Below are 47407 nucleotides of genomic sequence, written 5' to 3' on the forward strand. Positions count from 1 at the left end.
GGGCCGGCGCAGGACGGCGAGCGCCGCCCCCGCTGCCGTCGCCGCGATCGCTGCGCGCGCAAAGGTGATGTAGAGCGGGCTGAACCCCTCGAGGGCGATATGCGTCATTGGCAGCGTGGCGCCGAAAATGGTGACGCCCAGCAAGCCCAGCAGCATGCCGGCCGCCTGATTGGACAGAATCCGCACTCTTTCGCCCCTCGAAACCTTCCTGTTCTCCCGCTCCTGCTCGCACCCGCCGGTCTCCCCGTCAAATCGAATGACGTGATCGTTCGATCACCAAATGGAATGCATCCACTTCTTGAGGGCCATCAAAATTGTGTTATGCTAGGGCGAAATGACGGTGCGGTGACTTGCTTTCGCCGCAGATGTCTGGTCAAGATCACTTTCTGTTCTCACACACGGACCGATGCTGATGCCTTCCATATGGGATCGACTGGTTAGCATGGTCGCGGAAGCGGCCTGCAACGCACTCTCCGTCGTTGTCGAAGCCGTGCGAACGCTGCTGGAAGGCGACCCGGAAACGCGGCGCCAGGTCTCGTTCTCGATCGCGATGATCGCGCTGTCGGCGAAGATGGCGAAGGCCGACGGCATCGTGACGACGGCCGAGGTCGATGCGTTCCGCGACGTGTTCCGGTTCCCGGCCGACCAGGCGGCGAACGTCGCCCGCCTCTACAATCTCGCCCGCCAGGACGTCGCCGGCTACGAGGCCTATGCCGAGAAGATGGCGGTGCTGTGCGTTTCCTGCGAGCGCAACTGCCCGATCCTGGAAGACATCATCGACGGGCTGTTCCACATCGCCAAGGCCGACGGCCTGATCCACGAGAAGGAGATGGCGTTCCTGGCGCGGGTCGCCGAGATCTTCGGCATGGCCGCCGAGCGGTTCGAGCAGATCACCGCACGGCACGTGCATGTCGACGGGCGCGACCCCTACAAGGTGCTCGGCGTTTCGCCGCAGGACGATTTTCCGACGATCCGCAGGCGCTACCGCGTGCTCGCCTCGGAGAACCATCCCGATACGCTGCTCGCGCGCGGGGTGCCGGCAGAATTCCAGCGGATCGCCAACGACCGCATGGCCGTCCTCAACGCCGCCTATGCCGAAATCGAGAAAGAGCGCCTTGCGGCATGACCGCGTTCACTGCTGACTATCCCGCTGCCACGGTGATGCCGTCGCCGAACCACGGCGAACGCGCCGGCGGGCGCCGGCCCGACATGATCCTGCTGCACTATACCGGCATGCCGAGCGCCGACGGGGCGCTGACATGGCTCTGCTCGGAAGAAAGCCAGGTCTCCAGCCACTATTTCGTCTTCGAGGACGGGCGGGTGCTGCAGCTCGTGCCCGAGGCGCGCCGGGCCTGGCATGCGGGCAAGAGCCAGTGGAAGGGCGAGGGCGACATCAATTCGTGCTCGATCGGCATCGAGATCGCCAATCCGGGCCATCCCGGCGGCCTGCCCGACTTCCCCGCGGCACAGATCGCAGCGGTTGCCGAACTTTGTCGCAACTGTGGCGAAAGGTGGGGGATCGTGCCCGAGCGGGTGCTGGGCCACAGCGATGTCGCCCCCATCCGCAAGGTCGATCCGGGTGAAAATTTCCCCTGGAAGCGGCTGCATGAGGCCGGTGTCGGCCACTTTGTCGATCCAACCCCCATCACCGGCGGGCGCTTCTTCCAGCGCGGGGACCAGGGCCAACCGGTCGAGGCGCTGCAGGCGATGCTGTCGCTCTATGGTTATGCCACGGAAATCAATGGATTATTCGATGACAGGACGGAAGGCGACGTCGCCGCCTTCCAGCGTCATTTCCGCCCTCTGAGGGTCGATGGAATTGCCGATTTCTCCACGATCGACACGCTTCACCGGCTGCTGAAAGGCCTGCCGCACCGGTCCGATCCGGCCGCGTCGTGATCACGAAATATTTCAGCCGTTAACACAAGTTTAGAACTTCGCCACATCCTGACCGGAAAGGGGATGTCTTTTCCCCCTGCCTCCGAACCGGCGGGCGCGCGCTGCTCCCAACAGCCGTGCCGCACCGACGGATCGAGGTGCCGGGCATTCGGCGGCGGTGGGTAGGGCCTCTTCCGCGACTGTCTGGGTCCATGCCGGACCGGCACGGGCCATTTCATGAAGTTTGATCCTTGCGCTGGGTTCGGGTCGATGGACCGGCTCCCAAGGCCTAGCCGCGCGCCCATACGACTGGAGACTTGAATACACATGAGGAATTCGTTCGTGGCCGCAGGGGCGGCCTGCCTTTTCGCCCTCCTGGCACAGAGCCTTCCGGCAACCGCTGCCTCCCGTGACGTCGCCGAGAGCCGCCCCCTGAAGACCACCACCCGCGATTCCGCCTATCCGATGATGGGCGCGCCGGCCGGATATTCGACGCTGATCAAGACCTATGCCCGGCAGTACGGCGTCCCGGTCGATCTCGCCCACGCGGTCATCCGCGTCGAGAGCAACTTCAACCCCAAGGCACGCGGCAGCTCCGGCGAAATCGGCCTGATGCAGATCAAGCCGGCGACGGCCCGCATGCTCGGCTATCGCGGCAGCGCCAACGGGCTCTACAACCCCGAGACCAACATCAAGTGGGGCATGAAGTACCTGGCCATGGCGCACGACCTCGGCGGCGGCACCACCTGCGGCACGATCCTGAAGTACAATGCCGGCCACGCCGCCAAGCGGATGAATCCGGTTTCCAAGCGCTACTGCGGCAAGATCCAGACCCTGCTCGACCTCTGAGGCGGTCGCGCCCGTGCCAGCGGGCCGGCTGCAAGCAGTCCCTGCGCGCACCCCATCGGCCCCGGCGGTTCCCGTCCGGGGCTTCGTCCTTTCCGGGGCTCGGTTCCGAAGTGGTGCGACGCCAGGTCCTGGCCGGGAGGAGCGCGGCCCGGCTTTCCGTTTGCGCGCTCATGCGCTAAGCCAGGTGCGGCTTTGCAGACGAGGGCGGTCAGAATGCGGCAGTTCGATTTCATCGTGGTCGGCAAGGGGATGATGGGGGCGGCGGCCGCCCGGCATCTGGCGTCGGCAGGCGCGCGCGTCGCGCTGGTGGGGCCGGACGAGCCCGCCGACAGGACGACGCACGACGGCGTCTTCGCCAGCCACTACGACGAGGGGCGAATCACCCGCACGATCGATCAGGACGCCGACTGGGCACGGCTCGCCCATCGCTCGATCGCCCGCTACCGCGCCATCGAGGCCGAAAGCGGCATTTCCTTCTACACCGAGGCCGGCTGCCTGATCAGCGGGCCTTCGCCCCGGGGCGAAGGCGGTTATCTCGACGCGGTCGTTTCGGCGCGCGACCGGCTGCAGGTGGAGGCGCCGCTTCTCGACCGTGCACAGATCGCTGCGCGGTTTCCCTGGTTCGCCGTCCCCCCGACCTCGGCCGGCGTCTTCGAGGCGCAGGGGGCCGGCTACATCAATCCGCGCGCGCTCGTCGCCGCCGAAACGGCCTGCGCCGAGAAGGCGGGCGGCACGGTGATCCGCAGCGAAGTCGTCGCCGTCCGGTCAATCGACAAGGGCGCGGAGGTGACGCTTCGCAGCGGGGAGACGCTTGCCGCCGGACGCGTTCTGGTCGCTGCGGGTGGATTTTCGATCAGCGACGGGCTGCTGCCGCGGCCGGTCGACCTGACGGTCAAGGCGCGCACCGTGGTGTTCGCCGAGATCGCCGAACACGACATCGGGGCCTTCGCCGGCATGCCGAGCTGGATCGACGAGAGCTTTCTGCCGCACGAGCATTTCTACCTGCTGCCGCCGATCCGCTACCCGGACGGCAGGTGCTACATCAAGATCGGCGGCGACCCGACCGATATCGTGCTTGCCGACGCGGCGGCCGTCCGGGCCTGGTTCCGGACGGAGGGAAGCCCCGATGCCGTCGCGCACCTGCGTCGCGTTCTGGCCCGGGCCATGCCGGATCTCGTGCCCGTCTCCTTCTCCAGCGCCCCTTGCGTGACGACGTTCACGGCCCACGGCCATCCCTATGCCGGTTTCGTCGACGGCGACCGCATCGCCGTGCTTGCCGGCGGCTGCGGGGCGGCGGCCAAGAGCTGCGACGAGATCGGCCGCATCGGCGCCGGCCTTCTGCTGCGCGGGCGCCTGGACGAGCCGGACTACGACACCGACTTTTCCGTGCGCTTCCGCTAGGACGACCGCCTCGTCCCTGAAAATCCTGCCGAAATCGCTGGCCATGACCTGCCTGTTTCGCTAAGGAACGCAACGCCAGTTGGCCGGGCAGCCGCTCTCCGCAAGCGCCGAAAGGCCGCGGGGGGAGGAAAGTCCGGGCTCCACGGAAACACGGTGCCGGATAACGTCCGGCGGGGGCGACCCCAGGGAAAGTGCCACAGAGAGCAGACCGCCTTCGCTTGCGGAGGCAAGGGTGAAAGGGTGGGGTAAGAGCCCACCGCGGACATGGCAACATGGACGGCACGGCAAACCCCACCGGGAGCAAGACCGAATAGGGATGACGCGAACGGCGCAAGCCGTTCAGCCCGTTTCCGGGCCGGTCATCCGGGTGGGTTGCAAGAGGCCGGGCGCAAGTCCGGTCCCAGATGAATGGCTGCCACGTTCCGGCCCTCGGGCCGGAGCCATACAGAACCCGGCTTACAGGCCAACTGGCGATTTTCCTTCCCCATCGAGCGCGGTGATTCGAACACCTGCGCGCCGCGGCCGACGACAGCCGCCGCGGGCCTTGCCGCCGGCCGTCGTCGTGGCGCTGCGGGCGGCTCGGGCGGGTCAGCCGCGCTGCCCAAAGTCCTCGCGGATCAAGGCACGACCGGGGTTCTCCATGCCCTTCGGCGGGCCGTTTTGCGATTGAATCCAGTGGCTTGGGTGGCCGATCGTAACCCTTTGTTAAACTTAACGGCTTATAAACGATCGATGGTTTCACTCCGGGAATCCGGCCAAATCCCATTGACGCCCATATGGTCCCATGATATCCCATAATCATACCGCACGAGGGCGAATGATCGCCCGTTCATCGCAAACTTCGAAAGGGTCCCGATCTGGGGCGGCACGGCGTATTGGCGTCGTGTCCGGGTCGATTTGTGCGCGTGTGTTCTGTGGGGATTTTCCGGCATTCAGTCAGTCTTCGCCGGTCAGGGAAACTGCTGTAGCGCGTCATGAACCGGTTCCTGTCGAATGCGACAAACAGGATCGATGCGAAGGGGAGGGTCTCGGTGCCCTCGATCTTTCGCGCCGTTCTTGCGCAGCGCGACATCCGGGAGCTCTATTGCTTCCAGGACTTCGTGTTCCCGGCGATCAGTATCGGCGGGCCGGATCTGCTCGACCGGTTCGAGCGGCAGATCGCCAGCGAGGATCCGTTCTCGCCGGCAGCGAATCAGATGTCGCTCCTCATTCATGGGGGCGGCGTCTTCATGAAGCTCGATTCCGAGGGGCGGCTGATGGTCACGGACTTCATCCGCGATTTCACCGGGATCACCACGGAGGTGACCTTCGTCGGTCGGGCGGATCATTTTCAGCTTTGGGCGCCGCAGACGTTCGAGGCAGTGCAGGCGGCGGCCAGGACGGAGCGCAGAACGCGAGGTCTGGGCTCGCAATAGAGTGGAGAAACGGGATGGCGGCGGATGCAGGCGGAGGACATTCTGAAGCCGAAGGCGGACCGGTCCGCCACATCCCGGTTCTTCTTGCCGAGGTGCTGGAGGCGCTGAAGCCGGCGCCGGGCCAGCTCATCCTCGACGGAACCTTCGGCGCCGGCGGCTACACCTCGGCCATCCTCGACAGGGGTGCTTCGGTGATCGCGCTGGATCGCGATCCGAACGCGATCGCGGCCGGGCAGGCCCTGGTCGAGCAATCCGGCGGACGCCTCGCCCTCATCCATTCGCAGTTTTCCGAGCTCGCCCGTCATGTGCCCGAAGGCGGGCTCGACGGCGTCGTGCTCGACATCGGGGTCTCCTCGATGCAGCTCGACGAGGCCGAGCGCGGCTTCTCCTTCCAGAAGGCCGGGCCGCTCGACATGCGCATGTCGGCAGCCGGCGTGTCGGCGGCCGACGTCGTCAATCGCGCCAAGGTTTCCGACCTGATCCGCATCTTCGGCTTTCTCGGCGAGGAGAAGCAGGCGGGCCGCATCGCGCGCGCGATCGAGAAGCGCCGCACTGAGGCGCCGTTCGAGACGACCCGCGACCTCGCCGGCCTGATCGAGATCGTCACGCCGCGCAAGGCCAAGGACAAGATCCATCCGGCGACGCGCGTCTTCCAGGCGCTGCGCATCTTCGTCAACGACGAGCTCGGCGAGCTGGCGCGCGCGCTGTTTGCCGCCGAGCGGGCGCTGAAGCCCGGCGGGCGGCTCGTCGTCGTCAGCTTCCATTCGCTCGAGGACCGGATCGTCAAGAAGTTCTTCCTCGACCGCTCCGGCAAGTCGTCCGGATCCCGGCATCTGCCAGAACTAATTAAGCGTGACGTAATCTTCGCACCAGTCGGGAAGTCCATGATTGCCGCCAGTGAGGAGGAATGCGCCGTCAATCCCCGCGCGCGATCGGCCAAGTTGCGGGCCGGCGAGCGGACTGCGGCTCCTTCTGGGACCGATGACCTGTCGATTTTCGAACTGCCCGAACTGGCAAGCCTTGAGAAGATTGGAGGCTGATGGATGTTCCGCACTTTTGACGCCATTCTCGTCGTCGTCATGACCGCCGCTGCGACCGTGACCTACACGATCAAGCACAAGGCGGAGAACAAGCTCGACGAGGTCCGCAAGCTCGATGCGGAGATCATGCTCGAGGAGCACACGATCGACCTCCTGCGCGCCGACTGGGCGCTCCTGACGCAGCCCGCCCGCCTCAATCGCCTGGTCAAGACCTATGAGAGCGACCTGAAGCTTTTGCCGACGGAATCCACCCAGCTCGTCCAGCCGATGGAGCTGCCGATGCCGACGGCGGAGCTTCCGCCTCCGGAAGAAGACAAGGATGCCGGCGACGACGTCGACAAGATCGCCAAGATCATCAAGGACGGCGCCGGCAAGACGGACAAGATCGCAACAGGTTCGGTGGCGCGCTGATGTCGTTTCTCTCCCGCATCATGGACGTCAAGAGCAAGGCGCACTTCTCGCACGGCAGCAACGGCCGGCCGGCCGGGGCCATGGGCTCGACCGCCTTCCAGGGGCACCGGAAGCGTAGCGCCTCGCAGGCGAAGAGCCGCGTCGCCGTCATCATGGCCTGCTTCGGCATCGCCTATTGCGTCATCGGCGGACGGCTCGTCCAGTACGGCATGACCCAGCCGGAATCGGTCTCCAGCATCGGCCCGGCCGATCGGCTGCTGGCCTCGCGGCCCGACATCGTCGACCGCAACGGCGAGATCCTCGCAACCGACATCCGCACCGTCTCGCTCTATGCCGAGCCGCACAAGATCGTCGATGCCGACGAGGCGCTGGAACTGCTGCAGACCGTGCTGCCCGAGCTCGACCCGAAGGCGACCTACAAGAAGCTGACCTCCAATTCGCGCTTCCAGTGGCTGCAGCGGCAGCTGACCCCGAAGCAGCAGAGCCGCATCTTGGCGCTCGGCATCCCCGGCGTCGGCTTCCGTCCGGAAAAGCGCAGGTTCTATCCGAGCGGCCCGGCCTCGGCGCACATCGTCGGCTATGTCAACATCGACAACCGCGGCATCGCCGGCATGGAGCGCTACATCGACAACCAGGGCCTGGCCGATCTCGCCGCGATCGGCATGACCAGCGACGCCAAGATGGAGCCGGTGCGGCTGTCGATCGACCTGCGCGTCCAGTCGATGGTGCACGACGTCCTGGTCTCGTCGAAGGAGAAGTACCAGGCGGAAGCCGCCGGCGCCGTCGTCCTCGACGTGCACACCGGCGAGGTGCTGGCCATGGCCTCGGTGCCGGACTACGATCCCAACAATCCGGCGGAGAGCGCCAAGGACGGCTGGCTCAACCGCATGTCGGACGGCACCTTCGAGATGGGGTCGACCTTCAAGACCTTCACCACGGCGATGGCGCTCGATTCCGGCAAGGTGAAGCTCACGGACAGCTTCGACGCCCGCTACCCGATCCGCATCGGCGGCTTCACCATCAAGGACTTCCACGGCAAGCACCGCGTGCTGACGGTGCCGGAGATCTTCCAGTATTCGTCGAACATCGGCACGGCCAAGATGGCCGACATCGTCGGCATTCCCGGCCACAAGGAATTCCTGACCCGGCTCGGCCTGCTGACGAAGATGCAGACGGAGCTGCCGGAGGTGAAGATGCCGACGCAGCCGCGCGAGTGGAAGAAGATCAACTCCATCACCATCTCCTTCGGCCACGGCGTCTCGACGACGCCGCTGCAGACGGCGGTGGCCGGGGCTGCGCTCGTCAACGGTGGCAAGTACATCCCGCCGACCTTCCTGCCGCGCAGCCGCGACGAGGCCGACGCCATGGCGCAGGCCGTCGTCAAGCCGTCGACCGGCGAGGACATGAAGTTCCTGCTGCGCTGGAACGCGATGAACGGGTCGGGCAAGCGGGCGCTGGTTCCCGGCTTCAACGTCGGCGGCAAGACGGGCACGGCCGACAAGGTGGTCAACGGTCGCTACGCCAAGAACGGTCTCAATTTCAACGCCTTCCTCTCGGCGTTTCCGATCGACGATCCGCAGTACATGGTGCTGACCTTCATCGACGCGCCGAAGACCGGCGAGGGCGGCGGGCGGACGGCGGGTCTGAATGCGGCGCCGATGGTCGGCGAGATCATCCGCCGCAGCGCCCCACTTCTCGGTGTAAAGCCGAAATTCGGGGAGGACGGGTCTGCCTTGCTCGTGTCTTATTGAGCGCAGAATGAACGGGGCGAATGCCGATTCGCAGGTGAAACGGCCCGCCTTCAAGAAGAACAGAGCTTGCCATGAAGATCTCAGACCTTGCCGGAACCGAAATACCTGATCTGGACGCCGCCGTGGCGTCGGCGGCGATCGGGGGCATTTCAGCCGACAGTCGCAAGGTCTCTCCGGGCGATCTGTTCGTCGCGCTGCACGGATCCAAGGCGGATGGCGCGGCCTATGTGACCGATGCGGTCGCCCGCGGCGCCGTCGCCGTGGTGACGGGGCGGGGCGCAAACGTCGCCGCATCCGTCCCCGTTCTTGCCGTCGACGAGCCGCGGCGGTTCCTGGCACTTGCCGCCGCCCGCTTCTTCGCCCGCCAGCCGGAGACGATGGTCGCCGTCACCGGCACCGCCGGCAAGACCTCGGTCGCTTCCTTCACCCGGCAGATCTGGGCCCATGCCGGCCATGCCGCCGCGATGATCGGCACGACGGGCGTGACCGCGCCCGGCCGGGAGGACTACGGCTCGCTGACGACGCCGGATCCGGTCTCGCTGCACAGGCTGCTCGCCGAACTCGCCGACGCAGGCGTCACCCATGCGGCGATGGAAGCCTCCAGCCACGGCCTCGACCAGTCGCGCCTGGACGGCGTGCGGCTTTCGGCCGGCGCCTTCACCAATCTCGGCCGCGACCACATGGACTACCATCCGACCGTCGAGCACTACCTGGCCGCCAAGATGCGGCTGTTCGACACCCTTTTGCCGAAAGGGGCGCCGGCGGTCATCTTCTCCGACGACGAATGGTCGAAGGCCGCGATCGAGGCCGCGGCGAGGGCCGGCCTCGACGTGCGCACCGTCGGCCGCAAGGGCGACTACATCAGCCTGAAGCGCGTCGAGCACTTCCGCCACAAGCAAATGGCCGAGGTCCATGTCGGCGACGACATCTACGAGGTCCACATCCCGCTTGCCGGCGACTTCCAGATCGCCAATGCGCTGGTCGCCGCCGGCCTTGCGATGTCGACCGGCGTGGCGGCCAGGGATGCGATGGCGGCGCTCGGCCATCTCGTCGGCGCCTCGGGGCGGCTGGAACTGGTCGGGCACACGAAGGCGGGCGCGCTCGCCTATGTCGACTACGCCCACAAGCCGGATGCGCTGGAAAACGTGCTATCGTCGGTGCGGCCGTTCACGTCGGGCCGGATCATCGTCGTCTTCGGCTGCGGGGGCGACCGGGACAAGGGCAAGCGGCCGATCATGGGCGAGATCGCCACCAGGCTCGCCGACGTGGTGATCGTCACAGACGACAATCCGCGCTCGGAGGTGCCGGAGGTGATCCGCTCCGAGATCATGGCGGCCGCCAAGGGGGCAACGGAAATCGGCGACCGGGCGGAGGCGATCCGCGCCGCCGTCGCCATGCTGTCGGCAGGCGATACGCTGATCGTCGCCGGCAAGGGGCATGAAGAGGGGCAAACGATCGGCAGCGTCACGCTGCCGTTCTCGGACCACGCGGAACTGCGCAAAGCCCTGGAGGAGCTCGACCGTTGACCCTGCTCTGGACCATCGCCGACCTGATCGCCGCCACCCACGGCCGTCCGGTCGGGCACATGCCCGCCGGCATCACCGGCATTTCCATCGACAGCCGCTCGATCGGCCCGGGCGAAGCCTTCTTCGCCATCAAGGGCGACCGGGTGGACGGCCATGATTTCGCAAGTCTCGCCCATGCCAACGGTGCGGCGCTGCTCGTCGTCTCCGAGGGCAAGCTGCCGGCGCTCGGCCGGCTGACGGCGCCGATGCTGGTGGTCAACGACGTGCTGCAGGCACTGGTCGACCTCGGCTGCGCGGCGCGCGACCGCAGTGCCGCCAAGGTGATCGCGGTGACCGGCTCGGTCGGCAAGACGACGACCAAGGAGATGCTGCGGCATTCGCTGTCGGCCTGCGGTGCCGTGCATGCCTCCGTCGCCTCGTTCAACAATCACTGGGGCGTGCCGCTGACGCTGGCACGGATGCCGGAGAACACCGCCTACGGCGTCTTCGAGATCGGCATGAACCATGCCGACGAGATCCGGCCGCTGGTGAAGATGGTGCGGCCGCACGTGGCGATCGTGACGACGATCGCGGCGGCCCATCTCGGCAATTTTGCCGGCCTCGAGGAGATCGCCCTGGCCAAGGCCGAGATCTTCGAGGGGCTGGTACCGGGAGGGCATGCGCTGCTCAACCGCGACAATGCCCAGTTCCCGGTGCTGGAGCAGGCCGCGCGCGCCGCCGGCGTCTCGCATATCCATACCTTCGGCGCCGACCCTTCGGCGGAGTTCAGGCTGATCGAATATGTGGCGGGTGCCGAGGGCAACGTGCTGTGGGCCTCGATCGGCGGGCAGACGCTGGAGATCCCGATGGGGGCGCCAGGTCGCCATATCGCCGAGAACGCGGTGGCCGTGCTCGGAGCGGCCCATCTCGCCGGCGCCGACATCGAGAAGGTCATGCACGCGCTGTCGACCATGCAGCCGGAGAAGGGGCGGGGACGCCGCCACCGGCTCGTGATCGACGGCGGCGTCTTCACGCTGATCGACGACAGCTACAACGCCAATCCCGCCTCGATGCGGGCGGCGATCGGGCTTCTGCGCGACACGATGCCCGGACCCGGCGGCCGGCGGATCGCCGTCCTCGGCGACATGCTGGAGATGGGGGAATTCTCCGCCCAGGTGCATGCGGAACTGGCCGAGCCGCTCGCCGCAGCCGGCATCGAGGACGTCTGGATCGGCGGTCCCGAGATGGCCGCGCTGCGCGACGCGCTCGGGGAGACGGCGCGGGTGGAATACCGCGACGACGCCGAGGGGATGCGGAAATTCGTGCTGGATGCGGTGCGACCGGGGGACGTGCTTGTGGTCAAGTCGTCGAAATCGGCCGAATTCAGCCGCGTGGTGTCGGCTTTGCTTGACAAGTTCGAGGCATTCTCCGACACGGAGCGCGCCGAATGATGCGCCGCGACCTCTCGGGGTGCGCGGCGTTTCGATGACTGGCATAGGGGGAATGCAGGGCGGAAGGCTCCTGCGGTCTCGTAGTTGAATTGTTTCGCGGTCACGCGCCGGGACGGCAACGCGCCGTCCGGCCGCTTCGCCGCAGAGCCTTTGGGGAAAGGTCACGAATGCTGCTTTGGCTTGTCGAACTGGCGGACGAACTCCAGGTGTTCAACCTGTTCCGCTACATCACGTTCCGCACCGGTGCAGCGCTGTTCACCTCGGCCACCATCGTCTTCCTGTTCGGACCGGCGATCATCGCATCGCTGCGGGTGCGCCAGGGCAAGGGCCAGCCGATCCGCGCGGACGGCCCGCAGACCCACTTCAAGAAGGCCGGAACGCCGACGATGGGCGGGATCATGATCCTCGCCGGCATCGTCGGAAGCTCGCTGCTCTGGGCGGACCTGTCCAACATCTATGTCGTGGCGACGCTGCTCGTCACCCTCGGCTTCGGCGCGATCGGCTTCTACGACGACTATCTCAAGGTCACCAAGCAGACCGACAAGGGCTTCTCCGGCAAGGCGCGGCTGGGACTGGAGTTCATCATCGCCGGCATCGCCACCTATTTCATGATGCGGGCGGCGGTCTCGTCCGGCGCGGCGGGCTCGACGCTCGGCACCTCGGTCGCCTTCCCCTTCGTCAAGGGGTTCCTGCTCGACCTCGGCATCTTCTTCGTGCTCTTCGGCGGCTTCGTCATCGTCGCGGCCGGCAATGCGGTCAACCTCACCGACGGGCTGGACGGACTGGCCACCGTGCCGGTGATGATCTCGGCTGCCTCGTTCGGCATCATCGCCTATCTCGCCGGCAATGCGGTGTTCGCGAACTACCTGCAGATCCATTTCGTTCCCGGAACGGGCGAACTCGCCGTCATTCTCGGCGCCGTGATCGGCGCGGGGCTCGGCTTCCTCTGGTTCAACGCGCCGCCAGCGGCGATCTTCATGGGCGACACCGGGTCGCTCGCGCTCGGCGGCCTGATCGGCACGGTGGCGGTCGCCACCAAGCACGAGATCGTCATGGCGATCATCGGCGGCCTGTTCGTGATGGAGACCCTGTCGGTCATCATCCAGGTCGGCTCGTTCAAGCTCACCGGCAAGCGCGTGTTCCTGATGGCGCCGATCCACCATCATTTCGAGAAGAAGGGCTGGACCGAGAGCCAGGTGGTCATCCGCTTCTGGATCATCGCGGTGATCCTCGCGCTCGTCGGCCTTTCGACGCTGAAGCTGCGGTAAGGCCATGATCCCCGTCACCACGCTCAGCAACAGGAACGTCGCGCTCTTCGGCCTCGGGGGCTCGGGACTTGCGACGGCGCAGGCGCTGGTCGAGGGCGGCGCCGTCGTCACCGCCTGGGACGACAATCCGGACAGCGTCGAAAAGGCCGCCGCCGTCGGCATTCCGACCGGCGACCTGCGCCGGATCGACTGGAGCGGGATCGCCTCCTTCGTGCTGTCGCCGGGCGTGCCGCTGACCCATCCGAAGCCGCACTGGAGCGTGGATCTGGCGCGCGCGGCCGGCGTCGAGATCGTCGGCGACGTGGAACTGTTCGTGCGCGAGCGCCGGGCGCATGCGCCGGACTGCCCCTTCGTCGCGATCACCGGCACCAACGGCAAGTCGACCACGACGGCGCTCGTCGCCCACATCCTGAAAGCGAGCGGCCGCGACACCCAGCTCGGCGGCAATATCGGCACGGCGGTGCTGACGCTCGACCCGCCGAAGGCCGGCCGCTTCTACGTCGTCGAGTGCTCGTCTTACCAGATCGACCTTTCCCCCACCATCGACCCGACCGCCGGCATCCTTCTCAACCTGACGCCGGACCATCTCGACCGGCACGGGACGATGCAGCACTATGCCGACATCAAGGAGCGGCTCGTCGCCGGCAGCGACACCGCGATCATCGCCGTCGACGACAGCTTCACGGCGCTGATCGCCGACCGGATCGAGCGCTCGGGCACGAAGGTGGTGCGCGTCTCGCGCCGCCAGCCGCTGGCCGACGGTCTCTTTGCCGATGGCGCACATATCCTGATGGCGCAAGGGGGGACGTCCCGGCCGATGGCCGATCTTTCCGGGATCCAGACGTTGCGCGGCGGCCACAATGCCCAGAACGCGGCGGCGGCGATCGCCGCTTGCCTCGCGGTCGGGGTGAGCGAGGACGACATCCGCGCCGGCCTCTCCACCTTCCCGGGGCTGAAGCACCGCATGCAGCCGGTCGGGCGCAAGGGCGACGTCGTCTTCGTCAACGACAGCAAGGCGACCAATGCCGACGCGGCCGCACCGGCGCTGTCCAGCTATGACCGCATCTACTGGATCGCCGGCGGCCTGCCGAAAGAGGGGGGCATTGCCAGCCTCTCCGGCTTCTTCCCGAAGATCGCCAAGGCCTATCTCATCGGCGAGGCCGCCGCAGCCTTTGCCGCGACGCTCGGCGACAAGGTGCCCTACGAGATCTCCGGCACGCTGGAGCGGGCGGTCGCGCACGCGGCGGCCGATGCGGCAGGCGATGCGAGCGGCCCGGCGGCGGTGATGCTGTCCCCGGCCTGCGCAAGCTTCGACCAGTACAAGAACTTCGAGGTCAGGGGCGACGCCTTCGTCGGCCACGTGGCAGCCCTTCCGGGCGTTGAAATGCTGATTGAGGTCAACGGTTAGGGGGATGTGCCATGGTTAGTCGTGCCGAGCGTGGTCCGGTCGCCGATTGGTTCTGGACGATCGACAGGTTCTTTCTCGCCGCCTTCATCCTCTTGATGGGGATCGGCTTCATGCTGTCCTTCGCCGCAAGCCCGGCGGTCGCCGAGCGGCTCAACCTCGACAGCTTCCACTTCGTCAAGCGCCATGCGCTGTTCCTCCTGCCGGCGATCGTGACGATGGTGGCGATCTCCTTCCTGTCGCCGCGGCAGGTGCGGCGGATGGCGGCGATCCTCCTGGTCGTCTCGCTGGCCGCGATGGTGCTGGCGCTGTTCTTCGGGGTCGAGGTCAAGGGCGCGCGGCGGTGGCTTTCGATCGGCAGCCTGTCGATCCAGCCGTCGGAGTTCATGAAGCCGGCCTTCGTCGTCATCTGCGCCTGGCTGTTCTCCGAGCACGCGCGCCAGCCGGAAATCCCCGGCAACCTGTTCTCGATCCTGCTGTTCGGCATCGTCGCCGCGCTGCTCGTCGCCCAGCCCGACCTCGGGCAGACGATCCTCGTCACCGCCGTCTGGGGCGGGATGTTCTTCATGGCGGGCATGCCGTGGATCTGGATCATCCTGCTCGGCGGCGTGGCGCTCGGCGGCTTCGTCTCGGCCTACTACCTGTTCGACCACGTGGCCGGCCGTATCGACCGCTTCCTCACCGGTGAGGGCGACACGTTCCAGGTCGATACCGCCCGCGAGGCGATCATCCGCGGCGACTGGTTCGGCAAGGGGCCGGGCGAGGGCGTGGTCAAGCGGATCATCCCCGACAGCCATACCGACTTCATCTTCTCGGTCGCGGCCGAGGAGTTCGGCATCATCTTCTGCATGATCATCGTCGCCGTCTTCGCCTTCGTCGTGCTGCGGGGCCTGAACCACGCCTTCAAGGAGCGCAACGATTTCGCCCGGTTCGCGGTTGCGGGGCTGGTGCTCTTGATCGGCACCCAGTCGATGATCAATGTCGGGGTGAACCTCGAGCTCCTGCCGGCCAAGGGCATGACGCTGCCGCTGATCTCCTACGGCGGATCGTCGATGACGGCGATCTGCGTGACCGCCGGCTTCATCCTGGCGCTGACGCGGCACCGGCCGGAGAAGCGCGCCACCGAGCGGAGCCTGTTCCGCTCGGGCATGATGGCGCCGGCGGAGTGACGGCATGACGAAAGGCATCATCCTGCTTGCCGCCGGCGGTACCGGCGGCCATCTCTTTCCCGCCGAGGCGCTGGCGCATGAGTTGAAGGCCCGCGGCTGGTCGGTGCATCTCGTCACCGACAGCCGGGCCGAGCGCTTCGCCGGTAAGTTCCCGGCCGACGAAATCCATGTGGTGCCGTCCGCGACGATCGGTTCGAAGAACCCGGTGAAGGTGGTTTCCTCGCTCTGGACCCTGTGGAAGGGCCTGCGCGCGGCGCGCCGGCTGATGGCGCGGCTGCGGCCCGCCGCCGTCATCGGCTTCGGCGGCTATCCGACGCTGCCGCCGCTGCTCGCCGCTACCGGCATGGGCATTCCCTCGATGATCCACGAGCAGAACGCGGTGATGGGGCGTGCCAACAAGGCGCTGGCTTCGCGCGTCAAGGCGATCGCCGGCGGCTTCCTGCCCGACAGCGAGGGGCCCTATGCGGACAAGACGGTGACGACCGGCAATCCGGTGCGCCCGGCAGTGCTCGCCGCGGCGGAAGTTGCCTACCATCCCTCCGTCACCGATGGCGAATTCCGCCTCGTCGTGTTCGGCGGCAGCCAGGGCGCGCAGTTCTTCTCCAAGGCCGTGCCGCAGGCGGTCTGCCGGCTCGGCGAGCACAAGCGGACGCGGCTGCGCATCACCCAGCAGGCCCGGCCGGAGGACCGCGAGGGCGTGGAGGCGATCTATGCCAAGCTCGCCGTGCCGGCCGAGGTCTCGCCGTTCTTCGGCGACATGGCCGAGCGGCTTGCGAATGCGCATCTGGTGATCTGCCGTTCCGGCGCCTCGACCGTCTCCGAACTGTCGGTGATCGGGCGGCCCTCGGTGCTCGTGCCCTATCCCTATGCGCTGGACCACGACCAGGCGGCGAACGCGGCGGCGCTGGCGGCCCGGGGCGGGGCAAAGGTGATCGCCCAGTCCGAACTTTCGCCGGAAAAGCTGTCGATGATCATCGGCGAGGCGATGAAGCAGCCCGAGCGCATGGCGGAGATGGCGGCCAATGCCCAGAAGACGGGCAGGCCGGACGCCGCGCGCTTGCTCGCGGCCATGGTAGAGGCTATTGCGGGCGGCCAGACGGTTGCCGAATTCAAGGGAGAACGGCCATGAAGATGCCGAAGAGCATAGGGCTCGTTCATTTCATCGGGATCGGCGGGATCGGCATGAGCGGCATCGCCGAGGTGCTGCACAATCTCGGCCACCGCGTCCAGGGTTCGGACCAGTCCGACAGCGCCAACGTGCAGCGGCTGCGCGACAAGGGCATCAAGGTGTTCGTCGGCCACAAGGCCGAGAATATCGGCGACGCCGAGGTGGTGGTGGTCTCGACCGCCATCAAGAAGAGCAATCCGGAACTGATCGCCGCGCGCGAGAAGCTTCTGCCGGTGGTGCGCCGCGCCGAGATGCTGGCCGAACTCATGCGGTTCCGCAACGCGATCGCGATCGGCGGCACGCACGGCAAGACGACCACGACGTCGATGGTCGCCGCGCTGCTGGAAGCCGGCGGGCTCGACCCGACGGTCATCAACGGCGGCATCATCAACGCCTACGGCACCAATGCGCGCATGGGCGAGGGCGAGTGGATGGTGGTCGAAGCGGACGAGTCCGACGGCACCTTCCTCAAGCTTCCGGCCGACGTCGCGGTGGTGACCAACATCGACCCCGAGCATCTCGACCACTACGGCAATTTCGATGCTGTCCGCGCCGCCTTCCGCCAGTTCGTCGAGAACGTGCCGTTCTACGGCTTCGGGGTGATGTGCCTGGACCATCCGGAAGTGCAGTCCATGGTCAGCCGGATCGAGGACCGCAAGGTCATCACCTACGGCGAGAACCCGCAGGCCGACGTCCGCTTCGGCAACGTCCGCATGGACGGGGCGACCTCGGTCTTCGACGTCGAGATTCGCAGGCGGCGCACGGGGCAGGTGATCGAACTGAAGGACCTGCGCCTGCCGATGCCCGGCCGTCACAACGTTTCCAACGCGACCGCGGCGATCGCCGTCGCCCAGCGGCTCGGCATCAAGCCGGACGCGATCGCCCGCGGCCTTGCCGCCTTCGGCGGCGTCAAGCGCCGCTTCACGCTGACCGGCACCTGGAACGGCGTCTCGATCTATGACGACTACGGCCACCATCCCGTCGAGATCAGGGCGGTGCTGCGCGCCGCGCGGGAGGCCTGCCAGGGGCGGATCATCGCCGTCCACCAGCCGCACCGCTATTCGCGCGTGCACAGCCTCTTCGAAGAATTCGCCGGCTGCTTCAACGATGCCGACACGATCATGATCGCGCCGATCTACGCGGCAGGCGAGGAGCCGATCGAGGGCGTCAGCGCCGAGACGCTCGTCTCCCGGATAAAGTCGGGTGGACATCGGGATGCACACTACCTCGAAGGACCGGAGCAGCTTGCCTCCACCATCGGCGGCATTGCCAGGCCCGGCGACTTTGTGGTTCTCTTGGGCGCAGGGAGCATTACCTATTGGGCGGCGGCGCTGCCGAACGAACTGGCAGGCATTTCGGGAATGACGGCATGAAGCAGGTGAATGGCGAGAAACTGCTGGCGTCGCTGGGCGACGGGCTGAAGGACGTGCGGGGACGGCTGACGCCGGACGCGCCGATGGATCGCGTCACCTGGTTCCGCGCCGGCGGCCTGGCGGAACTCATGTTCCATCCGCACGACACCGACGACCTGATCACCTTCCTCAAGCTCCTGCCCGAGAGCGTGCCGCTGCTGGTGACCGGCGTCGGCTCGAACCTTCTGGTGCGCGACGGCGGGATCCCCGGCGTCGTGATCCGCCTTTCGGCCAAGGGCTTCGGCGACCTGGAGCTTGCGGGCGACAACAGGATCAAGGCGGGCGCGATCTGCCCGGACAAGAACATCGCCGCCATGGCGCTCGACAACGGCATCGCCGGCTTCGAGTTCCTCTACGGCATCCCCGGTTCGATCGGCGGCGCGCTCAGGATGAACGCCGGCGCCAACGGCGGCGAGACGAAGGACCTGGTGGTCGAGGTGCATGCGGTCGACCGCAAGGGCAACACGCATGTGCTGTCCAACGCCGACATGGGCTACAGCTACCGCCATTCGCAGGCCCCCGAGGGCCTGATCTTCACCCATGCCGTCTTCCAGGGGCAGGCGGGCGACAAGAGCGAGATCCGCACGAAGATGGATGCGGTGCGCCAGCATCGCGAGACGGTTCAGCCGATCCGGGAAAAGACCGGCGGCTCGACCTTCAAGAACCCCGAGGGCCACTCGGCCTGGAAACTGATCGACGAGGCCGGTTGCCGCGGCCTGATGATCGGCGGCGCACAGATGTCGCCGATGCACTGCAACTTCATGATCAACACCGGCCAGGCGACCGGCTACGAGCTGGAATATCTCGGCGAGACCGTGCGCTCGCGCGTGCTCGAGCATTCCGGCGTGATGCTGCAGTGGGAGATCAAGCGGGTCGGCAAGTTCATGCCCGGTTACGAGGTCCGAGAGTTCCTGGGCCGGGCGACGGCCTGATTTCGGAAACACCCATGACATGAAAACGCCGTGGATCGCTCCGCGGCGTCTTTCGTTCTTCTGGCCTGTTGCTTAGACCTCTTCCTTGCCGGACAGCAGGATGCAGGCGAGGGTGATCACCGCGGCGATGCCGAGGTAGTAGCCGACATAGGTCATGCCGTAATTGGCCTGCAGCCAGGTCGCGATGTAGGGCGCGAGCGAGGCGCCGAAGATGCCGGCGAAGTTGAAGGTGATCGACGAGCCGGTGTAGCGGACCTTGGTCGGGAAGGGGGCGGCGAGCGCCGTGCCGATCAGGCCGTAGGTCATGCCCATCAGCGCCATCGCGATGATCACGAAGATGAAGATGCCCGTCTCGCCGCTCGTCATCAGCCCGGGCAGGAAGAAGGAGAAGACGCCGATCAGCACAGTGGTGGCGATCAGCACCTCGCGGCGGCCGTATTTTTCGGCGAGCTTGCCGGCGACGGGGATCGCCAGGCCGAACAGCACCGAGCCGAGAAGCTGCACCTCGAGGGCCTCGACGAAGGGGATCTTCAGGACCTTGACGTTGTAGGACAGAAGATAGGCCGAGCCGATGTAGAACAGGACGAAGGTGGCGAGCGCCACGAACGTGCCGAGGACGAGGCTCCGCTTGTGGTTGCGGAAGAGCTCGACGACCGGGACCTCGACGCGCTCGTGCTTCTCGATCGCCTTCTGGAAGGCGGGCGTCTCGGTGATCGACAGGCGGACCCAGAGGCCGACGGCGATGAGCGCGATCGAGGCGATGAACGGAATGCGCCAGCCCCAGGCGAGCAGCGATTCCTGCGACATGAAATGCAACAGCAGCCAGAAGACGCCCGAGGACAGGAAGAGGCCGACCGGTGCGCCGAGCTGCGGGAACATGCCGTACCAGCTGCGCTTGCCCGGCGGGGCGTTCTCGGTCGCGAGCAGGACGGCACCGCCCCATTCGCCGCCGAGGCCGAAGCCCTGGCCGAAGCGGCACAGCGCCAGAAGCAGCGGCGCGAGCACGCCGATCGTTTCATAGGACGGCAGGAGGCCGATGACGACGGTGGAGATGCCCATCGTCAGGAGGGCCGCCACCAGCGTCGTCTTCCTGCCGATGCGGTCGCCGTAGTGGCCGAACACGATCGCACCGAGCGGGCGGGCAAAGAAGGCGATCGAGAAGGTGGCGAAGGAGGCGAGCAGCGCCGTGGTGGCATCGCCGTTGGGGAAGAACAGGGCGGGGAACACGAGAACCGCCGCCGTTGCATAGACGTAGAAATCGAAAAACTCGATGGTCGTACCGACCAGGCTTGCAAAAAGGACACGCGCCGGGGAGTTCACGGCGGCGGTAGTCGAATGCGTCGCGGTCGGTGACACCGTCATGGGAGTGTCACTCATGGATATTCTCTTCGCTGTTTCTTGAATGTCAGGTGCCGTCTTGGGAGGCAGCGCGCCCCTCATAGGACACGCGCGGCAATTGTGAAACAACAAATATGCTGCAGGAGCGGCGTTCCGGTAATTTTCGGACCGGAACGGCCTGCCGCCGCGACATTTTCGGTCGCGGATCCGGCGATCCGGCGCGAGCGCGGGCTTGTGTGCAACTTATGGTGATCCATTTCCCAACAAATTGTTAACTCCGGCGGTCCTAGATAGGGGCACTGGGGGCCGCACATGATGGAGCGCGTCAAAGCTTGGGTGAACGACCAGCTTGCGTTGGGGGAGTTTTCCTCGCGCGAGCAGGTCCTCCGGCGTTCGGCCATCATGGCCCTGCGTATCGCCGCGCTCGCCTATTTCCTCAACGTCGCCTCGCACCTGATCCTCTATGCGGCGGGCGTCTTTCCCTACGACCTGCCTGCGGCGCTGGTGATCGCGAGCGTGCTGACGCCGCTGATCGCGCTTCCGGTCGCCTTCACCGCCTATTACGTCGTCGGTCAGGCCGTCTACGAGCTCGCGCTGTCGCGGGCCGAATTCGAGCGGCTGAGCCGGACGGATTCGCTTTCGGGCCTGCTCAACCGCCGTGCCTTCCTGGAGGCCATCGAGACCGCCGTCTCGCCGGCGGCGCTCGCGATCTTCGACGTCGACCGGTTCAAGACGATCAACGACACGCTCGGCCACGTGGCGGGCGACGAGGTCATCGTCGCGGTGGCGGGCCGGCTGGCGGCGCTCGGCTGCGGCCGCCATATCGTCGCGCGCATCGGCGGCGAGGAATTCGCCGTGCTGGTGTGCGGGCTGTCGCCGGACGAGACGCTGGCCTATGTCGAGGACGCCCGCAGCCTGATCGAGGCCCAGCCGGTCGCCTGCGACGCGGGCCCGATCGCCGTCACCGTTTCGGCTGGTGTGGCGGATTGCGCGCCGGGGCGGGACTTCGACGACCTCTTCTCCCATGCCGACCGAGCCCTCTACCTTGCCAAGGTCTCCGGCCGGAACCGCGTCGTGCACGAGCGCGCGGTCGCGGGCGTCGTTCCGCCCACGAGATACGAGGCGCCGTTCGGCGAGATCATCCGCGACCTGGACGGGAGCCGCTTTGCGACGATGGCCGCCACGCGCCATCAGCCGAAAGCATGAGTTCGTTTCGCCGGCGGCTCGTATTCCGGGTCCTGTCCCGGTCATCGGCGGCGCACTCGGTGCGCTCGCCTGGAATGCCATAGGCGAGGACGACGGAGCCGCCTCTCATTGCCGGCTTCCGTTGTCGCCCGCTTCGCAACCACGGTCGGGTGCTCTCATCGCACATCTTCATGTGTTGGAGCTTGCATTGCCGGCAAATCTCTGATTCTAAGCCATGAATCGCTGTCGCTTCTTGATTCTGTGGTGAAGCGTTAACGGCCGCGACGCGTGCCGGTTAACGAAAGTAAACGCTTCATTAACCATAATGTCGTTGTAGTGACGGTGAGGCGGGGATGCGAGTCGCCGGTGCCGAGCAAGATCAGGCCCGCGCAAGGCAATCCGGTCAGTGTGCGAGAGAGTCAGGAGTGAAAATGAGCAAGCATGTCGCGGTGCTGATGGGCGGAATTTCTTCCGAGAGGCCCGTGAGCCTTTCGTCCGGCAGCGCCTGCGCGGATGCGCTCGAGGCTCGTGGCTATCGCGTCACCCGCGTCGATGTCGGCTACGACGTCGCGACCGTCCTGGCGGATCTGAAGCCGGATGTCGCCTTCAATGCCCTGCATGGCCCGTTCGGCGAGGACGGCAAGATCCAGGGCATCCTCGAATACCTCCAGATTCCCTATACCCATTCGGGCGTGCTGGCGTCGGCGCTGGCGATGGATAAGGGGCAGGCGAAGATCGTTGCCAAGGCTGCCGGCGTTCCCGTGGCCGAGGCGAAGCTGATGAACCGCTTCGACATCATCTCCAGGCACCCGATGAAGCCGCCCTATGTGGTCAAGCCGGTGCGCGAGGGGTCGAGCTTCGGCGTCGTCATCGTCAAGGAGGATCAGCCGCATCCGCCGCAGGTCATCACCTCCAGTGACTGGCGCTATGGCGACCAGGTGATGGTCGAGCGTTACGTCTACGGGCGCGAACTGACGTGCGGCGTCATGGGTGACGTGGCGCTCGGGGTCACCGAGGTGGTGCCGCAGGGACACGGCTTCTACGATTATGATGCGAAATACGAGAAAGGCGGCTCGAGACACGTCCTTCCGGCGCAAATTTCACCAAATATTTACCAAAAAATACAAACACTCGCACTCAAGGCGCATCAAGCGATCGGGTGCCGCGGCGTCAGCAGATCGGACTTCCGGTATGACGACCGTTTCTCCGAAAATGGCGAGATCGTGTGGCTGGAGATCAATACGCAGCCCGGCATGACCCCGACATCCCTGGTGCCCGAAATGGCCGTCCATGCCGGTCATTCCTTTGGTGAATTCTTGAGTTGGATGGTGGAGGACGCGTCTTGTTTGCGTTGACCGGCAGAAAGAGAAGCAGAGCGCGCCAGATGGACGCCGCGGGCCTCGCGGAGGCCGAGGGCGGCCGCGTGCTGCCGCGTCCGCTGCGCCGCCTCGTGCGCTTCGCCGTCGGTCTCGCCGTGGGGCGCGTGTCGATCCCGCGCCATGCCGGCTCGGTCGCCGCCGCTTCCTTCTTTGCCGCCACCGGCTTCTACGGCATGTCGCTCGGCGGGCACACGCAGGATTTCGCCCAGACGACCACGACCGCCGTCGGCTTTGCCATCGACGACGTCAAGGTTTCCGGCGCACGCGAAACCTCCGAGATCGAGATCCTCGAACTGCTCGGCCTCGACGGTACGACCTCGCTGGTCGCGCTCGATGTCGAGGAGGCCCGGCGCAAGCTGTCGGAACTGCCCTGGGTTGAGCATGTCTCGGTGCGCAAGGTCTATCCGGGGACGATCGAGGTGGCGCTGAAGGAACGCAGCGCCTTCGGTATCTGGCAGCACGGCAACGATCTCTCCCTGATCGAAAAGAACGGCAGCGTGATCGCGCCGCTGCGCGACAGCAAGTTCTCCACCCTGCCGCTGTTCGTCGGCCGGGATGCGGAGGTTGCCGCCGCCGATGTCGAAAAGCAGTTCGAGGCCTGGCCGGACGTCAAGGCACGGGTGAAGGCCTATGTGCGCGTCGCCGGCCGCCGCTGGGACCTCCGTCTCGACAACGGCGTCCTCGTGATGCTGCCGGAAAGCAACGTGCCGCGTGCCATGGAAGTTCTCGCCAGGCTCGAGGCCGAGCAGGGGATCCTGGAGCGCGACATCGCCGCCGTGGACCTGAGACTGGAAGACCGTACCACCGTGCGGCTGACCGAAGGCGCCGTCGAGCGCCGCAAGGTCGTGCTCGAGCAGCGGACGAAGGAACTGAAGAAGGTGACCGACCGCTCATGAGTATCTTCGGCTCCTCCCATTTCGGCCTGCCCCGCCTGAAGCCGCTCAATTCGAAGCGGTCGCACATCGTCTCGGTCCTGGACATCGGCTCGACGAAGGTCGTCTGCATGATCGGCCGGCTGACGCCGCGTCCGGAGAGCGAGATCCTGCCGGGCCGCACCCACTCGATCGAGATCATCGGCCTTGGCCACCAGCGCTCGCGCGGCGTCAAGAACGGCGTGATCGCCGACCTCGATGCGGCCGAGAGCGTCGTCCGCCTGGCGGTCGATGCGGCCGAGCGGATGGCCGGGCTCACGATCGACAGCCTGATCGTCAATGTTTCGGCCGGGCGCCTGCAGAGCGACATCTATACCGGCACCATCGATCTCGGCGGCCAGGAGGTCGAGGCTGCCGACCTGCGCAAGGTGCTCACGGCGGCCGGTCAGCGCTCGCTGCGCCAGGACCGGGCGATCCTGCATTCGCTGCCGACCGGCTACTCGCTGGACGGCGAGCGCGGCATCCGCGACCCACTTTCGATGTACGGCGACGTGCTCGGCGTCGACATGCACGTGCTGACGGCCGAGCGCACCGCGCTGAAGAACCTGGAACTCTGCGTCAACCGCGCGCACCTCTCTGTCGAGGGCATGGTGGCGACCCCCTATGCGAGCGGCCTGTCGGCGCTCGTGGACGACGAGGTCGAGCTCGGCTGCGCCTGCATCGACATGGGCGGCGGCACGACGGCGATCTCGGTCTTCGCCGAGGGCAAGCTGGTGCATGCGGATGCGGTGGCGCTCGGCGGCCATCACGTCACGACCGACATCGCCCGGGGCCTTTCGACCCGCATCGAGGATGCCGAGCGGCTGAAGGTCGTGCACGGTTCGGCGCTGCCGAACGCGTCCGACGAAAGCGACATCGTCGCCGTCCCGCCGATCGGCGAGGACGATCGCGACCAACCGACCCACGTGCCGCGGGCGCTGCTCTCGCGCATCGTCTGCGCCCGTATCGAGGAGACGCTGGAACTGATCCGCGACCGGATCCAGCGGTCCGGCTTCTCGCCGATCGTGGGCAAGAGAATCGTGCTGACCGGCGGTGCCAGCCAGCTCACGGGACTGCCGGAAGCCGCGCGCCGGATTCTGGCGCGCAACGTTCGCGTCGGGCGCCCGCTCGGCGTTTCGGGCCTGCCTGCCGCGGCCAAGGGTGCGGCGTTTTCCACGGCGGTCGGCCTGATGATCTATCCGCAGGTGGCGGAGTTGGAAGCGCATTCGACGCAGGGCGGCATGCTTGCGTCGCTTGCAGGAGGAAACGGCCGCATTGCCCGCATGGGGCAGTGGCTGAAGGAGAGTTTCTGACGGGTTGCCGCCGGGTAGTTGCGTAGGCGGGTTACGGAATTAGACAATTTGGCCGGTGTGGCGATGCAGGCCAGAACAGACAAAAGGAACATCGACAATGACGATCAAGCTGCAGAAGCCGGACATCACTGAGCTGAAGCCCCGCATCACCGTATTCGGGGTCGGCGGTGGCGGCGGCAACGCTGTCAACAACATGATCACCGCAGGGCTCCAGGGCGTCGACTTCGTCGTCGCCAACACGGACGCCCAGGCGCTCACCATGACCAAGGCCGAGCGCATCATCCAGATGGGCGCGCAGGTCACCGAGGGCCTCGGCGCCGGTTCGCAGCCCGAGGTCGGCCGGGCGGCCGCCGAGGAGTGCATCGACGAGATCATCGACCACCTGAACGGAACGCACATGTGCTTCGTCACCGCCGGCATGGGCGGCGGCACCGGCACGGGTGCAGCACCGATCGTCGCGCAGGCGGCCCGCAACAAGGGCATCCTGACCGTCGGCGTCGTCACCAAGCCGTTCCACTTCGAGGGCGGCCGGCGCATGCGGCTTGCCGAACAGGGCATCCAGGAACTGCAGAAGTCGGTCGACACGCTGATCGTGATCCCGAACCAGAACCTGTTCAGGATCGCCAACGACAAGACCACCTTTGCCGACGCCTTCGCGATGGCCGACCAGGTGCTCTATTCGGGCGTCGCCTGCATCACCGACCTGATGGTCAAGGAAGGCCTGATCAACCTCGACTTCGCCGACGTCCGTTCGGTGATGCGCGAGATGGGCCGGGCGATGATGGGCACCGGCGAGGCATCGGGCGAGGGCCGCGCGATGGCCGCAGCCGAGGCCGCGATCGCCAACCCGCTCCTCGACGAGACCTCGATGAAGGGTGCGCAGGGCCTGCTGATCTCGATCACCGGCGGTCGCGACCTGACGCTGTTCGAAGTCGACGAGGCGGCGACCCGCATCCGCGAGGAAGTCGATCCGGACGCCAACATCATTCTGGGCGCGACCTTCGACGAGGAACTGGAAGGCCTGATCCGCGTCTCCGTCGTTGCGACCGGCATCGACCGCGCCGCTGCGGAGGTCGCAGGCAAGACTGCCGACTTTCGTCCGGTGAACAAGCCGCTCGTCCGTCCGTCGGCCGCCGTTCCGCCGCAGCCGCAGGTCGCCCCGGCACCGCAGCCGGTCGCAGCCGCACCCGCACCGGCCCCCGTCATGGCCCAGCCGGTCGCCCCGCAGCCGATGCGGGCGGCCGACCCGATCGCCGAGACGATTCGCCAGGCAGAGATCGGCCTCGAGCGCGAGCTGGCGCTTCCGGACGCCAAGCCGGCCGTCGCGCCGCAGGAGGAGTTCCGCCCGCAGAGCCGGATCTTCGCATCCGCTCCGGCCGCTGAGGCCCCGGTCGCCGCACGCCCGGCTCCGGCCCCGCAGCCGCAGTACCAGCCGGCACCGGCCATGCGGGCCGAGCCCGCGGCCCCGGTCATCCGCCAGGAGCCGGTCGCGACCCGCATGCCGAAGATCGAGGACTTCCCGCCGGTGGTGAAGGCGGAGATGGACCATCGCGTCCAGCCGGCGCAGGTCCAGGCCGAGGAACGCGGCCCGATGGGGCTGCTGAAGCGGATCACCTCCTCGCTCGGACGCCGTGACGAGGAAGAGCAGCCGGCCGCGGCAGAGGCCGCTCCGGCGCAGCAGCGCCGGGCAATGTCGCCGGAAGCGAGCATCTACGCGCCGCGCCGCGGCCAGCTCGACGACCACGGCCGCGCCACGCCGCAGCCGCGGGCGCTGAGCGAGGACGACCAGCTGGAGATTCCCGCCTTCCTGCGCCGCCAGTCGAACTGAGGCGTCACGATTGTTGCAACAAAGGCCCGGATCCCGTATCCGGGCCTTCTTCTTTTTCTCTTTTCTTTCAATTGGTTGGGCATAGGTTGTGGGTCGTAACACAACGAAAGAAACAGTGATTTGTAACAATTCGGACACGCCACTACATTCCGGCCAGAAACGCCGCCAGCGCATTGATTCATGGGCAATTTTTATGAGCCTGGCGCGGTCTCGGTAGCGCAGTCCCCATTTCCGGCTTCGGCCGCCGAGGAGCGCGCGAAACAAAACGATAAGAAAATAGTGACGATCGGCCAAAAGCCGGTGCAAAGATAAGGCGAATTAGACGATGTCCATCAGCTTGCTGGGTTTTCAGACGACGATCTCGAGCCCGGTCACGATTTCCGGAACCGGCGTCCACTCCGGCGCTCTGGTTTCCATTACCTTTCATCCGGCCGAGGCCGACAGCGGCATTGTTTTCCAGCGCCTTCACGACAACGGTTCCGTCAGCGAATACCGGGCCGTCTCCTCGCAGGTGGGCAACACCGACCTCTGCACCGTCCTGGGCTTCTCGCCGGACAAGTCGATCGCGACGATCGAGCATGTCATGGCCGCTCTCTACGCGCTGTCGCTGGACAACGTGCTGATCGAGGTCCAGGGCGCCGAGATGCCGATCATGGACGGCAGTTCCGCTCCCTTCATCGACGCCATCGACCAGGTCGGCCTGCGGCCGCTGGCGGTCAAGCGCCGCTACATCCGCGTGGTCAAGCCGGTCCGTGTCGAGGCCGGTTCGTCCTGGTCCGAGTTCCTGCCGCATGACGGCACGCGCTTCGAGGTCGAGATCGATTTCGATTGCCCGCTGATCGGCCGCCAGGCCTGGAAGGGCGAGCTGACGCCGGCGACGTTCCGCAGCGAACTGTCGCGCGCCCGGACCTTCGGCTTCATGCGCGACGTCGAGCGCCTCTGGGCCGCCGGCTATGCGCTTGGCTCCTCGCTCGAGAATTCCGTCGTCATCTCTGACGACAATGCCGTGATCAACATCGAGGGCCTGCGTTACGGCGACGAGTTCGCCCGCCACAAGACGCTGGACGCCGTCGGCGACCTGGCGCTGGCCGGCGCGCAGTTCATCGGCTGCTACCGCTCCTATCGCGGCGGCCACAAGATGAATGCGCTGGCACTGAAGGCGCTGCTGAACGATCGCACGGCCTATGAGGTCGTGGAAACGTCGCTCCCGCGTGCGCGCGCCGGAAAGCGCGAGCTGATCGCGGTCAACGCACCGGAGTTCGCTCCCTGGTCCGCCTGAGGGCCGGGGACTGTCCCCAATCGCGCGGCGCTTCACACTTTCTTTGCCATAAAAATGCGTTATTGCAGCGGCATGGCGTTGCGGTATGCGCGGGATTGGGGATAGAACGCGTCCAATGAACGGCGCTCCGACAGGGCGCCGCGATGATTTTGGGATTGTCAGATGAATTTTGCAGGGATTGTTGGTGCCAAATATTGGACGCGGATTGCCTGCGTCGCGCTCCTGTCCACGGTGCCACTGGCGCTGACGGCGTGCCAGAGCGATCCCGACATCGACATCACCAAGCTGTCTGTCGAGACCGATCCGCCTGACGTTCTCTACAACCAGGGGCTGGCGAACCTCAATGCCGGCAACGTCACGGAGGCGTCGCGCAAGTTCGCCGCGATCGACCGGCAGCACCCGTTCTCCGAATATGCGCGCAAGGCGCTGGTGATGAGCGCCTTCGTCAACTACCGCCAGGGCGCCAACGAGGAGGCGATCACCGCCGGCCAGCGCTACCTGAAGCTCTATCCGGAATCCGAGGACGCGGCGTACGCGCAGTACATCGTCGGGCTGGCCTATGCCAAGCAGATCCCGAGCGTGACGCAGGACCAGCGTCCCGCCACGCAGACGATCGAGGCGATGCAGGCCGTCGTTACCAAGTATCCCGATTCGGAATATGTCGAGGATGCGCAGGCGAAGATCCGCTTTGCCCGCGACCAGCTGGCCGGCAAGGAAATGCAGGTCGGCCGCTACTATCTCGAGCGCAAGGAATACCTGGCGGCGATCACGCGCTTCCGCACCGTCGTCGAGCAGTACGGCACGACGAACCAGGTCGAAGAAGCGCTCGCACGCCTCGTCGAATCCTATTATGCAATGGGTATCGCCAGCGAAGCGCAGACCGCTGCCGCCGTTCTCGGCCACAACTATCCGGACAGCGAGTGGTATGCGGATTCCTACAAGCTGCTGCAGTCGAAGGGGCTGGAGCCGCGCGAGAACGCTGGATCCTGGATTTCGCGCGCCGGCAAAGCCCTCATCGGCGCCTGAGCAAAGAGATATGACCTCGGATGCTGGCACAGCTTTCGATCCGCGATATTGTCCTGATCGAACGGCTTGACCTCGGCTTCGACGGCGGGCTCTCGGTGCTGACCGGCGAAACCGGGGCCGGCAAATCCATTCTTCTCGATTCGCTGTCGCTCGCGCTCGGCGGGCGCGGCGACGGTTCGCTGGTCCGCCACGGGCTGGACAAGGGCCAGGTGACGGCGGTGTTCGACGTGCCGATGACGCATGCGGCCCGCAGCCTGCTCCGCGAGAACGGCATCGACGACGACGGCGACCTGATCTTCCGCCGCGTCCAGTCGGCCGACGGCCGCACCAAGGCCTATGTCAACGACCAGCCGGTCTCAGTACAGCTCATGCGCCAGGCCGGCCAGAAGCTCGTGGAGATCCACGGCCAGCACGACGACCGCGCCCTGATCGACACCGACGCGCACCGGCTGCTGCTCGACGCCTTCGGCGGGCTCGGCGAGGCGGTGGCGGAGGTCGCTGCCCTCTACCAGCGCTGGAAGGAAGCCGAGCGTTCGCTGCGCCGCCACCGCGAGAAGGTCGAGGCGGCCGCGCGCGAGGCCGACTACATCCGCTCCTCCGTCGAGGAACTGGAGAAGCTCTCGCCGCAGGACGGCGAGGAGGAGGTCCTGGCCGAGGAGCGGGCGCGGATGATGAAGGCCGAGCGGATCGCCGGCGACATCAACGAGGCGAGCGACTTCCTCAACGGCAACGCCTCTCCGGTTCCCGTCATCGCCTCGATGGTGCGGCGGCTGGAGCGCAAGAGCCAGGAGGCGCCGGGGCTGCTGGAAGAGACGGTCGAGCTGCTCGGCCGCGCCGTCGACCAGCTCTCGGACGCGCAGATGGCGGTCGAGGCGGCGCTGCGCAAGACCGAATTCGACCCGAAGCTCCTGGAGCGGACCGAGGAACGGCTGTTCGCGCTCCGGGCGGCCTCGCGGAAATATTCCGTTCCGGTCGCCGGCCTGCCGGCGCTCGCCGCCAGGATGATCGCCGACCTTGCCGATCTCGATGCGGGCGAGGAAAAGCTCACGCAACTGGAGCAGGCCGTCGGCGAGATGCGGGCGGCCTATGACGCAGCCGCCCGGGCGCTCTCGGAGCGCCGCCACCATACCGCCGAGGCGCTGGCCGCCGCCGTCATGGCCGAGCTTCCGGCGCTGAAGCTGGAGCGGGCCCGCTTCATGGTCAACATCACCACCGATCCGCAAGGCGGGGCCGAGGAGGGGATCGACACCGTCGAGTTCCATGTCCAGACGAACCCCGGCACGCGCCCCGGCCCGATCATGAAGGTCGCCTCCGGCGGCGAGCTGTCGCGCTTCCTGCTGGCGCTGAAGGTGGCGCTGGCCGACCGCGGCTCGGCGCCGACGCTCGTCTTCGACGAAATCGACACCGGCGTGGGCGGGGCGGTGGCGGATGCGATCGGCCAGCGGCTGAAGCGGCTGTCGTCGACCGTGCAGGTGCTCTCCGTCACGCATGCCCCCCAGGTGGCCGCGCGCGCGGCGACGCACCTTCTGATCTCCAAGGGGCCGGTCGACGGCGGCGAGACGATCGCCACCCGCGTCGCCCGCATGGACGAGGATGCCCGCACCGAGGAGATCGCCCGCATGCTCGCCGGCGCCTCCGTCACCGAAGAGGCGCGGGCGGCGGCGGCGCGGCTCCTGTCGGGCGGCGGCTAGCCGGAGGCCCAGTGTCCGGGCCGGCAGGGTCCGCTCATCCGTGACGTCCGCCACGTGTCGATGCTGCCCACATCTTCATGAGGATGGCGAGCGTGGCTTCTTCCCTTTTTGCCGCCATGCTCTAAAAAACAGGCCAGTCTTTCTGGAGTTCCGCGATGTCCGTCGAGCAAATCCCCGTCGAGAACCTGACAGAAGCGCAGGCGGCGGCCGAACTGGCCGTCCTTGCCGCCGAAATCGCCAAGAACGACGTGCTCTATCACGGCAAGGACCGGCCGGAGATATCGGATGCCGACTACGACGCGCTGAAGCGGCGCAACGATGCGATCGAGAAGCGCTTCCCGCAGCTCGTGCGGGCCGACAGCCCCTCGCTCAAGGTCGGTGCGGCGCCGCTTGCGACCTTCGCGCCGATCACCCATTCGCGGCCGATGCTGTCGCTCGACAACACGTTTTCCGACGAGGACGTGCGCGACTTCGTCAATTCCGTCTACCGGTTCCTGGGCGTGCTTCCGGACGGCTCGATCGCCTTCACCGCCGAGCCGAAGATCGACGGGCTGTCCATGTCGATCCGCTACGAGCAGGGGCGCCTCGTCAATGCCGCCACCCGTGGCGACGGCACGACCGGGGAGAACGTCACCGAGAACATCCGGACCATCAGGGAGATCCCCGAGCGGCTGCCCGGCGGGGTGCCGGATGTCGTCGAGGTGCGCGGCGAGGTCTACATGAGCAAGGCCGACTTCCTGGCGCTGAACGAGAAGATGGCGGCGGAGGGCAAGCAGACCTATGTCAATCCGCGCAACACCGCGGCGGGGTCGCTGCGCCAGCTCGATGCGAAGGTGACGGCGAGCCGCAACCTGAAATTCTTCGCCTATGCCTGGGGCGAGATGTCGGCGATGCCGGCGGATACGCAAATGGGCATGGTGGCCAAGTTCAAGGAGTGGGGCTTTCCGGTCAATCCGCTGATGAAGCGGCTGACCTCGGTGGACGACATCATCGCCCACTACTCCGACATCGGCTTGAAGCGGCCGGATCTCGACTACGAGATCGACGGCGTCGTCTACAAGGTCGACCGGCTGGACCTGCAGGCGCGGCTCGGTTTCCGCTCGCGCAGCCCGCGCTGGGCGACGGCGCACAAGTTCCCGGCCGAGCAGGCCTTCACCAAGGTGGAGAGGATCGACATCCAGGTGGGCCGCACAGGGGCGCTGACGCCGGTGGCGCGGCTGACCCCGATCACCGTCGGCGGCGTCGTCGTCACCAATGCGACGCTGCACAACGAGGACTACATCAAGGGCCTCGGCAATTCCGGCGAGCGCATCCGCGAGGACGGCCACGACATCCGCATCGGCGACACGGTGATCGTGCAGCGGGCAGGGGACGTCATCCCGCAGGTGCTCGACGTGGTCATGGAGAAACGGCCGGCGGATGCGGTTCCCTACGACTTCCCGAAGACCTGCCCGGTCTGCGGCAGCCATGCGGTGCGCGATATCAACGAGAAGACCGGCAAGATCGATGCCGTGCGCCGCTGCACCGGCGGCTTTGTCTGCCGGGCGCAGGCGGTGGAGCACCTGAAGCACTTCGTCTCCCGCAACGCCTATGACATCGAGGGGCTCGGCTCCAAGCAGATCGACTTCTTCTTCGAGGCGGAGGATCGGGCGCTGTCGATCCGCACCGCGCCGGAGATCTTCACGCTGGAGAAGCGGCAGGCGGCGTCGCTGACGAAGCTGGAGAACATCGAGGGCTTCGGCCGGGTGAGCGTGCGCAAGCTGTTCGAGGCGATCAATGCCCGGCGGACGATCGCGCTCAACCGCTTCATCTACGCGCTCGGCATCCGCCATGTCGGCGAGACGACGGCGAAGCTGCTGGCGCGCGCCTACGGCACCTATGCGGCCTTCGAGGCCGGGATGACGGCGGCGGCGTCCTTCTCGGGCGAGGCCTGGGCCGAACTCAACAGCATCGACGGCATCGGCGAGGTCGTCGCCCGCGCCATCGTCGAATTCTACAAGGAGCCGCGCAACCTCGACGTGATCGGCCGGCTCCTAGAAGAGGTGACGCCGGAGGCTGCGGAAGTGCCCGTTGCCAGCGACAGCCCGGTGGCCGGCAAGACCGTCGTCTTCACCGGTTCCCTGGAGAAGATGACGCGCGACGAGGCGAAGGCGATGGCGGAGCGGCTGGGCGCCAAGGTGTCCGGTTCTGTGTCGAAGAAGACCGACCTGGTCGTGGCGGGCCCGGGCGCCGGCTCCAAGCTCGACAAGGCGCGCGAGTTCGGGGTCGAGGTGATTGACGAGGACCAGTGGCTGGAGCGGATCAAGCCGTGATCGGCATCGCTCAATGGTCCCGGCGGCGGCGGTCGGGGCCTTCGTGGATGACCAACAGCGCGCCGATCATCGTCGGGCCTTCCGAATAACACGGCGTCAGCCGGCGGCGGATCACGACCACCTGTCCGTCCCGCTCGCGGGCGTTGGTGTATTCGACGGTTTCGCCGGCGAAGCAGCGGTCGAGATTGTCCCTGATCCGGTCGAAGCGCTCGGCGCCGACGATGTCGCGCACGTGCCGCCCGACGAGCTCGTGCGGCTTCTGTCCGAGACGGGCCGCCTCGGTTGCATTCGTGTAGAGATAGCGGTAGTCGGTCGTCACGACGGCGACGCGCTCGGCGAGCGTATCGAGCTGCGCGATGTCCAGCACCCCGTTCCGGACCGGTGCGGAGAGGGCGGGCAGGCCGTTCTGGTCGGCCGGCCGCGTGCGCACGGTGATGTACCGTCGCAGCAGCAGCTCGATCAGATCGGCGTTGTTGCGGACGCTGGAGGCATCCTCGGCCTCCTCGCGCAACAGCCTCAGAAGTGCGGTGAACTGGGCCTGCTGCTCGGCCGCGTCATTGGTCTGACGGTCGACCAGTGCGGTCAGGGCGTTCGTCAGCTCTCGATCCAGGCGATGGACGAGCGGGATGTCCTCGGCGTCGATGGCGTCGTGCAGGCGACGGTAACGCTCCCAGAACTCCTCGGTCAGCCGGTCCATGGTCAGGGACAACGGTCCCGTCCGGCCCAGATTTGGTTTCGTATCTGCCATTCAACCCGCCAGGTGCGCGACGTCGCCCGTCCTGATTCCCCTGCCGCGCTGCAGCGACAATATGATTCTTGCGGCAGGTGGTGAAGGGGAAAACGGCAGAATTCGCCCTTTCGTTGCACGAATTGCCGCAACGGAAGCCATTTTTGATTGCAGGCGGGAAGCCGGGGCCGCCGGACGATGGCAGGCGTGGGCGCCTGTCGCCATCCGGCGGCATATCGGGCTCAGTTGGCGGACTTGCGTGCCTTGCGCTTCGGCGGGGCTCCCGCGGCCTTGTGGTCGTGACGGGCCGGCTTGTCGGGGAAGGGGCCGTCCTTGAAGGGGCGGGCCTTGCCGGCCTTGCCCTTGAAGCCCGCGGGCTTGCCGGAACGCTCCTCCCGTACGGCGGCGTCATGCGAACGCGCCTGGGCGTCTGCGCCCTTCTCCCAGGCCTTGCGGTGGGGCTTGTCGGCGCCGTCGTCATTGCCGGAAGCGCGCCCGCGCCTGCCGTTGTCGCGCTCGTTGCCGAAGTCCCGTTCCTTGCCGAAGTCCCGTTCCTTGCGCGGGCCGCGGTCGGGCCGGTCGCCGGCGGCCTTGCCCCGGGGCTTGGCGGCCATGTCCGGCACGCCTTCGAGCCTCGTCAGGCGGATGCCCTTCTCGATGAGCTGCTTCGGGCCGATCCTGGCCAGGAAGGCGTCCGCCGAGGCTTCGGCGATCTCGATGTAGGTCTCCTCCTGCTGCATGCGGATCGCGCCGATCTCGTTGCGGGTGATGCCGCCGGCGCGGCAGAGCATCGGGATCAGCCAGCGCGGCTCGGCGTTCTGCTTGCGGCCGACGGAGATCGAGATCCAGCGGCCGGGGCCGAAGGCGTCGCGCGGCGGGCGGGGCGCCTGTTCTCCGGCTTCGCCCGGCCGGCGTTCGCGCGCGGGGCGGCGCTGCGACAGGTCGACGTCCCGCAGCTCTTCCGGCGCGGAGCGGCCCTTGCGATAGAGGCGCACGAAGGCGGCGGCGATCTGGCGGGCGTCGAGCGTGGCCAGAAGCGCGTCGGTGAACGCCGCCTCGTCGTCGGCGACCGGCTCGGCAAGGATGGGATCGGCCAAGAGCCGCTCGTCGTCGCGCTGCAGGATCTCGTCGGCGGACGGCGGGTTGGCCCATTCGGCGGTGATCTTGGCCATCGCCAGCAGCCGCTCGGCGCGACGGATCGCCGGGACCGGGACGATCAGCGCGCTGACGCCCTTGCGGCCGGCGCGGCCGGTACGGCCGCTTCGGTGCAGCAGCGTCTCCGGATTGGTCGGAAGATCGGCGTGGACGACGAGCTCGAGATTGGGCAGGTCGATGCCGCGGGCGGCGACGTCGGTGGCGATGCAGACCCGGGCGCGGCCGTCGCGCATTGCCTGCAGCGCGTGCATGCGCTCGTTCTGGGAGAGCTCGCCGGACAGCGCGACGACGGAGAAGCCGCGGTTGTTGAGGCGCGCGGTCAGGTGGTTGACGGCGGCGCGGGTCGAGCAGAAGACGATCGCCGTCGGCGCCTCGTAGAAACGCAGCACGTTGATGATCGCATGCTCGCGGTCGTGCGGGGTGACGGCCAGGGCGCGATAGGCGATGTCGCCGTGCTGGCCCTTCTCGGCCGCCGTCGTCACGCGCACCGCGTCGCGCTGGTAGCTGCGCGCCAGCTCCTCGATGGCCCGGGGAACGGTCGCCGAGAACATCAGCGTGCGCCGTTCTTCGGGGGCCGCCTCGAGAATGAATTCCAGATCCTCGCGGAAGCCGAGGTCGAGCATCTCGTCGGCCTCGTCGAGGACGACCGCCTTCAGTCCGGAAAGATCCAGCGCGCCGCGGTCGATATGGTCGCGCAGGCGGCCGGGGGTGCCGACGACGATCTGGGCGCCGCGTTCCAGCGCGCGGCGTTCGGTGCGGATGTCCATGCCGCCGACGCAGGAAGCGATCACCGCGCCGGTCTCGGCATAGAGCCATTCGAGCTCGCGCTTGACCTGCAGGGCGAGTTCGCGCGTCGGCGCGATCGCCAGCGCCAGCGGCGCGGAGGCCCGGCCGAAGCGCTCTTCGCCCCCGAGCAGGGTCGGGGCAAAGGCCAGGCCGAAGGCCACGGTCTTGCCCGAGCCGGTCTGGGCGGAAACGAGCAGGTCGGCGCCTTCGAGCCCGGGATCGGCCACCGCCTTCTGCACCGGGGTCAGCGTCGTGTAGCCGCGTTTTGCCAACGCGCTTGCCATCGCCGGAACGAGGCGTTCGTATTCGGTCATTTCTGGTCTTTCGAATCTGTGAAGCGCGCCGCCGGCGAAGGCTCACGTGCTCTCTGTGTTGTTCCTGTGCATGGCGCAGTCCCGAAACCGCTGCGCGTCTTCGGGGCACATGCGTCAGGTCCGGCCCGGATGTGCGGGCGCATTGCTCCGGCCTTTGCGGCCGTCTGCGACTGGCGCGTTCGTAGCTGGAAGCGGTGCAAAAGTACAGGGCGAATATCGCAGGCCCGCGCGCTGCCGCCACGGCAAGCGGGCGATTGTGTTTTCGCGCTGCACAAGTTAGAAAGCGCCGCTGCCGCGAAAGAGTGCAAATGCCGCCGGCAGTGACACCTTTGGGAGGAGGTGTGGCGCACGAGGACGCTGGCTGTGACCTGCGGCAGATCCGGTGCGCGGCAGTGAGAAATATCGCCTGACCCTGACGGATCGCTTGTCCCTCACGGCCGGCAAAGGTTGGAGGATCAGCCTCGATGCAGACCGTCACCACCATCGAGGGCTTGCGCGCGGCGTTGGCGCCGCTTCGCGCCCGCGGCAAGACCGTCGGCCTCGTCCCGACGATGGGCTATCTTCACGTCGGCCACATGGAACTGGTGCGCCGCGCGCGCGCCGAAAACGACGTCGTCGTCGCCTCGATCTTCGTCAATCCGCTGCAGTTCGGCGCCGGCGAGGACCTGACGCGCTATCCGCGCGACCTGCCGCGCGACCAGAAGATGCTGGACGAGGGCGGCGTCGATTTCGTGTTCGCGCCCGGTGTCTCCGACATGTATCCGCGCCCGATGGCGACCGTCGTCGACGTGCCCGCGCTCGGCGCCGAGCTCGAGGGCGCGGTGCGGCCCGGCCATTTCTCCGGCGTCTGCACGGTGGTCACCAAGCTGTTCAACATCGTCGGCCCGGACCGCGCCTATTTCGGCGAGAAGGACTTCCAGCAGCTGACGATCATCCGCCGCATGGTCGAGGACCTGGTCCAGCCGGTCGCGGTGATCGGGGTGCCGACGGTGCGCGAGGCGGACGGGCTCGCCTGCTCGTCGCGCAACGTCTACCTGAGCGCCGATGAGCGGGCGGCGGCCGTCGTCGTTCCCAAGGCGCTGGAGGAGGCCGAACGGCTGATCCGAGCCGGCGAGCGCAGCCCGCGCGCCGTCGAGGAGGGCGTGCGCGCCTTCATCGCCGCCGAGCCGCTGGCCAGGGCGGAGATCGTGGCGCTGCGGCACCCGGAAACGCTGGCCGAGGTCGAGGAAATCGGTCCCGGGCCGGTTCTTGTGTTGCTTTTCGTCCGGATCGGGAGCACGAAGCTGCTCGATAACCGGATTATCGGCCCGAATACGCAGACAGCAGCGAAGGTAGCCTGACAATGAGCGTGCATGCAGCGAAGCGGCGCCTTGCGCCCGCGGATATCCGGGCCCTGAAGGGCCAGCGACCGATTGTCAGCCTCACGGCCTATACGACGCCGATCGCCAAGCTGCTCGATCCGCATGTGGACTTCATGCTGGTCGGGGATTCGCTCGGCATGGTCGTCTACGGCCTCGATTCCACCGTCGGCGTCACGCTGGAGATGATGATCGCGCACGGCCAGGCCGTCATGCGCGGATCGGACAATGCCTGCGTCGTCGTCGACCTGCCGTTCGGCTCCTACCAGGAATCCAAGGAGCAGGCCTTCCACAGCGCCGCCCGCGTGCTGAAGGAGACCGGCTGCAGCGCCGTGAAGCTGGAGGGGGGCGCGGAGATGGCCGAGACGGTCGATTTCCTCACCCAGCGAGGTATTCCGGTGCTCGGCCATGTCGGGCTGATGCCGCAGCTGATCAACACGACCGGCGGCTACCGCTCGCTCGGCCGCAGCGACAAGGAAGCCGACAAGATCCGCCGCGACGCCAAGGCGATCGACGATGCCGGGGCCTTTGCGATCGTCGTCGAGGGGACGGTGGAGCCGCTCGCCCGCGAGATCACCAGCACGCTCAGCGTGCCGACGATCGGCATCGGCGCGTCGCCCGCCTGCGACGGCCAGGTGCTGGTGGTGGACGATGCGCTCGGCATCTTCACCGACTTCAAGCCGCGCTTCGTCAAGCGTTTCGCCGATCTCGCGCCGCAGATCAGCGAAGCCTTCGCCGCCTATGCGGAAGAGGTCAAGGCGCGGACTTTCCCCGCGCAGGAGCACACGTTCCAGGTGAAGACCAAGCCCTGAGACCGCACGGCGGCCGGTCCGTGGCTGCGGGCCGGCAATGGTTCAGCAAAATCGATCGGTACATCAGGCATATTCAATTGCGCTGAGGGTGGCGGGGGACTAGAGCGGTTCCACGCAGGGCGGAGGTGCGCGTTAGGTGAGCAAGGCTGATTTCTTCCAGGGCGTGCGCAACGGCACGCCGGTATTCTTGTCCGCAGCGCCGTTCGGGGCGCTGTTCGGCGCCGTCGCGGTCGCCAACGGCCAGACGATTGCCGAGGCGGTGCTGATGAGCATGACGATCTTCGCCGGCGCCAGCCAGCTGGTCGGCATCGAGCTGTTCGGCCAGCATATCGCGCCCTGGGTGATCGTCCTGTCGATCTTCGCGGTGAACTTCCGCCACATCCTCTATTCGGCCGCGATGGCGCCGTTCGTCCGGCATTTCACGGCGGTGGAGAAGTTCTTCGCCTTCTTCGTCCTGACCGATCCGCAATTTGCCGAAACGTTGCGGCGCGGGGAATCGGGCCGCAAGGTCAGCTTCGCCTGGTACATCGGCTTTGCGCTGGTCATCTATGTTCCCTGGCAGGTGATGACCGCGCTCGGCGGCATCTTCGGCCAGCTGATCGGCGATCCGAAGGTGATCGGCATCGACGTGCTGCTGCCGATCTATTTCATGGCGCTGGTGCTGGGCTTCCGCAAGCGCGCGAACTTCCTGCCCGTCGTCGCCGTCAGCGGTGCCGTCTCGGTGATCGCCTATCACACGGTCGGCTCCCCCTGGCACGTCAGCATCGGCGCGATTGCCGGCATGGCGCTCGCCGCTATGCTGCCGATCAAGCGCGATCCGGCTCCGCGCGAAGCAGCGCAGGAGGGCTGAGATGGACGCGTTCTTTCATGGCGACATGGTCGCGCTCATCCTGGCCGGCGCGGTTGCGACCTTCCTGACGCGCATCGGCGGCTACTGGCTGGTGATGCGGATGAAGACGATCCCGCCGCGGCTGGAGGCGGCGCTGAACGCGGTGCCGGCGGCCGTCCTGACGACGCTCGTGGCGCCCGCCTTCTTCACCGGCGGCCCCGACGTGCAGGTGGCGATGGCGGCGGCGCTGATCGCAAGCCTCCGGCTCTCGGTGCTGCCGATGCTGGCGATCGGCTGGTGCGCGGTCATGCTGATGCGCTACGCTTTCGGCACCTGACGGAGCTCGCCGGGGGCCCTTTGCCGGCGACGAAGCCGCGCCGCCGTGACCGTCACGCGCCTTGGCAGCCCCTCTTGACAGGAGAACCGCTGCGCGTCGATTCCGCGCTTCTTAGAACAACGCCTGCGCGTCACGGCGATCGACGGGAATATATGACCAAATTAAATCCATAAAATCTATAGATATTGATGTGGGCGCCAGCTTGGCCTAGCCTTTCTCCCAAGGTAACGAACAGGAGAGGGCATCCCATGCTGAACAGACGGGCATTTCTCGCGGCGACGTCGGCGATCGGATTTTCGGCGGTACTCGGACGGGGCGCGGCGGCGGAAGAGCCGGCGGCAGGCACCAGGCTGATCGTTGCCGACCAGAGCGAGCTGGTGCGCAACCTGCTGGAGGCGAGCGGCGAGGGCGACAAGCTCGGCTTCGCGTTCGAGCTCCCCAACTTTGCCGGCGGGCCGGCGATCTACGAGGCGATCCGCGCGGACGCGCTCGACATCGCCTATGTCGGCGATACGCCGCCGATCCAGGCGCGGGCGGCCGGCACGCTCTTGCCGATCGTCGCCACCTTCACCCGCGAAGTGGCGCAGTACAGGCTGACCAGCCGGCCGGGGCTGGTCATCAACAAGCTCTCCGAGCTGAAGGGCAATAGCGTCAGCTACATCGAGGGCTCGGGGCGACAGGTGTTCCTGATCGAGGCGCTCAACCGCGCCGGGCTGAAGCTCGACGACGTGCAACTGGTCAAGCTGCGCATCGCCGACCTGCCGGATGCGATCCGTTCGGGCGCCGTCGACGTGGCGGTGCTGCAGGAGCCGCACGTCACCCGCCTGGTGAACCAGGTCGGCGCCAGCCCGGTGCTCGATCCGGAGGAACGCAGGCTGCTGCCGAGCACGAGCTACTTCTACGCCCGTCCGGCGGTGCTCGCCGATCCCGGCAAGGCCGCGGCCATCCGTCAGTTCATCGGCGCCTTCGTGCGGGCGGGGCGCTGGAGCAACGACAACCAGGAGGCCTGGGCCAAGCACTACTACACCGACTTCCAGCGCATCGACCCGAACGACACGGCGGCGATCCTCGCCGGCCAGTCGCCGCTGGTGTTCCAGACGTCGGTGGAGGCGATCCCGCATCACCAGAAGCTGATCGACATCCTCTACCAGTCCGGCTCGCTGAAGGAGCGCTTCGACGCCGCCGGATCCTTCGTCGACACCTTCGACGACGTGATCGCCGGCGCCCGCGCCTGAGCGCGCGACCGAAAACGAGAGGAGAGGACATGACGGACGCGACCTCAGAGGGCAATTTCTACGTGGCGGGACGGGCAGGCGAGCGATCGCCCGCACCGCCCCGCAGCGGGGCACGCGCCGTTCGGCTGACGCCGGAGCGCTTGCCCGCCGGCCTTCGCCTCTTGGGTCCGGTGCTGGTGGTGCTCGCATGGGAGGCCGCCTCGCGGCTCGGGCTGCTGTCGCCGGCGACGCTGACGGCGCCATCCACCGCGCTTGCCACCGGCTACCAGATGTTCTCCGACGGCAGCCTGCTGCCGCATCTGCTGGCATCCGCCGGCCGCGCCTATTCCGGGCTCTTCCTCGGCGTGCTCGCCGGCGTGGTGCTCGCGCTGCTCTCGGGGCTGACGCGGACCGGCGAGGCGCTGATCGACGGGCTGGTGCAGATCAAGCGGGCGGTGCCGACCTTGGCGCTGATCCCGCTCGTGATCATCTGGCTCGGCATCGGCGAGGCGATGAAGGTGTTCCTGATCTTCACTGCCGTGCTCGTGCCCGTCTACATCAACACCCACGCGGCGCTGCGCGGCATCGACATCGGCCATATCGAGCTGGCGCGGACGCTGGGGCTCTCGCGCGGCGAGTTCATCCGCCACGTGGCGCTGCCCGGCGCGCTTCCCGGCTTCTTCGTCTCGCTGCGGCTCGCCGTCGCGCTCTGCTGGACGGCGCTGGTCGTTCTCGAGCTGATCAATACGCAGACCGGCATCGGCTACCTGATGAACCGTGCCCGCGACTGGGGCCAGACCGACATCATCGTCGTCGGCATCATCATCTACGCCGTGCTCGGCCTCGTCTCGGACGCCGTCGTCCGCGCGGTCGAAGCGAAGGTCCTGTCCTACCGGAGGTCGCTCGGCTCATGACCTTCCACCGTCCCATCACTCCCGCGGTCGTCCTTCGCGACCTGTCGCGCAGCTTCAAGGGCAAGACCGTGCTCGACCGGGTGTCGCTGGAGATCCCCCGCGGCCAGTTCGTGGCGTTGCTCGGCGAGAGCGGTTCGGGCAAGACGACGCTGCTTCGGGCGCTCGCCGGCCTCGACGACGACGCCGAGACCGCCGGCCATTTCCAGGTCGCCGGAAGCACTTCCGTGCTGTTCCAGGATTCCCGCCTGCTGCCGTGGATGAGCGTGATCGGCAACGTGACGCTCGGCCTGCGTCGCCCGGACGCCCGGGCAGCGGCGCTGGAAATGCTGGGAGCCGTCGGCCTCGGCGACAAGACGGACGTCTGGCCGTCGACGCTCTCGGGCGGGCAGAAGCAGCGGGCGTCGCTGGCCCGCTCGCTTCTGCGCGCACCGGACGTGCTGCTCGCCGACGAGCCCTTCGGCGCGCTCGACGCGCTGACACGGCTGCGCATGCAGGCGCTGCTGCTGCGCCTGGTCGAACGCCAGCGGCCGACCGTCATCCTCGTCACCCATGACGTGGAGGAAGCGCTGCTTCTGGCCGACCGCATCCTCGTCCTGAAGGACGGGCGGATCGCCGAGGACCATCCCGTCCGCATGCCGCAGCCGCGGCGGGTGGACCATCCCGAGTTTGCCGGCCTCCGACAGACACTGCTGTCGAGCCTCGGCGTGGAAACCGAAGCCGTCTGAAAGGCATAGACCATGACCCGCAAGCTGCACCTGAACCTGTTTCTCATGCCCCGCGGCCATCACGAGGCGGCGTGGCGGCATCCGGCCTCGACCAAGAGGGCGCTGACCGATATCGAGCTCTATGCGGAGGCGGCGCGGATCGCCGAGGCCGCCAAGTTCGACGCGGTGTTCCTGGCGGACACGCTGGTGGCGCCGAACAACGGCGGGCTGGTGGCGACTGGGGCGCTGGAACCCTTCACGCTGCTGTCGGCGCTCGCCGCGCGCACCGAGCGGATCGGCCTGATCGGCACGGCCTCGACCACCTACAGCCTGCCCTATACGCTGGCGCGGCAGTTCGCCTCGCTCGACAATATCTCGAACGGCCGGGCCGGCTGGAACATCGTCACCTCCTGGGCGCCGCAGGCCGGCCTGAACTACGGGCTCGAGGCCGATGTCGAACATGGCGAGCGCTACCGGATCGCCGAGGAATTCGTCGAGGCCGTGGACGCGCTCTGGCGCAGCTACCCCTCGCATGCGGTGCTCGACGACCGCGACGGCGGACGCTACCTCGATCCGTCGCTGGTCCGGCCGATCGCCTACGAAGGGCGGCACTACCGCACGCGCGGCCCGCTGAACGTGCCGGCGGGTCCGCAGGGGCGCCCGGTCTACGTGCAGGCCGGCCAGTCCGACACCGGGCGGGCCTTTGCCGCCCGCTGGGCCGAGGCGATCTTCACCGCCCACCTGACCAAGGAATCGGCGCGGACGTTCTATGCCGACGTCAAGGGCAGGGCCGCGGCCTACGGGCGCCGGCCGGAGGATATCGTCATCCTGCCCGGCCTCAGTGCCGCGATCGGCTCGACGATGCGCGAGGCCGAGCAGGTCTGGGAGGAACTCGACGCGCTGACCAGCACCGAGATCGGGCTGTCGCGGCTGTCGGCCCGCTTCGGCGGCCATGATTTCAGCGGCGTGCCGCTCGACCGTCCGTTGAGGCGCGGCGACTTTCCCGATCCCGAGCGGGTGGAGGCGTCGAAGAGCCGCGCCATCGGCTATGTCGAGACCGCGCTCAACGAAGGGCTGACGCTGCGAAAGCTGCTGCAGCGGCTCGCCGGCGCGCGCGGCCATTTCACCGCGACGGGCACGCCGGAGCAGGTGGCCGACATCATCGAGGACTGGCTGGTCTCCGGTGCCGCCGACGGCTTCAACGTCATGCCGCCAATCCTCTACAGCCAGTTCGAGCTGTTTGCTGCCGAGGTCGTGCCGATCCTGCGCAGGCGCGGCCTGTTCCGCGAGGACTACGAGGGCACGACGCTGCGCGCGCATTTCGGGCTTTCCCCCGTGCGCGAGGACGCGCCGCTGGCGCATTCGGCCTGAGCGGGCGGAAGCGAACGGCGCTGCCGCCGGGTTCTCTCACCGGGGAAAGACCGCCCTCACCCTGACCCTCTCTCCGCAGGCGGGGCGAGGGGACGGAGACGCTGCGACACCCTCTCTCCTCGCATGCGTTGTAAGGGGACGAAGGCGCTGCGGCGTTCGCCCTTCTCCCCGCTTGAGGGGAGAAGGTGCCGGCAGGCGGATGAGGGGCAGAGCCGGCGCACTATGGCGCCCGTCGCTCGTCATCCGGATCGTGGTTGGCGCGTCCCCGTCACGTTCCGTGACTGAAGGGCGCCGTTGCGGCCTCCAGCCACGTGCGCACCGTCGGATCCTCGATCAGCGGCATCAGCTTCTCGCGCGTCTGCGCGTGATATTCGTCGACCCAGTGGAGCTCCTCGCGGGTCAGAAGCTCGGTGACGATCAGCCGCTTGTCGAGCGGGCAGAAGGTCAGGGTCTCGAAGGACAGCATGTCGCGGTCGCCGCCCTCGACGGGTGCTGCCGGCAGCACGTGGATCAGGTTCTCGATGCGGATGCCGAAGCTGCCGGCGCGGTAGTAGCCGGGCTCGTTGGAGAGGATCATGCCGGGCAGAAGCTCCTGCGTCGCCAGGCGCGCGATGCGCTGCGGACCCTCGTGCACGGAGAGATAGGAGCCGACGCCGTGGCCGGTGCCGTGGGCATAATCCGCGCCGGCCTTCCACAGCGCCACGCGGGCGAGGGGGTCAAGGTCGCAGCCGCGGCTGCCCTTCGGGAAGCGCGCCGTGCTGATCGCGATCATGCCCTTCAGCACCAGCGTGAAGAAGCGCTTCTGCTCGTCCGGCACGTCGCCGATCGCCACCGTGCGGGTGATGTCGGTGGTGCCGTTGATGTACTGCGCGCCGGAATCGATCAGAAACAGCGTGCCGTCCTCGAGCGGCGCGTCGGTCTCGGTCGTGACCCGATAGTGGATGACCGCGCCGTGCGCGCCGGCGCCGCTGATCGTGTCGAAGGAGACGTCCTTCAGCGGGTTCTGCATGCGCTCGCCGACGGCGGCGCGGCAGGCCTCGAGCTTCTTCGTCACGGCAATTTCCGTCAGCGTGCCCGGTTTGGCGGCATCGAGCCAGGCCAGGAACTCGACCATGGCGGCGCCGTCCTGCAGGTGCGCCTTGGCGGAGCCTGCGAGTTCCACGTCGTTCTTGCAGGCGCGGGGCAGGCGGGCGGGGTCGGCGCCTTCCACGACGGTCCCGCCGGCCTGGCGGATCGCCTCGGCGAGCGCGAACGGCGCCTGGTCGGGGTCGATCAGGATGCGCTTGCCCTCGCGTGACAGGGCGGCGATGCGGGCGGCAAACTCGGATGGCGGCGTGAAATCGGCGAACTGGGTGAGGTAGGCCTCCTCCTCGATGCCGGTCTTGCGCTTGTCGATGAAGATCTCGGCCTTGCCGTTTGCATGCAGGATGGCGCGCGCGAGCGGGTGGGGCGTGTGCGGCACGTCGCTGCCGCGGATGTTGAAGAGCCAGGCGATGGTCGAGGGATCGGTGACGGCGAGCGCGTCGGCGCCGGCTTCCGCCACCTTTGCCGCCATCTCGGCGATCTTGTCCTTCGCCAGCTTGCCGGAAAATTCGAGCGGCTGGATCTTCACCCGGCCGAGCGGCTCGGCGGGACGATCGGTCCAGAGGCGGTCGAGCGGGTTGTGGTCGAGCGGCACGAGGCTGCCGCCGACTTTCTCCAGCGCCTTCTCGAGCCTGCGCACCTCGCCGCCGGTGTGCAGCCAGGGATCGATGCCGAGGCGGAAGCCCTTCGAGGCGTGCTTCGGGATCCACAGGTGCGGCGGCTCGCCGACCAGGTCGCCACCCTTGAAGACGCTGCCGTCGACCTGTTCGGCAAGCTGCGTCACATAGCGGCCGTCGACGAACACGATCGCCTCGCCGCGGGTGACGAGGACGATGCCGGCCGAGCCGGTGAAGCCCGTCAGCCAGGCCAGCCGTTCGGCGCATTTCGGCACGTATTCGCCCTGGAACTCGTCGGCGCGCGGAACGAGGAAGCCGTCGATGCCGAGGCCGTCGAACGTGGCGCGCAGCGCGTCGGTGCGTTCGCGGCCGAATTGCGGGGTGGAGGTGACGTCGAAACTCTGGAACATGGCTGTGCTACCGGACGGTTTGGGATTCGGGCCGGGACTCTAACCCATTGCCGCCGAAAACCCAGCCGAATTTCCGAATTGCGGGCAATTCCGCGCCTCGTGGCTTGGAAGAGGGCCGTGCCAAGCGCTCCTGCGCTCTGCATACCGGGTTGTGGAGGAGCCGGCATCTGTGCAACGTGGACGAACTGTGGCACGATCCGGCCATGGCGATCCATGTCCTGGCGGTACATCGCGATGCAGGCGGGACGGAACCGGCGGCGGGCGGCGCGCTTGCGGCCGCCTATTCCGTCGCGGTCGTCTGCTGGCTGCTGTCGGCCGGCGTCTACATCGCGGCGAAATGGGTCTCCGCCGAGATGCCGCCCTGGGCGCTCTGCTTCTGGCGAGTGCTAATCGCCTTTGCGATCCTCTTGCCGATCGTGCGCGGCCACCGCGCCGACATGGTGGCGATGGTGCGGGCACGCGGCCTCGAACTCCTGGTCATCGGCGGCACGGGGCTGGCGGTCTGCCAGGGCCTGATCTTCGTCGGCCTCGAACATGCCGACGCCACGACCGCCGGCATCATCATCGCGCTCATCCCGATCCTCACTATGATCCTTGCCCGGGTGATCCTGGCCGAGCCGATGGGCCGCTGGCAGGTGATCGGATCGATCCTGGCCTTTGTCGGGATCGCGGTCATCATTCTCAAGGGCAGCCCGGCGGCGCTGATGGGGCTCGACTTCAATGCCGGCGAGCTGTGGATCGTCGCCGGTGCGTTCTGCTTCAGCCTCTATACGGTCCTGCTTCGCCGGGCGAAATTCGAGCTCGACCGGCTGGCGCTGCTGGTGCTTCTGCTCGGCGCGGCGGTGATCACGGCGCTGCCGTTCTACCTCTATGAACTGGCGGCCGACGAGCGCACGACGCTGAATGTCAGCGGGCTCGTGGCGCTCGCCTATGTGGCGATCCCCGGCGGCGCGCTGATGTACTATCTCTTCAACCGGAGCATCGAGACGCTGGGCGCCAGCCGGGCGGGGATGTTCCTCTACATCCAGACGATCTTCATCGCCGTGCTCGCCTATTTCATCCTCGGCGAGCAGTTGCACCTCTACCATCTGGAAGGGGCGGCGCTCATCGTCGCCGGCCTGCTCCTGATCCTCCTGCTCAAGCCGAAAGGCGAGGCCGCGGCAGAGAAGGCGTCTGCGAGCTGAGGCGCCATGGGGGCGCATGGGGAAGGCTTGCAGAGGTCGGAGACTTGCGGTGAGCCAGCATGCGCTGGGTGCATGGCTCCCATGTTCAAAATTCGCTGTTGTCTTTTTTCGTTTCGGCTATAAGACGCGCATCGAAGCGAACGCGAAAGCGCTCGAAGCGAAAGTAAAACGAAAGATTTCGCCGCAAGGCGATCCAGCTAGGTGCTTCGGACACAATCCCGTCCGGTCACTCCTCCTCCCTCCTCCGGGTGGGCGTTCGGAGCACGTAGAGTCCG

Annotated in this window: 40 protein-coding genes and 1 other RNA gene (1 of these 41 cut by a window edge); 36 read left to right on the top strand and 5 right to left on the bottom strand. The window is 67.1% G+C overall.

What is annotated here, in order from left to right:
* On the bottom strand, positions 1–156 hold the beginning of the coding sequence (locus P0086_RS18650) for a DMT family transporter (protein ID WP_275788260.1). 714 nt of this gene lie to the left of the window's left edge; the window shows 156 of its 870 coding nt (coding positions 1–156); the start codon lies at positions 154–156; its stop codon lies off the left edge, out of view.
* Positions 157–412: 256 nt separating this feature from the next.
* Here P0086_RS18650 and P0086_RS18655 point away from each other — a divergent pair, with 256 nt between their 5' ends.
* The 17 genes from P0086_RS18655 (at position 413) to murB (ending at position 19055) form a co-directional block, all read left to right on the top strand.
* Complete coding sequence (locus tag P0086_RS18655; protein WP_275788262.1) at positions 413–1126, top strand: DnaJ family molecular chaperone; 714 nt, start codon at positions 413–415, stop codon at positions 1124–1126.
* Positions 1123–1899: an N-acetylmuramoyl-L-alanine amidase gene (locus tag P0086_RS18660; protein ID WP_275788263.1), complete on the top strand. Its 777-nt coding sequence runs from the start codon at positions 1123–1125 to the stop codon at positions 1897–1899. The genes P0086_RS18655 and P0086_RS18660 overlap by 4 nt, the downstream gene beginning before the upstream one ends.
* Before the next feature lie 306 nt (positions 1900–2205).
* Positions 2206–2727, top strand: coding sequence for a lytic transglycosylase domain-containing protein (locus P0086_RS18665; RefSeq protein WP_112597853.1), 522 nt, complete (start codon positions 2206–2208; stop codon positions 2725–2727).
* Positions 2728–2940: 213 nt separating this feature from the next.
* On the top strand, positions 2941–4128 hold the full coding sequence (locus P0086_RS18670) for an FAD-dependent oxidoreductase (RefSeq protein ID WP_275788266.1): 1188 nt from the start codon (positions 2941–2943) through the stop codon (positions 4126–4128).
* Between the two features lie 75 nt (positions 4129–4203).
* An RNA gene (rnpB, locus tag P0086_RS18675) (RNase P RNA component class A) lies at positions 4204–4603 on the top strand.
* A 499-nt stretch (positions 4604–5102) separates the two neighbouring features.
* Positions 5103–5543 carry a division/cell wall cluster transcriptional repressor MraZ gene (gene mraZ / locus P0086_RS18680; RefSeq protein WP_112597850.1) on the top strand — a complete coding sequence of 147 codons (441 nt, stop codon included), beginning with the start codon at positions 5103–5105 and terminating at the stop codon, positions 5541–5543.
* Between the two features lie 14 nt (positions 5544–5557).
* A complete protein-coding gene (gene rsmH / locus P0086_RS18685; protein ID WP_275788268.1) occupies positions 5558–6583 on the top strand; it encodes a 16S rRNA (cytosine(1402)-N(4))-methyltransferase RsmH in 1026 nt (341 codons plus the stop codon).
* 3 nt (positions 6584–6586) lie between these two features.
* Positions 6587–6994 carry a hypothetical protein gene (locus tag P0086_RS18690; RefSeq protein ID WP_112597846.1) on the top strand — a complete coding sequence of 136 codons (408 nt, stop codon included), beginning with the start codon at positions 6587–6589 and terminating at the stop codon, positions 6992–6994.
* Positions 6994–8745: a penicillin-binding protein 2 gene (locus P0086_RS18695; RefSeq protein ID WP_112597844.1), complete on the top strand. Its 1752-nt coding sequence runs from the start codon at positions 6994–6996 to the stop codon at positions 8743–8745. Before P0086_RS18690 ends, P0086_RS18695 begins: the two co-directional genes overlap by 1 nt.
* A gap of 71 nt (positions 8746–8816) precedes the next feature.
* Positions 8817–10271, top strand: coding sequence for a UDP-N-acetylmuramoyl-L-alanyl-D-glutamate--2,6-diaminopimelate ligase (locus P0086_RS18700; protein ID WP_112614895.1), 1455 nt, complete (start codon positions 8817–8819; stop codon positions 10269–10271).
* The gene (locus tag P0086_RS18705) at positions 10268–11701 is read left to right on the top strand and encodes a UDP-N-acetylmuramoylalanyl-D-glutamyl-2,6-diaminopimelate--D-alanyl-D-alanine ligase (protein ID WP_112610088.1); all 1434 of its coding nucleotides are present in this window, start codon (positions 10268–10270) and stop codon (positions 11699–11701) included. Before P0086_RS18700 ends, P0086_RS18705 begins: the two co-directional genes overlap by 4 nt.
* A 167-nt stretch (positions 11702–11868) precedes the next feature.
* On the top strand, positions 11869–12969 hold the full coding sequence (gene mraY, locus P0086_RS18710) for a phospho-N-acetylmuramoyl-pentapeptide-transferase (protein WP_112597838.1): 1101 nt from the start codon (positions 11869–11871) through the stop codon (positions 12967–12969).
* Positions 12970–12973: 4 nt separating this feature from the next.
* Entirely contained in the window at positions 12974–14377 is a 1404-nt protein-coding gene (gene murD, locus P0086_RS18715) for a UDP-N-acetylmuramoyl-L-alanine--D-glutamate ligase (protein WP_275788270.1), read from the top strand.
* Positions 14378–14388: 11 nt separating this feature from the next.
* The gene (gene ftsW / locus P0086_RS18720) at positions 14389–15543 is read left to right on the top strand and encodes a putative lipid II flippase FtsW (protein ID WP_112597834.1); all 1155 of its coding nucleotides are present in this window, start codon (positions 14389–14391) and stop codon (positions 15541–15543) included.
* A gap of 4 nt (positions 15544–15547) precedes the next feature.
* Entirely contained in the window at positions 15548–16672 is a 1125-nt protein-coding gene (murG, locus tag P0086_RS18725; RefSeq protein WP_112597832.1) for an undecaprenyldiphospho-muramoylpentapeptide beta-N-acetylglucosaminyltransferase, read from the top strand.
* On the top strand, positions 16669–18084 hold the full coding sequence (murC, locus tag P0086_RS18730; protein WP_275788271.1) for a UDP-N-acetylmuramate--L-alanine ligase: 1416 nt from the start codon (positions 16669–16671) through the stop codon (positions 18082–18084). Before murG ends, murC begins: the two co-directional genes overlap by 4 nt.
* Positions 18081–19055 carry a UDP-N-acetylmuramate dehydrogenase gene (gene murB / locus P0086_RS18735; RefSeq protein WP_112597828.1) on the top strand — a complete coding sequence of 325 codons (975 nt, stop codon included), beginning with the start codon at positions 18081–18083 and terminating at the stop codon, positions 19053–19055. The genes murC and murB overlap by 4 nt, the downstream gene beginning before the upstream one ends.
* Before the next feature lie 72 nt (positions 19056–19127).
* On the opposite strand, the gene P0086_RS18740 is transcribed toward murB, so the two are convergent.
* On the bottom strand, positions 19128–20432 hold the full coding sequence (locus tag P0086_RS18740) for an MFS transporter (RefSeq protein ID WP_275788272.1): 1305 nt from the start codon (positions 20430–20432) through the stop codon (positions 19128–19130).
* A gap of 273 nt (positions 20433–20705) precedes the next feature.
* Here P0086_RS18740 and P0086_RS18745 point away from each other — a divergent pair, with 273 nt between their 5' ends.
* From P0086_RS18745 to ligA, 9 genes are all read left to right on the top strand, one after another.
* Positions 20706–21599, top strand: coding sequence for a GGDEF domain-containing protein (locus P0086_RS18745; RefSeq protein WP_275788274.1), 894 nt, complete (start codon positions 20706–20708; stop codon positions 21597–21599).
* 410 nt (positions 21600–22009) lie between these two features.
* Positions 22010–22933: a D-alanine--D-alanine ligase gene (locus tag P0086_RS18750; RefSeq protein ID WP_275788275.1), complete on the top strand. Its 924-nt coding sequence runs from the start codon at positions 22010–22012 to the stop codon at positions 22931–22933.
* 29 nt (positions 22934–22962) lie between these two features.
* Positions 22963–23853: a cell division protein FtsQ/DivIB gene (locus P0086_RS18755; protein ID WP_112597818.1), complete on the top strand. Its 891-nt coding sequence runs from the start codon at positions 22963–22965 to the stop codon at positions 23851–23853.
* Entirely contained in the window at positions 23850–25181 is a 1332-nt protein-coding gene (gene ftsA, locus P0086_RS18760) for a cell division protein FtsA (protein ID WP_112597816.1), read from the top strand. Before P0086_RS18755 ends, ftsA begins: the two co-directional genes overlap by 4 nt.
* Before the next feature lie 97 nt (positions 25182–25278).
* Positions 25279–27009: a cell division protein FtsZ gene (ftsZ, locus tag P0086_RS18765; RefSeq protein WP_112610074.1), complete on the top strand. Its 1731-nt coding sequence runs from the start codon at positions 25279–25281 to the stop codon at positions 27007–27009.
* 325 nt (positions 27010–27334) lie between these two features.
* The gene (lpxC, locus tag P0086_RS18770) at positions 27335–28288 is read left to right on the top strand and encodes a UDP-3-O-acyl-N-acetylglucosamine deacetylase (RefSeq protein ID WP_112597812.1); all 954 of its coding nucleotides are present in this window, start codon (positions 27335–27337) and stop codon (positions 28286–28288) included.
* A 162-nt stretch (positions 28289–28450) separates the two neighbouring features.
* A complete protein-coding gene (locus P0086_RS18775; protein ID WP_112597810.1) occupies positions 28451–29314 on the top strand; it encodes an outer membrane protein assembly factor BamD in 864 nt (287 codons plus the stop codon).
* Positions 29315–29334: 20 nt separating this feature from the next.
* Positions 29335–31005 carry a DNA repair protein RecN gene (recN, locus tag P0086_RS18780; protein WP_275788277.1) on the top strand — a complete coding sequence of 557 codons (1671 nt, stop codon included), beginning with the start codon at positions 29335–29337 and terminating at the stop codon, positions 31003–31005.
* Between the two features lie 155 nt (positions 31006–31160).
* On the top strand, positions 31161–33317 hold the full coding sequence (gene ligA / locus P0086_RS18785) for an NAD-dependent DNA ligase LigA (RefSeq protein WP_275788279.1): 2157 nt from the start codon (positions 31161–31163) through the stop codon (positions 33315–33317).
* A 10-nt stretch (positions 33318–33327) separates the two neighbouring features.
* Here ligA and P0086_RS18790 read toward each other — a convergent pair whose 3' ends face one another.
* Entirely contained in the window at positions 33328–34026 is a 699-nt protein-coding gene (locus P0086_RS18790) for a PAS domain-containing protein (protein ID WP_275788281.1), read from the bottom strand.
* A 260-nt stretch (positions 34027–34286) separates the two neighbouring features.
* The gene (locus tag P0086_RS18795) at positions 34287–36299 is read right to left on the bottom strand and encodes a DEAD/DEAH box helicase (RefSeq protein WP_275788283.1); all 2013 of its coding nucleotides are present in this window, start codon (positions 36297–36299) and stop codon (positions 34287–34289) included.
* Between the two features lie 464 nt (positions 36300–36763).
* Between P0086_RS18795 and panC the strand changes: the two genes are divergently transcribed.
* The 8 genes from panC (at position 36764) to P0086_RS18835 (ending at position 43838) form a co-directional block, all read left to right on the top strand.
* Positions 36764–37639 carry a pantoate--beta-alanine ligase gene (gene panC, locus P0086_RS18800; RefSeq protein WP_275788284.1) on the top strand — a complete coding sequence of 292 codons (876 nt, stop codon included), beginning with the start codon at positions 36764–36766 and terminating at the stop codon, positions 37637–37639.
* Between the two features lie 2 nt (positions 37640–37641).
* Entirely contained in the window at positions 37642–38469 is an 828-nt protein-coding gene (gene panB, locus P0086_RS18805; RefSeq protein ID WP_112597798.1) for a 3-methyl-2-oxobutanoate hydroxymethyltransferase, read from the top strand.
* Positions 38470–38605: 136 nt separating this feature from the next.
* Positions 38606–39319, top strand: coding sequence for an AzlC family ABC transporter permease (locus P0086_RS18810; protein ID WP_112597796.1), 714 nt, complete (start codon positions 38606–38608; stop codon positions 39317–39319).
* 1 nt (position 39320) lies between these two features.
* Positions 39321–39635 carry an AzlD family protein gene (locus tag P0086_RS18815; protein WP_112597794.1) on the top strand — a complete coding sequence of 105 codons (315 nt, stop codon included), beginning with the start codon at positions 39321–39323 and terminating at the stop codon, positions 39633–39635.
* Positions 39636–39883: 248 nt separating this feature from the next.
* Positions 39884–40870 carry an ABC transporter substrate-binding protein gene (locus P0086_RS18820; RefSeq protein WP_275788286.1) on the top strand — a complete coding sequence of 329 codons (987 nt, stop codon included), beginning with the start codon at positions 39884–39886 and terminating at the stop codon, positions 40868–40870.
* Between the two features lie 29 nt (positions 40871–40899).
* Complete coding sequence (locus P0086_RS18825; protein WP_275788287.1) at positions 40900–41763, top strand: ABC transporter permease; 864 nt, start codon at positions 40900–40902, stop codon at positions 41761–41763.
* The gene (locus tag P0086_RS18830; RefSeq protein ID WP_112610056.1) at positions 41760–42488 is read left to right on the top strand and encodes an ABC transporter ATP-binding protein; all 729 of its coding nucleotides are present in this window, start codon (positions 41760–41762) and stop codon (positions 42486–42488) included. The genes P0086_RS18825 and P0086_RS18830 overlap by 4 nt, the downstream gene beginning before the upstream one ends.
* 12 nt (positions 42489–42500) lie before the next feature.
* Positions 42501–43838, top strand: a complete 1338-nt coding sequence (locus tag P0086_RS18835; RefSeq protein WP_275788288.1) for an LLM class flavin-dependent oxidoreductase — start codon at positions 42501–42503, stop codon at positions 43836–43838.
* A 268-nt stretch (positions 43839–44106) separates the two neighbouring features.
* On the opposite strand, the gene P0086_RS18840 is transcribed toward P0086_RS18835, so the two are convergent.
* Positions 44107–45948 carry an aminopeptidase P family protein gene (locus tag P0086_RS18840; protein WP_275788290.1) on the bottom strand — a complete coding sequence of 614 codons (1842 nt, stop codon included), beginning with the start codon at positions 45946–45948 and terminating at the stop codon, positions 44107–44109.
* 203 nt (positions 45949–46151) lie between these two features.
* On the opposite strand from P0086_RS18840, the gene P0086_RS18845 reads away from it, so the two are divergent.
* A complete protein-coding gene (locus P0086_RS18845) occupies positions 46152–47132 on the top strand; it encodes a DMT family transporter (RefSeq protein ID WP_275788322.1) in 981 nt (326 codons plus the stop codon).
* 49 nt (positions 47133–47181) lie between these two features.
* Positions 47182–47407: hypothetical protein (locus tag P0086_RS18850; protein ID WP_275788291.1), on the top strand; the 226-nt coding region annotated here is incomplete at its 3' end.

The sequence above is a fragment of the Mycoplana sp. MJR14 genome, from assembly GCF_029210525.1.
GTDB lineage: Bacteria > Pseudomonadota > Alphaproteobacteria > Rhizobiales > Rhizobiaceae > Mycoplana.

Coding starts and splice junctions, on each gene's coding strand:
- ftsA (WP_112597816.1), top strand. CDS start 23,850: ATGAGTATCTTCGGCTCCTCCCATTTCGGCCTGCCCCGCCTGAAGCCG.
- murG (WP_112597832.1), top strand. CDS start 15,548: ATGACGAAAGGCATCATCCTGCTTGCCGCCGGCGGTACCGGCGGCCAT.
- P0086_RS18700 (WP_112614895.1), top strand. CDS start 8,817: ATGAAGATCTCAGACCTTGCCGGAACCGAAATACCTGATCTGGACGCC.
- ftsW (WP_112597834.1), top strand. CDS start 14,389: ATGGTTAGTCGTGCCGAGCGTGGTCCGGTCGCCGATTGGTTCTGGACG.
- P0086_RS18750 (WP_275788275.1), top strand. CDS start 22,010: ATGAGCAAGCATGTCGCGGTGCTGATGGGCGGAATTTCTTCCGAGAGG.
- P0086_RS18845 (WP_275788322.1), top strand. CDS start 46,152: ATGGCGATCCATGTCCTGGCGGTACATCGCGATGCAGGCGGGACGGAA.
- P0086_RS18670 (WP_275788266.1), top strand. CDS start 2,941: ATGCGGCAGTTCGATTTCATCGTGGTCGGCAAGGGGATGATGGGGGCG.
- P0086_RS18695 (WP_112597844.1), top strand. CDS start 6,994: ATGTCGTTTCTCTCCCGCATCATGGACGTCAAGAGCAAGGCGCACTTC.
- P0086_RS18815 (WP_112597794.1), top strand. CDS start 39,321: ATGGACGCGTTCTTTCATGGCGACATGGTCGCGCTCATCCTGGCCGGC.
- P0086_RS18660 (WP_275788263.1), top strand. CDS start 1,123: ATGACCGCGTTCACTGCTGACTATCCCGCTGCCACGGTGATGCCGTCG.
- mraY (WP_112597838.1), top strand. CDS start 11,869: ATGCTGCTTTGGCTTGTCGAACTGGCGGACGAACTCCAGGTGTTCAAC.
- P0086_RS18655 (WP_275788262.1), top strand. CDS start 413: ATGCCTTCCATATGGGATCGACTGGTTAGCATGGTCGCGGAAGCGGCC.
- P0086_RS18840 (WP_275788290.1), bottom strand. CDS start 45,948: ATGTTCCAGAGTTTCGACGTCACCTCCACCCCGCAATTCGGCCGCGAA.
- P0086_RS18665 (WP_112597853.1), top strand. CDS start 2,206: ATGAGGAATTCGTTCGTGGCCGCAGGGGCGGCCTGCCTTTTCGCCCTC.
- recN (WP_275788277.1), top strand. CDS start 29,335: ATGCTGGCACAGCTTTCGATCCGCGATATTGTCCTGATCGAACGGCTT.
- P0086_RS18740 (WP_275788272.1), bottom strand. CDS start 20,432: ATGAGTGACACTCCCATGACGGTGTCACCGACCGCGACGCATTCGACT.
- P0086_RS18775 (WP_112597810.1), top strand. CDS start 28,451: ATGAATTTTGCAGGGATTGTTGGTGCCAAATATTGGACGCGGATTGCC.
- lpxC (WP_112597812.1), top strand. CDS start 27,335: ATGTCCATCAGCTTGCTGGGTTTTCAGACGACGATCTCGAGCCCGGTC.
- P0086_RS18745 (WP_275788274.1), top strand. CDS start 20,706: ATGATGGAGCGCGTCAAAGCTTGGGTGAACGACCAGCTTGCGTTGGGG.
- P0086_RS18795 (WP_275788283.1), bottom strand. CDS start 36,299: ATGACCGAATACGAACGCCTCGTTCCGGCGATGGCAAGCGCGTTGGCA.
- P0086_RS18755 (WP_112597818.1), top strand. CDS start 22,963: ATGGACGCCGCGGGCCTCGCGGAGGCCGAGGGCGGCCGCGTGCTGCCG.
- murC (WP_275788271.1), top strand. CDS start 16,669: ATGAAGATGCCGAAGAGCATAGGGCTCGTTCATTTCATCGGGATCGGC.
- P0086_RS18825 (WP_275788287.1), top strand. CDS start 40,900: ATGACGGACGCGACCTCAGAGGGCAATTTCTACGTGGCGGGACGGGCA.
- murB (WP_112597828.1), top strand. CDS start 18,081: ATGAAGCAGGTGAATGGCGAGAAACTGCTGGCGTCGCTGGGCGACGGG.
- ligA (WP_275788279.1), top strand. CDS start 31,161: ATGTCCGTCGAGCAAATCCCCGTCGAGAACCTGACAGAAGCGCAGGCG.
- mraZ (WP_112597850.1), top strand. CDS start 5,103: ATGAACCGGTTCCTGTCGAATGCGACAAACAGGATCGATGCGAAGGGG.
- panB (WP_112597798.1), top strand. CDS start 37,642: ATGAGCGTGCATGCAGCGAAGCGGCGCCTTGCGCCCGCGGATATCCGG.
- rsmH (WP_275788268.1), top strand. CDS start 5,558: ATGGCGGCGGATGCAGGCGGAGGACATTCTGAAGCCGAAGGCGGACCG.
- P0086_RS18830 (WP_112610056.1), top strand. CDS start 41,760: ATGACCTTCCACCGTCCCATCACTCCCGCGGTCGTCCTTCGCGACCTG.
- panC (WP_275788284.1), top strand. CDS start 36,764: ATGCAGACCGTCACCACCATCGAGGGCTTGCGCGCGGCGTTGGCGCCG.
- P0086_RS18820 (WP_275788286.1), top strand. CDS start 39,884: ATGCTGAACAGACGGGCATTTCTCGCGGCGACGTCGGCGATCGGATTT.
- murD (WP_275788270.1), top strand. CDS start 12,974: ATGATCCCCGTCACCACGCTCAGCAACAGGAACGTCGCGCTCTTCGGC.
- ftsZ (WP_112610074.1), top strand. CDS start 25,279: ATGACGATCAAGCTGCAGAAGCCGGACATCACTGAGCTGAAGCCCCGC.
- P0086_RS18835 (WP_275788288.1), top strand. CDS start 42,501: ATGACCCGCAAGCTGCACCTGAACCTGTTTCTCATGCCCCGCGGCCAT.
- P0086_RS18690 (WP_112597846.1), top strand. CDS start 6,587: ATGTTCCGCACTTTTGACGCCATTCTCGTCGTCGTCATGACCGCCGCT.